Below are 57,671 nucleotides of genomic sequence, written 5' to 3' on the forward strand. Positions count from 1 at the left end.
CGAACGCGTTGGCGGTGAAGACGATGTAGGCCTCCTGCGTCACGCCGAACACCGCGGGGATCGAGTCGAGGGCGAACAGCAGGTCGATGCCGCCGATCGCGATCAGCACGATGAACATCGGGGTCGCGACCCGGCGGCCGTTCTCCCGGCTGAACAGGCGCCCGCCGTCGTACTCCTCGGTGACCGGGAAGAGCTTGCGCGCGCCCTTCACGACCATGTTGTCCTCGATGTCGGGTTCCTCGTCCTTGTGCCGGTAGAGCTGGACCGCCGTCCACAGCAGCAACGCGCCGAAGACCAGGAACATGAACGAGAACAGGTTCAGCAGCGTCGCACCGACCACGATGAAGATCGCGCGCATGATCAGCGCGAGCACGATCCCGAAGGTCAGCACCTTGTGCTGGTGCTGCTCGGGGACCGCGAACGTCGTCATGATGATCACGAAGACGAACAGGTTGTCGACCGAGAGACTCTTCTCGACGATGTACCCGGTGAAGTACTGGGTCCCGAAGTCCCAGCCGTGCACCATCGCGAACACCACACCGAAGGCGACCGCGACCAGGATGTAGAACACCGACCAGGCCGTCGCCTCGCCGAACCCGACCTTGTGCGGCTTGAGCCACGCCAGGATCAGATCCAGCGCGAGCAGCCCGACGACCAGGCCGATCATGATGATCCATTCGAGCGCGCTGATCTCCAGCACCGGCTTCCCTCCGTACGCCGATCAGGGCACCGGCCTGTCGCACCGGTATTGCGCAGAGCACCTTAACGGGCAATCGGGACGTCGCGCCCGATCTGGATGCGCGCCGCCGGATCGGGTTCAGCGCGCCGGGCGGCTCGCGAACACCCCCTCGGCCGGAAACGCGCCGTTGGCCAGCGCGGTCCGGGCGAACGCCGTGCCGAGCTCGCCCAGGCGGGCGGCGCGCTCGGGTCCGAGCACCGACCACGGCGCCGCCCCCAGCCGGTGGGTGTCGTCCTCGAGCCGCCGGCGCAGCGCCGACCCGGCCTCGGTGAGCACCGGGGTGACGGCCTCGTCCGAGGGCGTCGCGTGCTCGAGCAGGCCGCGTTCGGCGAGCCGGGCGACACCGTCGTTCCACTCGGTCCGCGACCAGCCACGGCTGGACCGGGCGAACCCGGTCGTGAAACCGGTGCCGGTCGCCGTCGCGGTGATCAGTGCCTCCAGCCCCGACAGCTCGGCCTCGACGAGCAGCGCGATGTGCCCGTCGCCGCGGTGCTCGCGCAGGATCGACAGCGCGTGCCAGAGCACCAGGTGCGGTGCCGCCGGCCACGCGAGGTCCCGGTGCCCGGCCGCCAGCGGTCGGCCCTCGACCGGCGTGGCCTCGGCGGCGGTGCGGGCGAGCCCGGCGGCCTCGGCCATCTCCGCCGACCCGACCGCGTCGTCCCCGAGCAGCCGGCGCAGGGCGGCGTCGACGACCTCGAACCGCGCCGCGACCAGGTCGGCCGGCGCGGCCAGCTCCCACGCCCGCGGGATCGAGTCGGCGACGAGGCGGGGCGCGAAGTTGTAGAACGTCGCGGTGACCACCGACGGGCCGACCGCCCCCATCGGTGCGGCCCGCGGCGCGAAATAGGTCATCCGGTGCCCCTGCTCCAGGCCGGCCTGCGCGAAGCGGGGCTCGGACTCGGGGGCGAAATAGACCTGGGCATGCAGCGGTTCCAGCGCGCGGGCGATACGTCCGGCGGCGACGGCGTCTCCGGTGGTACTCATGATCGCGACGCTAACGGTTCGGACCGGCTCGCGCGGCCCGGGCGGCACTCAGACGGTGAGGCCGGCGTCGGCGCCGGTGTTCACCGCCCGGACGAAGTCGGCCGGGGTCTCGGCGTCGCCGAGCACGCGGACCTCGATTCCGGTGTCGCGCAGGGTCCCGGCGAACTCCTCGCCGGACGGGCGCCAGCCGATCGCCAGCGCGACCCGGTCCGCGGGCAGCTCCACCGGCGCACCGTCCGGGCCGGTGCAGTGGATCGTGTCCGCGCCGACGGCGACCAGCGTGGTGCCGGTCCGCAGCTCGACGCCGTCGGCGCGCAGCGACCGCACCAGGTTCCGCCGGGTGATCGCCTCGATGCCGCGCCCGACCGAGGAGGCCATCTCCACGATCGTCACCGACGCGCCGCCCGCCACCAGGGTCTCCGCGGTCTCGCAGCCGGTCGCGCTCCCCCCGACCACGACGACCCGCGCCCCGGCGGGCACCGGCACCTCGCCGCGCAGCAGGGCCTGCGCGTCGTGCACGTGCGCAGCGTCGATGCCGGGGATCGGCGGGACCAGCGGGCTCGCCCCGGTCGCCACCACGACGACGTCCGGCGCCCGGGCCGCGACCAGCGTGGCGTCGACCTCCACACCGGTGTGCACGGCGACGCCGAGCGCGGCCAGCCGCGCGGACTGGTACTCCCGGTAGCGCAGGACCTCACGCTTGCTCGGCGCCAGCCCGGCCACCTCGAGCTTGCCACCGAGCTCGGGGTCGCGTTCGTAGAGCGCGACCTCGTGCCCACGCAGCGCCGCGAGCCGGGCCGCCTCCATCCCACCCGGGCCGCTGCCGACGACCAGCACCCGCCGCGGCCGGACGGCCGGGGTCACCCGCCAGGTCCGTTCCCGCCCGGCCTCCGGGTTCACCGCGCAGCGCGCCCGCTCGCCGCGCCCGACCAGGTCGACGCAGGCGTTGCAGGCGATGCACGGCCGTCGCTCGGCGAGCCGGCCGGTGCGGACCAGGTCCGGCCAGTCCGGCTCGGCGATCAGCCCGCGGCCCAGCAGGACCAGGTCCGCGTCGCCGGAGGTCACCACGTCGGCGGCCAGGTCCGGGTCGTCGAGCCGGCCGACGGCCATCACCGGCACCGCGCCGACCGCCCGCTTCACCGCCGCGGCCATCGCGCGCATGTGCCCGCGCGGGACCGACATCGGCGCGAGGGTCTCCTGCAACGACAGCCAGGTGCCGGAGCTGACGCTGATCGCCGCCACCCCGGCGTCGACCAGCATCGTCGCGGTCGCCACGGCCTCGTCGATCCCGAGCCCGCCGCGCTCGGCGTCCGAGCCGTTGAGCCGCCACACCAGCGGCACCCCGGGCCCGACGGCGTCGACGATCGCCCGGGCCACCTCGACGGAGAACCGGGCCCGGCCGGCGAGGTCGCCGCCCCAGGCGTCGGTGCGGTGGTTGGTGTGCGGGGACAGGAAGTTCGACGGGAGGTAGCCGTGCGCCCCGTGGACCTCGAGATAGCCGAAGCCCGCGTCGACGGCGCGGCGGGCAGCCGCGGCGTAGTCGTCCACGATCCGTTCGATCTCCGGGCCGGTCAGCTCGTGCGGGACCGGGGCACGCGGGTTCAGCGGCACCGGCGACGGCGCCACCGACGGCCCGTCGACCACCTGCCGGCCCGGATGCATGAGCTGCACGCCGACCGCGACGTCGTGCGGGGCCAGCGCCTCGACCAGCTTGCGCAGGCCGGGCAGGTACTCGTCGGAGTGGATCCGCGGTTCCGGGCCGACCGAGTCCGGCGACACCAGGACGCCCTCGACGGTGATCGCCCCGATGCCGCCGCGGGCGCGCCGCTCGTAGTAGGCGATCGTGTCGTCGGTGATGTGCCCGGACTCGTCGAGGCAGGTCCCCATCGGGGCCATCACCAGGCGGTTGCGCAGGGTCAGCGGGCCGAGCCGGAGGGGGGTGAACAGCACGTCGTGGTCTTCCGTCACTCCTGCCCGCCCCTCACCCGTCATCGCCGACCTCATTCGTCGCCGACCTCATTCGTCACGGACGGCCAGTGCCCGCACCGGGCAGGCGTCCACCCCGATCCGCGCCACGTCCTCCTCGCCCTCGGGGACCGGCTCGTCGGTGCCGAGCGCGGTGAACCCGTCGTCGTCGAGTGGGAACAGGTCCAGGTCGACCACCGAGCACTGCCCGTGGCCCTCGCAGCGGTCCCGGTCGGCGCCGATCCTCACGGCCGCCCCTCCGGGTAGACCCACAGCTGCTCCATCGCCCGCGACGCGAGCGCGTCCTTCCACTCCGGTTCGGCGGCGAGCTCGAGGCGCGGCAGCCGCTCGACGATCCGGGCGATCGCGATCCGGGTCTCGGTGCGGGCGAGCTGGGCGCCGATGCAGGCGTGGATGCCCTTGCCGAACGCGATGTGCGGGTTGGGGCTGCGAGCCAGGTCGAGCACGTCCGGGTCGGCGAAGCGCTCCGGGTCCCGGTTGGCTGCGCCGAGCACCAGGTGCACCCGCTCGCCCGGCGAGATCGTCCGCCCGCCGAGCGAGGTCTCGCCGACCACCCACCGGTTGAGCACCTTGATCGGGCCGTCGTAGCGCAGCAGCTCCTCGACCGCCGCGTCGCGCAGCTCCGGCTCGGCCCGCAGCCGGGCCAGCTGCTCCGGGTGATGCAGCAGCGCCAGCGTCCCGTTCGCGATCGAGTTGGTCGTGGTCTCGTGCCCGGCGAACAGCAGCAGCGCACACATGCCGACCAGCTCGTCGTCGTCGAGGGCGTCGGTGCCCTCCCGGCCGGCGATCAGCGCGGACAGCATGTCCTCGCCCGGCTCGGCGCGGCGCCGCGCGACCAGCTCGCGGAAGTAGGCGTCCATCTCGCGCAGCCCGGCCAGCGCCCGCTCGTGCCGGTCGGCCCGGGCGTCCCCACCGGCCCCGAACGCGACCAGCGCCAGCTCGTCGGACCACTCCCGGAAGCGGTCGCGGTCCTCCGGCGCGGCGCCGAGCATGGTGGCGATGACGGTGGCGGGCAGCGGGTACGCGACCTCGGCGATGAGGTCCAGCGGACCGGTCCGGCCCATGAGGCCGTCCAGCAGCTCGTCGACCAGCGCGGTGATCCGCGCGTCCATCGCCGAGATGCGCTGCCCCTTGAACGCGCCGGCGGCGAGGCGGCGCAGCCGGGTGTGCGCCGGCGGGTCGGTGACGACCATCCAGTCGGCCATCATCGCGAGGACGCGTTCGCCGGCGCCCGGTGCGGCGTCCGGCTCGCCCGCGGCCCGGCGCCGCTCCAGGACCGGGCGGACCCGGTCGTTGGACAGCGCCTTGTCCGCGAACGCCGCGGCCACGTCGGCGTAGCGGGTCACCAGCCACGCCCGGTGGCGCTCGCTCCAGTGCACCGGCGCGTGCTCGCGCAGCCCCGCGTAGATCGGGTACGGGTCGGCGGCCGCGGCGGACCCCAGCAGCTCGTCGGTGATCGCACCGGTCATGCCGATCTCCTCTCCTCGCTCCGGGCCAGCGCACGCGCACAGCCCAGCCGGTCGCGGACCACGTGCCCGGACACGACCCGGCCGCCCGCGGTGTGCACCAGCCCGACCGCGTGCAGGGTGGCCGGGCTGCCGGGGGTGGCGGCCGTGACGTCGTCCAGACCACCCGCATAGGTCCCGGTGCAGGTCAGCCGGAACGCCACGGCGGGGCCGGCCGAGAACAGGTCGTCCACGACGACCTCGGCGCCGGCCAGCACCGGGGCCGGGCTGCCGGGCCCGCCGTCGTCGTAGGTGACGGCGTCGCCGGGTGCCCCGGCCGCGAGCCAGTCGCGGACCACCCGTTCCGCGGCGGGGGTGGCGGCGACGGCCGCGGTGTCCCACGGCGCGACGGCCGGTGCGGGCACCGTGCCCGGGTCGCCGTCGGCGAGCCGGCGGCGGCGGGTGAGGTAGTCCTGCTCGACGCTGTTGTCGACCAGCCGGGTGCCGTCCCAGCGGTAGAGCCCCAGCCCGGTCCAGGTCGCGGCGGCCCCGCCGTGCTTGCGCGAGGCGCCGTGCTCGGAGAACCGCATGGCGAGCCGGGTCCCGTCGGTGACGATCTCGTGCACGGTCAGGCCCAGCCCGGGGAACTGCTCGAACTGGGCCCGGGCCGCGGGGACGTAGGCGTCGTCGCGGCCCGCGACGACGTGCGGGCCCATCCGCAGGACGTAGTCCGGGTCCATGATCTCGGCACACACACCGGTGTCGTGCCGGTTGGTGTAGTCGACGACGTAGCGGCGCATCAGCGCGACGAACGGGTCCATCCTCACCGCCCCTCGAACGTGGGCGGGCGCTTCCCCAGGAACGCCGCGATCCCCTCGGCGGCGTCGGCGGTGGAGTGCAGCACGGTCAGCGCCGCCGTGGAGTGGTCGAACTCGCCGCGGTCGACGTGCGCGTTGACCAGGTTCTTGCCGGTCGCCACGGCGAGCGGGGCCGCGCCGGCCATCCGGGAGGCCAGCGCCCGCGCCCGGTCGCGCAGCTCGTCGGCGGGGTGCACCTGCTGGGCCAGGCCGATCCGCAGCGCGGTCGCGGCGTCCACCCGTTCCCCGGCGAACATCATCAGCTTGGTCCAGTGCCGCCCGATCACCGACGGGGCGCGCAGCACCCCGAAGCCGGGCACCAGCCCGACCGCGGTCTCCGGCATCGCGAACGTCGCGGTCTCGGAGGCCAGCACGACGTCGCAGGCCAGCGCGAGCTCGCAGCCCCCGCCCATCGCGAACCCGTTCACCGCGGCGATCACCGGCAGCGGCGACTCCTCCACCGCGGCGAAGGTGCGCATGCAGTCCTGCTGGAACGCCCGCTTCGCGGTCGCGTCACCGAGCTCGGCGAACGAGGCGATGTCGCCACCCGCCGAGAACGCCTTCTCCCCCGCCCCGGTGATCACCACCGCGCGGGTGCGCGCGTCCGCCTCCAGCCGGGCCAGTGCGTCGCGCAGGTCCGGCCAGAACCGGCGGCCCATCGCGTTGAGCCGGGCCGGGTCGTCCATGGTCAGCCAGGCCACCCGCTCGTCGGCGGGGTCGGCCTCGACCCGCAGGGTGGACGCCGTCGTGCCGTTGCGCGTGCTCATTCCGGGTCCCCCAGCGCGATGTCGATGCTCGTCGCGATCACCTCACGGGTGCGGGACGGCTCGATGACGTCGTCCAGCGACAGGTGCGCGGCGGCCTCCCACGGCTCCGCCTCGCTGATCCACTCGGCGGTCAGCTCCTCGATCAGCGCCGCGTGCGCCTCCGGGCCCTGCTCGGCCAGCGCGGCCTCGAGCCGCCGCCGGTACACGGTGCGGACGCCCGTCTCCGGGGCCATGAAGCCCAGCTCGGCGGTCGGCCAGGCGTAGAGGAAGTCCGGCCGGGTGGGCCGCCCGCCCATCGCGAAGTGCCCGCCGCCGTAGGCCTTGCGCAGCACCACGCCGATCTTGGGCACCGTGGCCTCGGCGATCCGCGAGACCAGCCCCTCGTAGCCGTGCAGGATGCCGCCGCGCTCGGCCTGGGTGCCGATCATCAGGCCGGGCACGTCGTGCAGGAACACCAGTGGGAGCCCGAAGGTGTCGCACAGGTCCACGAACGCCCGCTGCTTGGTCAGCGCGTCCGGGTCCAGCGCCCCGGCCCGCACGATCGGCTGGTTGCCGACCAGCCCGACCGGGCGGCCCTCGATCCGGGCCAGCGCGGTCAGCACACTGGGGCCCCAGCCGTCCGCCCAGGGCAGGATGCTCGCCTCGTCGGCCAGGCAGGTGAACACGTCGCGCACGTCGTAGCCGGCCCGGGACCCGGTCGGCACCAGGGTCTCCAGCTCGGCCGGGTCCCGGCCGGGCGGGCGGGCCGGGGCGTGCGGCGCGGGGCGCGACGAGTTCGCCGGCAGGTAGGACAGGAACGCGGCGATCGCGTCCATCGCGTCCGCCTCGGTCTCGACGACCAGGTGCGCGTTCCCGGCGGCGGTGGCCGCCTCCGGGCCGCCGAGCTCGTCGTCGGTGACCTTCTCCCCGATCGCGGGCTCGACCACCGACGGGCCGGACAGCGCCAGCGACGACGAGCGCAGCATCACCACGAAGTGCGCGGTCGAGGCGTGCAGCGCGGAGTCGCCGTAGCTGGGACCGAGCACCGCGGCCGCCCGCGGGACGACCGGTCGTCCGGGTTCGGGCTTGAGGAACGTCGCGAAGTCCAGCGGCAGGCCGGAGAACCGCCAGCCGGACACGTCGGGCATCCGGCCGCCGTCGGCGTCGCACAGCAGGACCAGCGGGAACCCGTGCTTCTGTGCGTGCTCGATGAGCCGGCCCTGCTTGCGCATGCTGATCGGGGCGGTGGTGCCGGCGACGACGCTGGCGTCGATCCCGATCACGCCGATCCGGCGGCCGTCGAGGCGGCCGAACCCGGTGACGACGGCGTCGCCCGGGACGTGCTTGGCGGTGCGCCGCTCGGGCAGCGCCAGCGCCCCGATCTCGAACCAGCTCTGCGGGTCGACCAGCATGTCGACCCGTTCGCGCACCGGCAGCCGCCCGGACTCGCGGTGCTTGCGCAGGCCCTCCGGCCCGCCCATCTCGCGGGCCCGTTCCTGCCGTTCCCGCAGCACGGCCAGCCGGGAGGCCATGTCCGTGCCGCGCGGTCCGTCATCCTCGACGCCGGTCATCGGGCCATCATCGGACACCCCGGTCCGGGCGGACGCCTCGGTGGAGCTCATGCACGCCCTCCCCCGGTCGGCCGGCACGGACGGACGCCGCACCGGTGGCTCGCGTACTGGAAGATCACGGCCACGACGCTAGACTACCAGACGGCCGATTGGTAGACAGGCTTCATGACACTGGACGGCAGGACGCCGGGCACCGTGCTGGTCGCCAACCGCGGGGAGATCGCGGTCCGGATCGTGCGGGCCTGCCGCGAGGCGGGCCTGCGGCCGGTCGCGGTGTACAGCGACGCCGACGCCGGTGCACCGCACGTGGCGCTGGCCGACGAGGCGCACCGGATCGGCCCACCGCCGGCCCGCGACTCCTACCTCGACGTCGAGGCGTTGCTCGGCGCGGCGAAGGCGGCCGGGGCGGACGCGGTGCACCCCGGCTACGGCCTGCTCTCCGAGGACGCCGGGTTCGCGGCCGCGGTGACCGGCGCCGGGATGCGGTTCGTCGGCCCGTCGGCCGAGGTCATCGCCACGATGGGGGACAAGGTCGCGGCCCGGGCCATCGCCCGCGAGTGCGGCGTGCCCGTCCCCGAGGGCACCGGGACCGTCGACCCGGACGACCCCGCGCTGCCCGCCCGTGCCGCCCGGCTGGGCTACCCGCTGGTGGTGAAGGCCTCGTTCGGTGGCGGCGGGCGCGGGATGCGCGTGGTCACCGGTCCGGACGAGCTGGCCGAGGCCCTGGCCGCCGCCGCGCGGGAGGGCGCCGCCGCGTTCGGCCGCTCCGAGGTGCACCTGGAGCGCTACCTGCCGCGGCCGCGGCACGTCGAGGTCCAGGTGCTGGCCGACGACCACGGCACCGTCGTCGCCCTCGGCGACCGGGACTGCTCGGTACAACGCCGGCACCAGAAGCTGATCGAGGAGGCGCCCGCCCCGGGCCTGTCCCCGCAGCTGCGGGCGGCGCTCGCGGACGCGGCGGTCCGGATCACCCGCCGCGTCGGCTACTCCGGCGCCGGGACCGTCGAGTTCCTCGTCTCGGGCACCGAGTTCGCGTTCCTGGAGATGAACACGCGGCTGCAGGTCGAGCACGGGGTGACCGAGCTGGTCACCGGCGTGGACCTGGTGGCCGAGCAGCTGCGGGTCGCCGGCGGGGAGTCCCTGTCGCCGACCGTCCTGGAGGTCGCGAGCGCCGGGGCCGCAGCGCCCGGGGACCCGGCCGCACCTGGGGGCCCGGCCGCGCCCGGGAGCACGACGGTCCGGGGACACGCGATCCAGGCCCGGATCGCGGTCGAGGACCCGCGCGCGGGGTTCCGTCCCTCCCCCGGGCCGATCGGTGCGCTGGAGCTGCCCGCCGGGCCGGGCGTGCGGACCGACTTCGGCGTCGTCGCCGGGGGCACGGTGCCCGCCGAGTACGACTCGATGATCGGCAAGGTGCTCGCCCACGCCGCCGACCGCGACACCGCCCGGCGCCGGCTGGGGCTCGCGCTGGACGAGCTGGTCGTGGGCGGCCGCCCGACCACGGCCGGGTACCTGCGCGCGGTCCTGGACACCGCGGAGTTCGCCGCGGGCACGCACGACACCGGGTCGGTGGAGCGCGACTGGGCCCCGGAGGCGCTGCTCGGGCCCGCCGGGGACGCCGGCGCCGCCTCCCCCGGGCCCGCCGCGGAGCCCGGGGCGGCCGGCGGGTCCGGGACACCGGGTCACGCCGTCCCGGTCCGCCGGGTCCGCATCGCCACCGACCGCGGACCGCTGGACCTGCTCGTCGCGGGCCGCGCGGCCCCGGGCCCCGCGGGCACGGCCGCCCCGCTCCGGCCCACCCGCTCGACCGACGACCGGCCGGCCGCCGGGAACGCACCCGGCGCGGCCGGGGACCCGACGGCCCCGATGGACGCCACGGTGGTGACGGTCCGGGTGGCCCCCGGGGACGCCGTCGCGGCCGGCGACGTCGTCGTCGTGCTCGAGGCGATGAAGATGGAGATGGAGATCCGGGCCGGTACCGCCGGGACGGTCGCCGCGGTGCCGGTGACGGCAGGCTCCCCGATCGCCGCCGGCGCGGTCCTCGTCGAGCTGACCTGACACGGCGCGCACGGCCGGGTCGGCCCCTCGACCGTCCGGGCACGCACGAACCCCGCCGAGATGCACGTGAGCGTTCCGGTCACGGTGCCGCAGGCTCCGTGAGCTGCATCTCGGCGAGGTACGGCATCGCCGCGCGGCACGGACGAGCGGCGCCGGTAGGAGCTGCTGGGCGACCGGCGCCTCACACCCGTTCGCTGAGCCTCACACCTGCTCGCTGCGCTCCACACCTGTTGCAGCAGGTGTGAAGAACAGCATGGGGGTGTGGGGCCGGCGACGGGGCTGGGTGCCCGCCGGGGGTGGCGGGTCAGACCGTGCCGAGGCCCTGCTCGGTCGCGATCCCGCGGATCGTCAGCTCGGCGAGCTCGGCGCCGATCTGCTCCGGGGTGAAGGACCCGCCGGGACGGAACCAGCGGTAGACCCAGTTCGTCGAGCCGAGCACGGACAGCGCGGCGAGCCGCGGGTCCAGGTCGGAGCGGACGTCGCCGGCCTGCTGGGCGGACTCGATGAGGTCCCGGAACACGCCCTGGTAGGCGTGCTCGCTGCCGAGCACCTCCACGCGCCGCTCCAGCGGCAACGCGGACAGCTCGTGCAGGAACACCGCCGTCGGCACCAGGTTGCGGCAGGTGTGCTCGACGTGCCCCACGATCACCGACCGCAGTCGGAACAGCGGCGGGCCCTCGACCCCGGCCCGGGCCCGGATCACGGCCAGCCCGTCCTTGTGGACCGAGGAGATGACGTCGAAGAGCAGGTCCTCCTTGGACTGGATGTAGTAGTAGAGGCTGCCCTTGAGCATCCCCAACCGGTCCGCGATGTCCTGCAGCGAGGCGCCGTCGTACCCCTTCTCGTAGAACACCTGGGTGGCGACCTCGATCAGTTCCGCCCAGCGCTCCTCGCGGGGTTTGCGCTCCCCGCCGGAGCGGCGCGCGCTCCGTCCCGCCGGCTGTCGCACCTGGTCACGTCCTTTCGACCGGTTCGGGAGGAACCGCCGTCACGAATCGGGCGAGTCTACCGTCCGACCGGTAGACGACGTCCCCGGTGGGGTCACCGCACGTTGGCGCCGGCGTCGACCGGCAGGGCCACGCCGGTGACGTAGCGGGCCTCGTCGCTGGCCAGGAACAGCACCGCGTTGGCGATGTCCTCGACGTCCACCCAGGGCACCGGGATCGCGTTCAGCGACCGGAACCCGTCCATCGCCTTCTCCTTCGTGGGCTCGGGGTCGCCGGGGGCGAACATCCCCCAGGTCCCCGGGTTCTGGATCATGTGGGTGTCCACGTTGGTCGGATGCACGGTGTTCACCCGGATCCGCTGCGGGGCCAGCTCGTTGGCCATCGTCCGCATGAGACCGACCAGCCCGTGCTTGGCCGCGACGTAGTGGCCGACCTGCTGGATGCCCTTGAGGCCGCCGATCGAGCTGGTGAAGACCATGCACCCGCCGCCGCGCCGGCGCAGGTGCGGCACGGCCGCCTTCGCCGTGTGCCAGACCCCGGTCAGGTTCACGTCGAGCATGTCCTGCCACTGCCGCTCGGACAGCTCCCAGGACATGCCGTAGGTGGCGATCCCGGCGTTGGCGACGACGGCGTCGAGCCCGCCCAGCTCCGCCACACCGGCGTCGAGCGCCTTGGCCAGGCCGTCCCCGTCGCGGACGTCGGCGACCGAGGCGACGATCCGCCGGCCCAGTCCCTCGACCTCGGCGACGGTGGCGTCGAGGTCCTCCAGCGTCGCCGCCGGGTACTTGTCCACACTGCCCACCGCCGCGCAGAGGTCGACGGCGATCACGTCCGCGCCCTCCTGCGCGAGCCGCACCGCGTGCGCCCGGCCCTGGCCGCGGGCGGCCCCGGTCACGAACGCGACCTTGCCCTCCATCCGTCCGGACACTGTTCCTCCTCCAGGCACGGTGGCCCTCTACTGGATCGTGTAACCGGCGTCGACGGGCAGCATCACGCCCGTGACGTAGCGGGCCTCGTCGGACGCCAGCCAGAGCACCGCGTTGGAGATGTCCGCCGGTTCCACCCACGGCACCGGCAGCGCGTTGGTGGTCTCGAAGACCTTCGCCGCCTGGTCCCGGGTCGGGCCCTCGACCTCGGGCAGGAACAACCCCCAGGTCTTCTCATTCATGATCATGTCGGTGTCGACACCGGTCGGGTGCACGGTGTTGACCCGCACGCCCTGCCCGGCGAACTCGACCGCGAGGGTCCGCATGACGCCGACGACGCCGTGCTTGCTCGCCGTGTAGTGCACGGTGTTCGGCGTGCCCTTGATCCCGGCGGTGGAACTGGTGATCACGATCGAGCCGCCGCCGGAGGCGGTCAGGTGCGGCAGGGCGGCCCGGCAGGTGTTCCAGACGCCGGTGAGGTTGATGTCGATGATCTCGCGCCAGTCCTCGTCGGAGACCTCCAGCGAGGGTGCGATCTCGAAGACCCCGGCGTTCGCGCAGACGATGTCGAGGCGGCCGAGCTCGGCGACGCCGGCGTCCACCACGTCGGTCAGCGCCGCGCGGTCGCGGACGTCGGCGACCTGGGCGTGCACCCGCCGGCCCAGCGCCTCGACCTGGCGGACCGTCTCGTCGAGGTCCTCCCGGGTCGCGGGCGGGTACATCCCGATCGCCGCGACCGGGCCGCAGAGGTCGACGGCGATGATGTCCGCGCCCTCCCCGGCCAGCCGCAGCGCGTGGCTGCGGCCCTGCCCGCGGGCCGCGCCCGTGACGAACGCGACCTTTCCCTCGACCCGTCCACTCACGCCGGTACCCCCTGGATCATCTTGGTCTCGAGGTAGGGCGCGATCCCCTCCACGCCGCCCTCCCTGCCCAGCCCGGACTGCTTGAACCCGCCGAAGGGCTGGGTGACGCACATCGACGCGTCGTTGACGAACATCTGCCCGGTGCGGACCCGGCGGGCCACGTACTCGCCCAGCGCGGGGTCGTCGGTGTAGACCGCGCCGGAGAGCCCGTAGTCGGAGTCGTTGGCGATCGCGATGGCGTGCTCGACGTCGTCGTAGGGGATCACCGTCAGGACCGGGCCGAAGATCTCCTCGCGGGCGATCCGCATCGTGTTGTCCGCGTGGGCGAACAGCGTCGGTTCGACGTACCAGCCCGTCCCGATCCCGTCCGGGCGGCCGCCGCCGGTGACCAGCGTGGCGCCCTCGGCGAGACCGGCCGCGATGTAGCCCTCGACCCGGTCCCGTTGCCGCTCGGCCGCCAGCGGACCGATCACCGTGTCCGGCTCGGCCGGGTCGCCGACCTTCAGCGAGGCGAGGATCCCGGCCGCGGCCTCGACCAGCTCGTCGTGCCGCGCACGGGAGACCAGGATCCGGGTGATCGCGGCGCAGACCTGACCGGAGTGACCGAAGCCCGCGGGCAGCAGCGACCCGAGCACGCGGTCGAGCGGGATGTCGTCGCAGACGATCCCGGCGCTCTTCCCGCCGAGCTCGAGGGTCACCCGGGCGATCCGCTCGCCGCACAGACTCATCACCCGTCGTCCCGCCGCGGTGGACCCGGTGAAGGAGACCTTGTCGACCCCGGGGTGGCGGACGAGGTGCTCGCCGGTCTCCCGCCCGCCGGGCAGCACCGAGACCACCCCCTCGGGCAGCCCGGCCGCCTCGATCGCCTCGGCCAGCAGCAGGGTGCTGACCGGCCCCTCCGGCGCGGGTTTGAGGACCACCGGGCACCCCGCGGCGAGCGCAGGGGCTATCTTGAGCGACGCGGTCGCGACCGGCCCGTTCCACGGGATGACGGTCCCGACGACGCCGACCGGTTCCCGCACGATCAAGGCCTCACCGGCACTGCCGTCCGGGTTCGCCCAGGTGCGCCGCTCCTCGAAGGCGACCCGTTCGTGCAGGGTCGCCGCGTCGTCCCACATGGCGGTCGCGTTGGCGTGGAAGGCCTCAGACACCGCCCGCGGTGCACCGATCTCGGCGGTGAAGGACTCGACCATCTCCGGGACCCGCTTCGTCACCTCCTGCCCGATCCGGCGCAGGTACCCGGCCCGCTCGGCGGGGCTCATCCGCGGCCACGGACCGTCGTCGAACGCCGCGCGGGCCGCCGCGACCGCGGCGTCGACATCCGCCGGTGCGGCCTCCGGCACGGTCGCGAGCAGGTCCTCGGTCACCGGGGAGACGACCTCGATCAGGCCGTCGCCGGCGGGCGGGACCCAGCGTCCACCGACGAAGACGGTGTCGAACGAGCGGACCATCGCCGAGCCTCCTTGCTCTACCGTTCGTTTGGTAGAAAATACGCACGCCATCGCGCCGCCGACAAGACCCTGTGGAGCACCGATGCCCGGCTACGACCACAGCTCGATCACCGTGCGGGACCTGGACTCCTCGCTCGCCTACTACCGCGACGGGCTCGGCCTGGGCGTCACGCGGATCCGGGACGTCGCCGGCCGGACCGTCGCCGACCTGGCGCTGCCCGGCGGGCGGACCTGGCGGCTCGAGGAGCACCGGGACGTGCCGCGGTACCCGGCGTCCGCGCGGCCGTGCGACCCCGGCTTCGCGCACGTGTGCCTGTACGTCGACGACGCCGCCGCCGTCACCGCGCGGCTGCGGGCCGCCGGGTTCGGCACCCGCGGTGAGGTCGTCGGCATCACCAGCGGCCCGCACACCGGCGCCGAGGCGGCCTACACCGTCGACCCGGACGGGTTCGTCGTCGAGCTCTACCGGCCGGCCGGCGGCACCGGCGGCGGGCCGGGGACGGTGACCGGGTTCTTCCACCACGGGATCACGGTGACCGACCTCGACGCCGCGCTGGAGTTCTGGACGGCGCTCGGTGCCCGGCTGCGCGAGCGCGGTACCCGGTCCGGACGGTCGGTGGCCGCACTGGTCGGGCTGCTGCCGGAGTCCCTGGACACGGCGTTCCTGGACCTGCCGGGCGCGCCGTCGTCGATCGAGGTGTTCGCCTACCAGGGCATCGAGCGGCACCCGGCGATCGCGCGGGACGCGGACCCGGCGTCGTCGCGCCTGGTCCTGCGGACCACCGACCCGGCCGCGGTCGCCGCGGCGGTCCCGGGCGGGGGTCGTCCCGACCCCGGGCACGGCCCGGGCGCGCTGCGCGTGCACGACCCGGACGGCTACCCGGTCGTCCTGCGCCCGGACCGGTAGCGGCACTCGCGTTCAGTACCGCATCGTTCCCGCGAACGCGGGCAGCCGGTCCCCCAGCACCGCCTCGGCGGTGGTGATCCCGGCGCGGGCGGCCTTGTCGATGCCGATCCCGCGGGCCCGCACGGTGTCCCCGGTCAGCCACAGCCCCTCGACGCCGCGCACCCGGGTGTCCGGGCGGACCGGCCCGACCAGGCCCGGTTTGGTGATCACGCCGTAGTTGTTGACGACGTGCGGTTTCCACCAGAGCGCCCGGCGCGAGGCGGGCATCATCTCCTCGATGTCGGCGCGCAGCTCGGCGAACTTGCGGTCCAGCCAGGCCCGGTCGCCGTAGTGCTCGGTCGCGTCGAACGAGGCCCCCACGCAGGTCAGGTACTCACCCGGCGGTGAGACGTCCGCGTCGTAGCCGGTGAAGTTGAGAGTGAACCCGGGAAGCCCGCAGCGCGGGGTGGACAGGAACGAGGCCATCTCCCGCTCGCTCGCGGCGACCACCGGCTCCGGCGCCGCGATCCAGTAGCCGATCCAGCAGGCCCGGTTGCGGTTGCGGGCCAGCATCCGGACCCGCTCGGCGAACTCCCACGGCAGCGCGCCGTCGTCGAACAGCCGCAGCAGGTCCCACACCGGCGCCGACACCACGACCTGCGGCGCGTCGGCCTCCTCGCCGTCGCGCAGGCGCACCCCGCGGACCGCGCCGGCCTCCACCCGCACCCGGGAGACCGCGGCCGAGGTGCGCAGCTCGCCCCCCAGCGCGCGGAACCGGCCGGCCATCGCGTGCCAGAGCGCGTCCCAGCCGCCCATCGGCCAGAACGAGTACCCGGCGGTGCGCCGGCTCCCGTAGTGCAGCTTGCGGGTGTAGAGGTTCTCCGAGGCCGAGTGCTCGTGCGGCCGCAGGGTGATCTGCTCCAGGACCGAGATCGCCTCCCACACCGTGTAGACGCCCTCGTCGGAGGTGTGCTGCGCCATCCACTCGCGCAGCGAGGCGTGGTTCCAGTTCTCCAGCTCCTCGTAGGACGTCTCGGCCAGCGCGGTGATGCAGCGCTTGAGCGCCGCCTTCGACGTCCCGGCGTACTGCTCCTGGATCGGTGCCCAGCCCGAGCCGTTGGTCCAGAACGGCATCGAGTCGCTCTGCGGGGAGTGCACCAGCTCGTGCCCGATCTGCTCGCACACCCGGGTCAGCGAGTCCCCCGGGTCCTCGACCAGGTGACTGCCCAGGCCGATCCGATGTCCACGGTGGACGAACTCGCGGGCCCGCCCGCCCAGGTCCGCCCGGCGCTCCAGCAGCAGCACCCGCTTGCCCCGCTCGGCCAGCAGGCAGGCGGTCACCAGCCCGGAGACCCCCGCCCCGATCACGATCACGTCGTGCGTCACCGTCGCACTCCCCCGTCCCTGTCCCCGGTACTGTCACCGGACCGGTCCTCCGACTCCCCGGCCGCCGGCACGCCGGCCGGGCCGAGGGCGAGCAGGAGCAGCACCGCGGCCGTGGCGAAGGCGGCGAAGAACGCGAAGTTCCAGCCCACCCCCACGCCCGAGGCCAGCACCAGCCCGGCCACCACCGGCCCGGCGATCCCGCCGAGCCGGCTGAACCCGACCACCCAGCCGAGCCCGGTGGCGCGGATCCGGGCCGGGTAGGACGCCGCGACGAACCCGTTCACCAGGATCTGCGCGCCCATCGCGCCGAACCCGACGAGCGCCACCAGCAGGTAGAGCACGACGGCGGGCGGGGACAGCGCCATCAGCACCAGGCACACCGCACCGGTCGCGAACGCCGCGGGCACCACCCGCCGCGACCCCACCCGGTCGGCGAGCCGGGCGACCAGCAGGCTCCCGACGATGTTGCCGAGGTTGAGCACCAGCAGGAACGACAGCGCAGACCCGAGCGCGAACCCGGACGAGCGCATGATCTCCGGCAGCCAGGTGCCGACGCCGTAGGTCAGCAGCAGGCCGCAGAACCCGACCAGCGCGAACACGACCGACCGGCGCCGGTAGACGGGCCCGAACAGCTCGCGCACGGTCGACCGCAGCGACGGAGGCGCCGCGGGCCCGGCCGCCTCGGACCCTGCCGCACCCGACCCGGCCGCACTCGACCCGGCCGTCGGGGAGCCGGCCGTCGCGGAGCCTGCCGTCGCCGACTCCCGGCCGAGGACGTCGTCGGGGTCCAGCCCGTGCCGCAGCGCCAGCGCGCGGGCCTCGTCCCGGCGGCCGTGCGCGACCAGGAACGCCGGCGACTCCGGCAGGTAGGCCCAGGCCAGCGGGAGCAGCACGACCGCGGGCAGCGCCCCGATCAGGTACATGACCTCCCAGCCCAGCACCGGCAGCACCGGGATGGCGATCAGGGTCGCCACCACCCCGCCGGTGGAGTAACCGACGTGCACCACCGAGTTGTAGAGCTGGCGCCGCGCGGCCGGGGCGTACTCCGAGGTCAGCGCGATCGCGGTGGGCAGCATCCCGCCCAGCCCGATGCCGCAGAGCAGGCGCAGCAGCCCGAACACCTCCGGGTTCGGCGCCACCGCGCACAGCCCGGCCGAGACGCTGAACCACGCGGTCGTGGCCAACACGACCTTGCGGCGCCCGAACCGGTCGGTCAGCGCCCCCACCGCGAGCGCCCCGACCAGCATCCCGACCAGGGCGTAGCTGCCGATCGCCCCGGCCTGGGCGGTCGTCATCCCCCAGGACGGGTCGCGCAGCATGACCGGCAGCGTCGCGCCGAACACGACCAGGTCGTAGCCGTCGAGCACGATCGTCGCGAAGCACAGCGCGACGACGATCAGCCCTCCGGTGCCCCCGCGCGTCCCCGCGCCGCTCACGGCCCGGTCACCGTCGCCCCCTGGGCCTGCCGGAACACCAGCGGGTCGAAGTACTCGGTGAACGCCGCCAGCGCACCGCCCCGCACCGTGAACAGGCTGATGTAGTCGTTGCGGTAGGGCAGGCCCGTCGCGAGCATGGTCGAGTCGCTGCGGTAGGTCGCCAGGAACTCGCCGTCACCGGGCAGCGGCGTGATCTCGAGGTCGTGGAAGCCGAGCGGGGCGACCAGCGACGGGAACCCGCCGTAGAGCGCGACCACGGCCTCCTTGCCCGCGGTGTGCCGGGGCACCGGCTCCGGTGCGTACGGCAGCGCGACCTCGACGTCGTCGGTCACCAGTTCGGCGAAGGCGTCGAGATCGAGGCGGTTCATGATGTCGATGTAGGTCCGGACGACCTGCTCCCCGCTCACGCGTCGAACCCCTCCATCTGCGGTGTGGTCAGCGGCGAGATGGCCCGTCCGGAGATCTTCCAGTCGTCGCCGACCCGGCGGTAGGTGTCCCGGTTCAGCGCGATCGCCTTGATCGATGCGCCGGCCTTGGTGGTGCCCTCGGAGAACACGTAGTTCGTGCCGTGCGCGGTGTCCGGACCGTCGAACTCGACGATGTGGTTGGTCATGATGTGGAACTGCTCGGCCATCGCACCGGCGTCGGCGGTGAAGAATCCGAGGATCTCCTCGTGTCCCTCGAACCGCTTCAGCCCGACCGCGGTGGCGTCCCAGTAGGCGTCCTCGGTGTAGGCCGAGAGCGCCTCCTGCGGATCGGCCAGATCCAGGCCGCGGGCGTACAGCAGCGTGGCGTTGATGATCTTCTGGATGTCGGTGGCCCGGTCGGTCATGAATCGCTCCCGGTCTCCGGTCGGTTCAGTAGACGATCAGGCCGCGCAGGTTCGCGCCGGCCTGCATGTCGGCGAACGCCTGGTTGATGTCGTCGAGCGAGTACCGGCGGGTGATCAGCTCGTCGAGCTTGAGGTCACCGTTGCGGTACAGCTCGGCCATCAGCGGGATGTCGTTGCGCGAGTTGGTGGTCCCGTACAACGAGCCCTGCAGCCGCTTGCCGGACATGGCGAAGGTGAACAGGTCGAACTCCATGTCCCGCTGCATGACCGGGGCGGCCGAGGTGAGCACCATGACCCCGCCGCGCCGGGTCATCTCCTGGGCGGGCTGGAGCACGTCCCCGGTCGCGACACCCACGGTGATGATCACGCGGTCGGCGCCCTGGCCGTTCGTGAGCTGCTCGACGATCGGCGCGGCGTCCTCGTAGGACCCGACCGCGTGCGTGGCGCCGAACTCCTGGGCCTGCTCCTGCTTGAACCCGACCGGGTCGATCGCGATGATGTTGCGCGCACCCTTGTGGACCGCGCCCTGCACCGCGTTGATCCCCACGCCCCCGATGCCGACGACCACGACGGTGTCCCCGAGCTGCATGTCGGCCGCGTAGACCGAGGAGCCCCACCCGGTGGGCACGCCGCAGCCGATCAGCGCCGCCTTGTCCAGCGGGATGTCCTGGGGGATCTTCACCGCGGCGTCCACCGGCACCGTCGCGTACGGCGCGAAGGTACCCAGGTAGGACATACAGCCCACGCCCTTGCCGCGGGCGTGCACCCGGTGCGTCCCGTCCGGTGCGGTGCCGCCCAGCACCCCGTTGCCGAGGTCGCACATGTTGGAGCGGCCGGAGACGCACATCCGGCAGCGCCCGCAGGACGGCAGGAACGACAGCACGACGTGGTCGCCGACCTCGAGGTCGTGGATCTCGTCGCCGACCTCGGTCACCACCCCGGCGCCCTCGTGGCCGCCGAGCACCGGCGACCACGGCAGCGGGATCACCCCGTCGTCGAGGTGCTGGTCGGAGTGGCACACCCCGGACGCCGCCAGCTCGACGGTGATCTCCCGTCGTTTCGGCGGGTCGACCTCGATCTCCTCCACGGTCCAGCCGGAATTCGTGCCGGGCTCCCACAGCAGTGCGCCCCTGGTCTTCATGCGAGCTCCTCGAGTTCGGCGGTGATCCGCTCCCGTAGCGGACCTTTCTGGATCTTGGTGGCCGACATCGGCCAGTCGGTGACGAAGCGGACGTGGCGGGGGACCTTGAACCCGGCCAGCGCGGCCGCACAGTGTTCCCGCAGCTCGTCGGCGGTGGCACCGGCGCCGTCGCGCAGCTCGACGAACGCGGCGGGGACCTCGGTGTAGCGCGGGTCGGGTGCCGCGACGACCGCGGCCGTGTGCACCGCGGGATGCGTGGCGAGCACCGCCTCGACCTCGAGCGCGGCCACGTTCTCCCCGCCGACCTTGACCATGTCCTTGAGCCGGCCGCGGTAGTGCACCCGCCCGTCGGGCCCGACCAGGCCGAGGTCGCCGCTGTGGAACCAGTCGTGCGGCCCGTGCCGGGCACCGCCGTGGTACCCGGTGAACGTGCCGGTGCCGCGGACCAGCAGCTCACCGGTCGTCCCCGCGGGCAACGGGGTGCCGGTGTCCGGGTCGGCGGCGACCACCTCGATGCCGGGCAACGGCAGCCCGTTCGTGCCGAGCCGGAGGTCCTCGGGGTCGTCGGGCAGCGTGGTCACCGCGATCCCGGCCATCTCGGTGCTGCCGTAGGAGGTGAGCTGCACCGTGCCGGGCAGCCGGGCCTGCACCGCGCGCAGCGTCTCGGGCGGGCCGACGTTGAGCATCAGCCGTACCCCGGCGAAGTCCCGGTCGACGTCGGGGTGCGCGAGCAGCGCGTCCATCACCGTCGGGAAACAGGTGAACGCGACGGTGACGCCCTCGTCGCGGATCCGGGCCAGTGCCCGCCCGGCGTCGAACCGGCGCTCGGTGACGAACGTGCCACCGGCGTCCAGGATCGCCAGCAGCGGGTTGACGAAGCTGAGGTGGAACAGCGGGAGCACGTCCCACAGCACGTCCGCGGCCGTGCACCGGAACCGCTCGCGGCCGACCGCCTGCGCGGCGCGGACCAGTGTCCGGTGGGTCAGCCCGCAGCCGCGCGGGTGCGCGGTCGTGCCCGAGGTGTAGACGAGCAGCGCGAGGTCGTCGGGCCCGGCGGCGCGCTCCGGTGCACGCGGGCCGGGCTCGTCGCCGATCCGGTGCTCGGTCGCATGATCAGCGCCTCGGTGCGGATCGGTGCCGGATACGGCATCGATCCGCACCGAGTCCGCGATCACCGAGTCACCGATCGCCGAGTCACCGATCGCCGGCTGCTCGACCGGTTCCGGGCCGACCCGGACGATCCGGCGCAGCCCCGGCGGCGCACCGGTTCCACCCGAGTCCAGCGCCGCCCGCAGCAGCGTGGCGTGCTCCGGCTCCTCGGTGGTCACCACGACGGTGTCGGCACCGGAGTCGGCGAGCAGGTGGCGGACCTCGGGCGCACCGAACCGGGTGTTCACCGGCACGGCGACGGCGCCGAGCAGCCCGCACGCGAACAGCAGCTCGATCCCGGTCAGCGTGTTGCCCGCCAGCAGCGCGACCCGCCCGCCGGGCGGCACGCCGAGGTCGGCGAGCCGGGCCGCCAGTGCCTCGGCGCCGGCGAGCACGCCCACCCACGAGGACCGCTGCTCCCCCGCGACGACACCGGCGCCCGGGTGCGCGGCGGCCGTGGTCCGCAGCATCCCGGGCAGGGTCGCGGTCGCGTCCCGGTCCCCGGCCGTGGACGACCGGCCCGGGGCCGCGGGACCGGCCGACGGCTCGGGCCCCAGGTCCAGCGGTGTCGGGTCCAGCGGCGTCGGGTCCGGGGTCATGCCCGCACCCCGGCCGCATGACGGCCGGCCCGGTAGCCGAACACCATCGCCGGACCGAGCGTGCCGCCCGCGCCGCCGTAGACCATGCCGGTGGTCCCGGCCATCGCGTTGCCCGCCGCGTACAGCCCCGCCATCGGCGCCCCCGACACGTGCAGCACCTGACCGTCCACGGTGGTCCGCGGGCCGCCCTTCGTGCCGAGGCAGCCGGAATGCACCGGCACCGCGTGGAAGGGCGGTTCGGTCAGCGGCCCGAGCGTCGCGGCCGGGCCCGGGTACTGGTCCTGGTCGCCGTTCCAGCCGTCGTAGGCACTCGTGCCGCGCCCGAAGTCCGGGTCGGTCCCCTCGACGGCGCCGGCGTTGAACCGCTCGACGGTGCGGGCCAGCTCCCCGTCGGGCAGGCCGAGCTCCCGGCCGAGCCCGTCGAGGGTCTCCGCGGTGGTGAACCAGTCCGGGGCCAGCGCGCCGGGCGGCAGCGACAGGAAGCCGTAGCGGCGCAGGTGCGCCGAGTCGAGGACCAGCCAGCACGGCAGGTTGGCGTAGCGGAACGCCCCCGGATCGAACTGGTGGAACGCACCCCCCAGCGCGTTGTAGTTGGCCGCCTCGTTGGTGAACCGGCGTCCGGTCGCGTTGACCAGGATCGAACCGGGACGGGTGCGTTCGGCCAGCACCAGCTGCGCGCGTTGCCTGCCGAACGCGGTGTCGCCGGGGATCTCCACGGTCGGCACCCACCAGGCCTCGCGCATCGTGCCCAGCGCCGACCCGGCGGCCATCGCCATCCGCAGGCCGTCACCGGTGTTCGTCGGGACCGACGCCGGGCTGGTCATCGGCCCGCGCAGGTGCGCCGCGACCAGCTCCGGGTCCCACTCGAAGCCTCCGGTCGCCAGCACGACGGCGTCCGCACCGATCTCGGTCCCGTCGGCGGTCCGTACCCCGGCGACCGCGCCGTCGCGCAGCACCAGATCGGTGGCCGCGGTCCCGGTCCGCGGGGTGATCCCACGTTCGAGCAGCGCGGCGAGCAGGCCGCCGACCAGGGCGTGGCCGCAGCCGCGCCAGTCCTCGGCCTTGCGCCGGGCCCGGTCCGGGGTGCCCGGCGCGACCTCGCCGCGACCGCCGCCGAGCGGGGCCTCGGTCAGCGTCAGCCGCGGCACGCGCTCGGCGGGCACGATCCGCTCCGCCCACTCCCCCAGCGCGCCCACCCGGAACAGGTCCGGGTCCAGCGAGCGGCCGCCCTTCGGCTTCCCGCCCGGGTGCTCCGGGTGGTAGTCCGGCAGGCCGGGGACGACGTGGAACCGCACCGGCGTGGTCCGCTGCACCCACTCGAGGAACTCCGGTCCGGTGTCGACGAACGTCTCCGCCGTCGCCGGGTCGATCAGGCCGTGCGAGAGCGAGCCGAGGTAGGAGAGCGCGTCGTCCCGCCCTCCCTCGACCGCCGGCAGCCAGGTGGTGCCGCCGGACAGCGCCGTCGTCCCACCGACCTTCTCGCCCTTCTCCAGGACCGTGACCTCGGCCCCGGCGTCGGCCGCGGCGACGGCGGCAACCAGACCGGCGCCGCCGGTGCCGAGCACGCACACCCGGGGAGCGCCCGCCCGGGGAGCACTGCCGGCCCGGGTCATACCGACCGTTCCCGGTCGGCCCAGTAACCGTCCCGCAGCGCCCGCTTGAGGATCTTGCCGGTGGGTGCCTTGGGCAGCGAGTCGACGAACTCGACCGACCGCGGCTTCTGGTAAGAGGCCAGGTGCTGCTTCGCGGTCCCGACGATGTCGTCGGCGGTCGCCGTCGTGTCCGGCTTGAGCACGACGAACGCCTTCACCGCCTCGCCCCACTCGTCGTCCGGCACGCCGATCACGGCGCACTCCAGGACCGCGGGATGCTGGTTGACCGCCTCCTCGACCTGGATCGAGTAGATGTTCTCCCCTCCCGAAATGATCATGTCCTTGGCCCGGTCGACGATGAACACGTAGGAGTCGGCGTCCCAGGTGGCGACGTCACCGGTCCACATCCAGCCGTCCCGCAGGGTCGCCGCGGTCAGGTCCGGCCGGTTGAGATAGCCGAGCATGTTGGCCTCGGAGCGGACGACGATCTCCCCGGCCGTCCGGCCGTCGCGGGGCACCTCGTTGCCGTCCGGGTCGACGATCCGGATGTTGGTCACGAATCCCTCGCGCCCGCAGGACATCAACCGTTCGGGGTGGATGCCGCGCACCGCGTCGGCGTGGTCCTCCTGGGACAGGAAGCACATCGTGGTGCCCTCGGTCTGCCCGTACCCCTGGATCAGCGTGCACGGGAAGTGGTCCAGGGCCGCCTTCACCACCGACGACGGCATCGGCCCACCGCCGTACTGGATGTTGCGCAGCGAGGAGATGTCGAAGTTGCCGAAGCCGGGCTCGGCCATCATCCAGTTGAGCATCGTGGTGATGCCGAGGAACGCCGACACCCGCTCGGCCTCGATCAGCTCCAGCGCGGTGCGGGCGGAGAAGTTCATCAGCACCAGCGGGCAGCCGTGGCGCATGTAGTTCATCGAGAGCACGACCGGGATGTGGTACATCTGCCCGGTCAGCATGTAGACGTCGGTCGGCACGATCCGCTCGGCCACGGTCTGGTTGAGCATCCCGAACGACGTCGAGGTGTGGCTGTGCAGCGCGCCCTTCGACTCGCCGGTGGTGCCGCCGGTGTAGAGGATGAAGAACGGGTCGGCGTCGCCCACGTGTGCCGACCGCTCGGGCTCGTCGTCGCTGCTGCGCGCGATCAGGTCCTCGAGGCTGCCGTCGCTCGCGTCGCCGTAGGACAGCCGGTTCTTCACGTCCACCTCGGACTGCAGCGCGTCCGCCGTCTCCGACCACTCGTCGGAGACGATCAGCGCCGAGGGCGCGGCGTCGGCCACGATCCGGGACAGCTCCGCGGTCCCGAGGCGCCAGTTCAGCGGTTGCGCGACCAGCCCGGCGCGGCCCGCGGCGTAGTACAGCTCCTGGTACTCCGTCGAGTTGCGGGACAGGATCGCGACCCGGTCCCCCTGGGCCAGGCCGAGCCCGCCGTCACCGGTGCCGGCCAGGCCGTTGGCCAGCCGGCGGACCCGCTCGTCGAGGGTCCGCCAGTCGGTCCGGCGGCCGTTGGTGGCGTCGACGACGGCGTCGGCACGGGGGGTCAGCGCGGCCCACTTGGCGGGAATCCGTCCGATGTTGACCATCCGCGGCCCCCGCTCAGTACGGCAGGTCGAGGTAGATGTGGCGGCGCGCGATCTGCCAGCCGCCGGGCCCGCGGCGCAGCTCGTCGCGGTACCAGCCCGAGGAGAGCGTCCGGAGCTCGCCCTTCTCGACCGAGAGCAGGGTGAGGTTCGTGGTCGTCTCCGCGGCGTCCGCGCTCTCCGTGACGATCACCAGGTTGCTCAGGTTGTGCCGGCGCTGGTCGGTCTGCCCGGCCAGCGAGTCGGCGTGCATCGTGCGGATCGCGGCGCGGCCCTCGAACGGTCCGATCGTGTCGCCGTCCCGTCCGATCTGCAGCGTCATCACCGCGTCCTCGGTGAACTGGGCCGCGATGAGGTCGACGTCGTCCTCGTCGTACCCCCAGGCCGCACGGCCCAGTACGTTCTCGATCTCGGCACGGGCACTCATCGGGTTCCTCCGGTCGGGGTGAAGGTGAGCCGCAGCTCGGACGGGGCACGGGTGAAGACCCCGTGCTCGGGGGGTGGGACACCGTCGGCGAACGCGATGTCCTCCATCGCGTCCAGCAGGTCGGCGATCCCGGTCTCCAGCTCGGTGCGGGCGAGCAGGGCACCCACGCAGAAGTGCCTGCCCAGGCAGAAGGACGTGTGGTTGGCGCCCGCGGTGTAGGCACGTCCCTGGTCGAGGTCGTCGCGGTGCAGGTCGAACTCGTCGGGCCGGGCGAACCGCCCGGGATCCCGGTTCGCGGCACCGATCAGGCAGGTCACGGTCCGGCCCGCCTCGATGACGCCACCGGAGAGCTCGACGTCCTCCGACGGCTGGCGCATGATCATGTGCACCGGCGGGGTCAGCCGCAGGGCCTCGGCGAACGCCGCCGGGATCAACGACCGGTCCGCGCGGACCGCGGCCAGCTGGTCGGGATGCGCGACCAGGTTGGACATCAGGCTCGCGATGGCCTTGTCCGTGGTCTCGCCGCCTGCGGTGAGCAGCAGGCTGCAGAACGCCTTGATCTCGTGATCGGTCATCCGGTGGCCGTCGATCTCCGCGGTGCACAGCACCGACAACAGGTCGTCGCCGGGATCCGCGCGCCGCGCGGCGATGATCGGGATCAGGTACTCGGCGAACTCGTCGCGGGTGCGTATGCCGTCCGCGGCCACCTGCTCGTCACCGGAGAGGTTCGACAGGAACCCCATGATCGAGGTGTACCAGCGGTGGAAGTGCTCGTGATCGGACTTCGGCAGCCCCAGCATGTCGACGATGACGTTGATCGGGAAGCGGGTCGCGTACTGCCCGACCAGCTCGACCTCGCCGTCGCCGGCGAACGCCGCGACCAGCTCGGCCGAGTTGCGCCGGATCACCGGCACGAACCGCTCGGCCAGCTCCCGCCCGCGGAACGCCGGGGCGACCAGGTTGCGGTGGGTGGAGTGCTCCCGGCCGTCCATCTGCAGGATCGTGCGGCCGTGGACCGGTTCCAGCTGCCAGTCGTAGTTGCGGCTGGTGAACACCGGGTCCTTGAACGCGCGCTCGACGTCGGCGTAGCGGCTGATCACGTAGCTCTGCGTGGCCTCGTGCCAGATCAGCGGGTGCTCCTCGCGCATGATCCGGTAGGCGGAGTACGGGTCGTCGGCGAACTCCGCCGAGAGGATGTCGGGCGCGCTCGGGGCAGCGGGTGCGGACACGGGGCACCTCCGGGACTGTCGGTCCACGTCGACCGTGACCGGCCGGCACCCACGGCGCCTACCGGTCGTTTGGTAGCGGCGACGCTAACAGCACCCGCCGGTGACGCACAACACTGCCGTGCGCACCGTGGAGGCGTTCCTGCGTTCGGTCCCGGGCACTGCCGCCCGGGCGGCCGGGCCGCTACCGGCCCGCGGCCCGCCGGGCCCTCACTCCTCGGGGACGCGGCTCGCACCGCCGCCGTCCGGGCCCTCGGGGTTGCGGGCCGCCAGCACCTGCCCGATGAACAGGTCGTAGACCACGATCCCGATCACACCGCCGATCAGCGGCCCGACGATCGGGACCCACCAGTAGGTGCCGAAGTAGTCACCGCTGCCGGGGAAGGCCAGCCGCCCCCAGCCCTCGATCCAGGTCCACAGCCGCGGGCCGAGGTCGCGGGCCGGGTTGATCGCGTAGCCGGCGTTCGTCCCGAAGGTCAGCCCGATCGCGACCACGACGAGCCCGATGAGGAACGCGCCGGTGTTGGCCCCCGGAGCCTGGTTGCGCTTGTCGATCAGCGCGGCGATGAGCGCGAGCAGGATGGCGGTGCCGACGATCTGGTCGAGCAACGGACCCCACAGGCCCCCGTTGAAGTACGGCGCCGGGTACGTCGCGAAGATCGCGAACGTGGACAGCGAACCGCTCCGGTCGGCGATCTGCTCGCTCGCGTTGAAGGCGTCGATGGCGGGCGCGTACACCGCGTAGACGAGCGCGGCCGCGAGGAACGCCCCGACCAGCTGGGCCAGCCAGTACAGCGGCACCTTGGCCCAGGAGAAGCCACGGCGCACCGCGAAGGCCAGGGTGACGGCCGGGTTGATGTGGGCGCCGCTGACCCCGCCGGCGACGTAGACGCCGAACACGACGGCCAGGCCCCACCCCCAGGCGATGATCAGCCAGTTCGCCGCACCGAACGGGTCGGTCTGGCGCTCCGAGCCGGGTAGCCCGGCGACGGCCACCGCGACCGAGCCGCACCCGATCAGGATCAGGACGAACGTCCCGAGAAACTCCGCCAGCAGCTCGCCCCCGGTTCCCGCGCGCCACCGCTGCACGGCCGGACTCCCCGTCGTCATGAGACGAGCATCACACCGCAGCCACCCGCCGTCCAGAGCCCGGCGGTCGGCGGCCGGGCGCCGGTCACCCCGACCGCGCCCAGCCGATGCTGCGCTCCACCGCCCGCCGCCAGTTCACGTGCTCACGCTCGCGCAGGCCCGGTTCCATCACCGGTTCCCAGGCCGCGGCCCGGTGCCAGTTGCGGCGCAACACGTCCGGGTCCGGCCAGTACCCGACGGCGAGGCCGGCCGCGTAGGCGGCGCCCAGCGAGACCGCCTCGGACCCGAGTGGACGCTCGACGGTCAGGTCGAGCACGTCGGCGACGCACTGCATGAGCAGGTGGTTCGCGGTCATCCCACCGTCCACCTTCAACCGGGTGACACCGACCCCCGAGTCGCGGTTCATCGCGTCCAGCACCTCGCGGGTCTGCCAGGCCGTCGCCTCCAGCACCGCGCGGGCGAGATGTCCACGATGGATGTAGGACGTCAGCCCGACGATCACCCCGCGGGCGTCCGGGTTCCACCGCGGAGCGTAGAGCCCGGAGAACGCCGGCACGACGTAGCAGCCGCCGTTGTCCGGCACCGACATCGCGAGCGTCTCGATCCGGGCGGCCGTCGAGATCATCCCGAGCGCGTCGCGGAACCACTGCACCAGCGAGCCGGTCATCGCGATCGAGCCCTCGAGCGCGTACACCGGCCGGTCGCCGAGCAGGTAGCCGACGGTGGGGATCAGCCCGGCGGCCGACGAGGCGATCCGTGGCCCGGTGTTCTTGAGCAGGAACGCCCCGGTGCCGTAGGTGCACTTGGCCTCGCCCGGGGCGAAGCAGGTCTGCCCGACGAGCGCGGCCTGCTGGTCGCCGAGCGCACCCGCCACCGGGACGCCCGGCAACAGCCCGGTGCAGGTGCCGTAGACCTGCGCGTTGGGCACGATCCGCGGCAGCATCCGCGGCGGCACGCGCAGCGCCGCGCACAGCTGCGGCGACCACTCCAGCGTCCGCAGGTCCATCAGCATCGTCCGGCTGGCGTTGGTGACGTCGGTGACGTGCACGCCGCCGTCCGGGCCACCGGTCAGGTTCCAGATCAGCCAGCTCTCCATGGTCCCGAACAGCACGTCACCGCGCTCGGCGCCGTCCCGGGCGCCGGGGACGTGGTCGAGCAGCCACTGCAGCCGCGGCCCGGCGAAGTAGGTGGCCGGGCCGAGCCCGGACACCTCGGCGTAGAGCCCGGCGGTGTCGGCCAGGCCGGACACGATCCCGTCGGTGCGGGTGTCCTGCCAGGTGATCGCCCGGGCCAGCGGGACACCGGTGTGCCGGTTCCACACGACCGTCGTCTCGCGCTGGTTGGCGATCCCCAGCGCGGCGACGTTCTCCGGGCCGAGCCCGGCCCGGCGCAGCGCGGCGGGCACCACGCGGGTCACCGCCCGCCAGATCTCGGTCGCGTCGTGCTCGGCCCGTCCCGGCGCCGGGAAGTGCTGGCGGTGCTCGCGCTGGGCCACCGCGACCATCCGCCCGGAGCGGGTGAACAGCAGGCAGCGGGTCGAGGTGGTGCCCTGGTCGATCGCCGCGACCACCCGCTCGGAGGCCGGGACCGCGGTACTCATGACTCCTCCGCGGGACCGAGTGCGTCGTCTCGGCTCATGACTCCTCCGCGGGACAGAGTGCGTCGTCTCCGCTCATGACTCCTCCGCGGGACCGAGTGCGTCGTCGTGGCTCACACCAGTCCCTCCAGCCCGGCGGCGATCTCGCCCGCCGCCGTGTACAGCTCCTGCACCGGGTCCGGCCGGGCCCGGCCGTCCGGGGTGAACAGCTCCTCGGCGGGTGCGCCGACCCCGAGCGCGGCCACGGTGAGCCCACCGCCGCTGCGCACCGGCACCGCCAGCCCGCCCTCGCCCGGCTCCCAGCCACCGGGGTCGGCCGCCCAGCCCCGGCGGCGGGTCGACTCCAGCGTCCGGGCCAGCTCCACCGGGTCGGTCACGGTGCGGCGCGTGTAGCGCTCCAGCGGGTCCGCGGCGCGCACCGACGCCGGGGCGAACGCCAGCAGACAGGTCCCCCACGCGGTCGCGTGCAGCGGCTGGACGGTGTTGGTGCGCAGCTGCTGCGGGCTCCCGTCGGGCCGGAACACGTGGTGCACCACGTCCACCCCGCGCCCGTCGGCGGCGGGTACCCCCAGGTAGACCGCACACCCGGTGCCGGCGGCGAGCGCATCGGCCCAGTTCATCGCCCGTGCGCGCAGGTCGTGGCGGTCCCACGGCGTGCCGAGCCGGCCGAGGTCGTCGCCGAGCAGGTAGCGCCCGGACGCGGCGTCCTGCGCGACCAGCCCCTCCTCGCGCAGCGTGCGCAGCAGCCCGTGCGCGGTCGGGCGGGGCAGGTCCAGCGCAGCGGCCAGCTCGGCCAGGGCCAGCGGCCGTCCGGCACCGCCGAGCAGCCGCAGCAGGGCCGCCGCGCGGGCCACCGACTGTATGTGCCGCACCACGACCCGGATCCTAGGTGATCACTCCCCCGCCGAGCCGATCATGACCCGCACGACCCGCGGCGTTCGACATCGTCGAACGCAGTGCGTTGCCGGGGCCCGGGGGTGTCCCTAGCGTCCCGGCACACGGCGGGGCCGCCCGGTCCCGCGCGGGGGAACTCACCAGGAGGGGGTTCGATGACGAGCTCCGAGAAGACCGGCGCCGACGCGGTCCAGGCCGCCAAGACGCCGTCGCTGCTCGGCGAACTGAGCGCCGAGTTCGCCGGGACCATGATCCTGATCCTGTTCGGCTGCGGCGTCGTCGCACAGGTCAACACCACGGCGGACGGCTCGGCGGGCTCCTACGACTCGATCGCCTGGTCGTGGGGCATCGGCGTGATGCTCGGCGTCTACGTGGCCGGGCGGATCTCCGGCGCGCACATCAATCCGGCCGTCACGATCGCGTTCGCGGTCTACGACGGCTTCCCGTGGCGCAAGGTCGCACCGTTCGTGGTGGCCCAGACGCTCGGGGCGATCGTCGCCGCACTGATCGTCCGCGTGACCTACGCCGACCTGATCCGAGCGGTCGACCCGGACCTCACCGAGACTCAGGGGATCTTCTCGACGTTCCCCGGCGACGGGGTCTCGATCTCGACGGCCTTCCTCGACCAGGTCGTCGGCACCGCGATCCTGGTCTTCGTGATCATGGCGCTGGTGCATCCGCGGAACAAGGGGCCGATGGCCAACATGGCCCCGTTCATGATCGGCATCATCGTCGTCGGCATCGGCATGGCGTGGGGGTCGAACGCCGGCTACGCGATCAACCCGGCCCGGGACTTCGGGCCCCGGCTGGTCTCCTGGATCACCGGCTACGAGTCCGCCTGGGTGACCGGGACCGGCACCCCCTACTGGTGGTTGCCGATCGTCGCCCCGATCATCGGGGCCGTGGTCGGTGGCGGCCTGTTCAAGCTGCTGATCGACCGCTTCATTCCCGCCGAGGACGCTCCGCAGGAGGTCGGGCGGGTCTGAGCCCCCGCCCGAGCGTTCCCGACCCCGCATCCCGAAGGAGAACTCCATGGCCGAGTTCGTCGGCGCCATCGACCAGGGCACCACCAGCAGCCGGTTCATGATCTTCGATCACTCCGGCAACGAGGTGGGCCGTCACCAGCTGGAGCACGAGCAGATCCTGCCGCGGGCCGGCTGGGTCGAGCACAACCCGGTCGAGATCATCGAGCGCACCAACGCCTGCCTGCAGTCGGCGCTCAACGCGACCGGCCTGTCCGCGTCCGACCTCGTCGCGCTGGGGGTCACCAACCAGCGTGAGACGACGGTCGTCTGGAACCGGCGGACCGGGCGTCCCTACTACAACGCGATCGTCTGGCAGGACACCCGTACCGACCGGATCGCCACCGCGCTGGAGCGCGAGGGCAAGGGCGAGATCATCCACCGCAAGGCGGGCCTGCCGCCCGCCACCTACTTCTCCGGCGGGAAGATCCAGTGGATCCTGGAGAACGTCGACGGCGTGCGCGAGGCCGCGGAGAACGGTGACGCGATCTTCGGCAACACCGACACCTGGGTCATCTGGAACCTCACCGGCGGGGTCCAGGGCGGGCGGCACGTCACCGACGTGACCAACGCCAGCCGCACCATGCTGATGAACCTCGAGACCCTCGACTGGGACGACGAGCTGCTCGGGCTCTTCGGCATCCCGCGCCGGATGCTGCCCGAGATCCAGCCCTCGTCGTCGGTGGACGGGTTCGGTTCGACGCTGGCGCACGGCGCCCTCGGCGGCGAGGTCCGGATCACCGGCGACCTCGGTGACCAGCAGGCCGCCACCGTCGGCCAGGTCTGCTTCGCCCCCGGCGAGGCCAAGAACACCTACGGCACCGGCAACTTCATGCTGCTCAACACCGGCACCGAGCTGGTCCGCTCGGAGTCCGGGCTGCTGAGCACGGTCTGCTACAAGTTCGGCGACGAGCCGGTCGTCTACGCCCTGGAGGGCTCGATCGCCGTCACCGGGTCGGCCGTGCAGTGGCTGCGCGACCAGCTCGGGATCATCTCCGGCGCGGCGCAGTCCGAGCAGCTGGCCCGCCAGGTCGCCGACAACGGCGGCGTCTACTTCGTCCCGGCCTTCTCCGGGCTGTTCGCCCCGTACTGGCGTTCCGACGCCCGCGGCGCGATCGTCGGGCTGTCGCGCTACAACACCAACGCGCATCTGGCCCGGGCCACCCTGGAGGCCATCTGCTACCAGTCCCGCGACGTCACCGAGGCGATGTCGAAGGACTCCGGGGTCGCGCTGGACGTGCTCAAGGTCGACGGCGGTGTCACCCTCAACGAGCTGTGCATGCAGATCCAGGCCGACGTCCTGGGGGTGCCGGTGTCCCGCCCGGTCGTGGCGGAGACCACCGCGCTCGGTGCCGCCTACGCGGCGGGGCTGGCGGTCGGCTTCTGGACGTCGACCGACGAACTGCGGGAGAACTGGAACGAGGCCCGCCGCTGGGAGCCGACCTGGGACGAGGCGCAGCGCGACGAGGGCTACGCGAAGTGGAAGAAGGCCGTCGAGCGGACGCTCGACTGGGTCGACGTGGAGTGACCCCGGTGCCCGGTGTCACCCGCACACGACAGGGCGACACCGGGCACATCCGCTCACGTCCCGCTGTTGAACGGGTAGCCCCCTCCCAGGACAGGAACAACCGAAAGGTCTGATCATGAAATCGGTGGCGCTCTCCCCGGAGGCCCGTACCGCGGCGCTGCAGGCGATGGGCGACCGCGAACTGGACGTGCTCGTCGTCGGCGGTGGTGTCGTCGGCGCGGGTGCCGCGCTCGACGCCGCCACCCGCGGCCTGTCGGTCGGTCTGGTCGAGGCCCGCGACTTCGCGTCCGGGACCTCCAGCCGTTCCTCCAAGCTCGTCCACGGTGGCCTGCGCTACCTGGAGATGCTGGACTTCCGCCTGGTCGCCGAGGCGCTCGCCGAGCGCGGCCTGCTGATCCAGCACCTGGCACCGCACCTGGTGCGCCCGGTCCCGTTCCTGTACCCGCTGCAGCACCGCGGCTGGGAGCGCCTCTACGCCGGCGCGGGGGTCGCGCTCTACGACTCGCTCGGCTACCTGTCCGGGCGCTCGCGCGGGGTCCCGCACCACCGCCACCTCACCCGGCGCGGCGCGCGCCAGGTCGTCCCCTCGCTGCGCAAGGACGCGCTGGTCGGCGCGCTGCAGTACTACGACGCGCAGGTCGACGACGCCCGGCACACCATGTTCCTGGCCCGTACCGCCGCCGCCTACGGGGCGCACGTGGCGACCCGGGCCCGCGTCGTCGGGCTGCTCAAGGAGGCCGGCCGGGTCGTCGGCGCGACCGTGCAGGACCTCGAGTCCGGCGAGCGGGTCGACGTGCGCGCCAAGCAGGTCATCAACGCCACCGGTGTGTGGACCGACGAGACCCAGGGCCTGGCCGGCGAGCGCGGGCTGTTCAAGGTCCGGGCGTCGAAGGGGATCCACCTGGTCGTGCCGCGGGACCGGATCCGCGGCAGCTCCGGGCTGATCCTGCGCACCGAGAAGTCGGTCCTGTTCGTCATCCCGTGGGGCCGGCACTGGATCATCGGGACCACCGACACCGACTGGGACCTGGACAAGGCACACCCGGCGGCGAGCGCGGCCGACATCGACTACCTGCTCGAACACGTCAACGCGGTGCTGGAGCAGCCGCTCACGCACGACGACGTCGAGGGCGTCTACGCCGGGCTGCGTCCGCTGCTGTCCGGTGAGTCGGAGTCGACCTCGAAGCTGTCCCGCGAGCACGCGGTGGCCAAGCCGGTGCCCGGCCTGGTCGTCGTCGCGGGCGGGAAGTACACGACCTACCGGGTGATGGCCAAGGACGCGGTGGACGCCGCCGCGCACGGCCTCGACGGGCGGGTCCCGCCGTCGTGCACCGAGGACGTCCCGCTGCTCGGGGCGGAGGGCTACCACGCGCTCACCAACGCCACCGCCCGGCTCGCGGCCACCTCGGGCCTGCACAAGGCGCGGATCGAGCACCTGCTCGGCCGCTACGGCTCGCTGATCCAGGAGGTCCTCGACCTCGCCGCGGACGACCCGACCCTGACCGAGCCGCTCGCCGGGGCCCCCGACTACCTGCGCGCGGAGGTCGTCTACGCGGCCTCGCACGAGGGCGCCCGGCACCTCGAGGACGTCCTGGCCCGGCGGACCCGCATCTCGATCGAGACCTTCGACCGGGGGGTCGGCGCCGCCGAGGAGACCGCCCGCCTGGTCGCACCGGTGCTCGGCTGGAGCGACGAGCAGGTCGAGCGCGAGGTCGACCACTACCGCAAGCGCGTGGAGGCCGAGCGGGAGAGCCAGCGGATGCCCGACGACGCCACCGCCGACGCGGCCCGCCTCGGCGCCCCGGACGTCGTGCCGGTCAGCGGGTAACGGGCCCCGCCCCGGCACGTGTCCGGCGCTGCCGCGGCACGTGCCCAGCACCGCCCAACACGTGCCCCGAGGGGCACCCTCGTAGCGCCATGCGCCCCGGGGGTGCCCCTCGCGGCGTGCGTCCGGCACCGGGGTTGGGCACCGGGTCCGGCATCGAGCCGGGCCGGCGCCCCGACGCCCTCGCCCCCAGGGGCACCCCCGTAGCGCCATGCGCCCCGAGGGGCCCCCTCGCGACACTCCCGGCGCCGAGCACCCCGCACCCCGCGCCCGGCACGTGCCTCGAGGGGCACCCTCGTAGCGCCATGCGCCCCGAGGGGCCCCCTCGCGGCGCCCCGGGGCCCGGGGTGCCCTCGCCGCACCGAGTCGTCGCCGAGCGCCGGGCCCGGGCGCCCCTGCCCCGAGGGGCACCCTGGTAGCGCCCGGTGCCCCGAGGGTGCCCCTGGGGGCGGCGAGGCCCGTGGCGCGCGGCGAGACCGTGGCGCAGCGAGACCGTGGCGCAGCGAGGTCGAGCCGGAGCGAGGCCGCTCCGGAGGACGGCACGCGCCGAAATCTCTCCGGAATCGCTCCGCATCGAGGACCGGACCTGTCCGCGTCGGGTCATAACGTCGTGCTCATCGGACCGGGAGGACCCGGTCGCAGCACGAGAGGCGGACCCGAGTGAACGCGACGACCACCACCGACCACCAGGCTCCGACGGGCGAGCGTGCGGAGCTGATCGCCACCCTGGAACGGCACCGGGGTTTCCTGCTGCAGACCGCGCAGGGCCTGACCGAGGAGCAGGCCCGCACGCCCAGCACGGTCAGCGCGCTGACGATCGCGTCGCTGCTCAAGCACGTCGCGGACACCGAGGAGCAGTGGTTCCGGTTCGCCGTCGAGGGCGCGGGCGCCTTCGGCGAGGTCTACACCGGCGACGTCGACTGGGACGCGGTCGCGGCCGAGGGGGCGGAGAACGGCGGCGACTGGTCCGGCTCCGAGTGGGAGGACACCCGGTTCGTGCTCGCCGAGCACGAGACCCTCGAGTACCTGCGTGCCCGGATCGAGCAGGTCGCCGCCCGCACCGAGGAGGTCCTGCGCTCGGCGGACCTGGACACCACGCACGCGCTGCCGGTCGCGCCCTGGTTCGAGCCGGGCGTGAGCTGGTCGGTGCGCCGGGTCGCGCTGCACATGCTCGCCGAGACCAGCCAGCACGCGGGCCACGCGGACATCGTGCGCGAGGCCATCGACGGCCAGAAGACGATGGGATGAGGAGCGAGACGATGAGCAACCCCGCCGAGGCGATGACCGAGCTGCTGACCGACACCTCCACCGATCTCTCCGGTGAGCGCGCCACGATCCACGAGACGCTCGCCAAGCACCGGATGCTGCTGCGCTTCACCGTGGCGGAGCTGTCCGATGCGGACGCCCGGCGGCGCCCGACGGCGAGCGCGCTGACCCTCGCCGGGATCGTCAAGCACGTCGCGGACGTCGAACGCGGCTGGGTCGACTTCATCCTGACCGGGGTGGTCGAGGGCGCCGACGACTGGGAGCGCCTGGCCGAGGCCGGCGACGAGCGCGACGACTTCGCGCTCGACGACACCGACACCCTCGAGAGCCTCCTGGCCCGCTACTCGGAGATCGCCGCCCGCACCGACGAGCTCGTCGCGACCGTCGACCTCGACCTGTCGCACCCGCTGCCGCCGGCACCGTGGTTCCCGGAGGGCGGGACGTGGAGCGCACGGCAGGTGTTCGCGCACATCATCGGAGAGACCGCGCAGCACAGCGGGCACGCCGACATCATCCGCGAGTCGATCGACGGCCATAAGTCGATGGGCTGACCGCGCGGCGGCCGGGCCGACCCGTCGGCAGTCCTGAGTCGACGGACCGGCCGGGCGGCGGACCGGGGACGCGGACCGGCGCGGGGCAGCGGCTCCGGGTCGGCGAATCGGCCGGGCGGCAGCCTCCTGTCGGACCGGGCGCAGCGCGGATCAGGCCGGGCGCGGCTCGTCCGTCCGCCCGGCCGCCGCGTCCGCGGTCCGGGCGACCGTGTCCAGTGGACCGTCCAGGTCGCCGGGTTCCGCGCCGGGGGTGAGCAGCACCGGCAGCGCGATCCCGGCGGCCCGCAGGTCGGCGGCCCGGCCCGCGACGTGCGCGCCGTCGCCGACCGCGCAGAGCCGGTGCACCGCGGCATCCGGCACCAGGGCCAGCGCGCCGGCGCGGTCGCCGCCGCGCCAGCGCTCGGTGGCGCGGTCCAGGTCGTCCCACGCCCCGGCGAACGACCCCCGGTGCGTCGGCACCATCGCGTACTGCAGCACCAGCCGCCGCATCCGGGTCATCGCCTCGTCGTACCGGTCGCCGGCGTAGGCCCAGTACGACGCCATCGCCCACACGCTGCCCGGCGGGCGTCCGGCCTCGGCCTCCCCCGCCCGCACGTGCGCGAGCAGCCCGGGCACCTCGTCCGGTGGGCACCAGGTGAGGAAGACCCCGTCGGCTACCCGCCCGGCCAGGCGCAGCATCCGCGGGTTCATCGCGGCCAGCACCACCGGCGGCACCTGCGGCGGCAGCAACGACGACCGGAAGCCGTGGGTGCGTGGGTGCTCCACCCGGACCCGCTCGCCCGCCCAGGCCGACCGCAACGCCGTCACGTAGCCCTCGACGGTGGCCAGCGGCCGGTCGTGCTCGCGCCCGTGCCAGTCCCGCACGACCATCGGGCTGCTCGCGCCGAGCCCGGCCAGCACCCGCCCGGGCGCGGCCGAGGACAGCGTCGCGAAGCCCATCGCGGCCAGCGCCGCGGAGCGGGCGTAGACGTTGGCGATGCCGGTGCCCAGCCGGACCTGCGACGTGCTCGCGGCGAGCACCCCGAGCAGCGAGAACACCTCCGGCCCGGCGACCTCGCCGCACCAGACCGAGTCGTAGCCGGCGGCCTCCGCGGCCCGGGCCAGCCGCACGTACTCCGGCACGCCGAGCCCGTCGTCGACCGGCATGGTCACGCCGAGCGGCGGCATGCCCGACGGCCCTGCCTGCTGTGACCCCACCCCCTGTGTCACCGCCTCAGCCCTTGATCTGGCGGGCCACCGAGCGGGTGTCGAACCAGGTCCCGACCCGGGTGATCCATCCGTCGACGGTGTCGAAGACGTCCAGCGCGTCGAAGGCGGCCGGCCGCCCGTCGGTGAACGTCCCGGTGAAGGCGATCTCGCAGACGATCGTGTCCCCGGCCTCGATCCAGCGGGTGACCGCGTCGTCGTGGGTGGCGTACCCGGCCAGGACGGCCGGGAAGTGCGCGAGTGCCGCCTCCCGGCCGACCACCGGCGGCGCACCGGTGGTGACGATCTCGACGTCGTCGGCCAGGACGGCGGCGAGGTCGGCGAACCGGTCGGAGTTGATCGCCGCGAAGTAGCCCTCGACGGCGGCGCGCGCGGTGCGCGCGGGAGCCGTGCTCACAGACCCACCCGCTTCTTCAGCTCGGCCATCGCCCCGAACGACCACTTGGCCAGCGACGGGTCGCCGAACGGCGTGATGTTCCACATGACCAGGTGCTCCAGGCCGGCCTCCCGGTAGTCGTGCAGCTCCTCGGCGACCTGCTCCGGGGTGCCGCAGAAGGCGTAGTGGCGCACCACCTCGGGCGGGATCGCGTCGATGATCCGCAGCGACTCGGCCCGCTCGATCGTGGACGGGATGAAGTCGTGGAAGCCGGAGTCCCCGGAGAGCGGCGGCTCGACGCCGAGGTCGCGGAACACCTGCGAGGGCAGCAGCACGCACAGCGCCCGCACCAGCGGCGCCTCGGTGAGCCGCCGGACCGTCTCCTCGTCCGGTCCCATGAGGACGTAGCCGAGCATCCCGGGGGTGAACCGGTCCGGGTCGCGCCCCTTCTCCTCGGCCGAGCGGCGGATCGTCGCCAGCGACGACGCGTAGTCCGGCGCGGTCATCTTCGTGGGCAGCCAGCCGTCGGCCTTGGCCCCGGTCAGGCGCAGCATCCGCGGGCCGTGCGCCGCGGTCCAGATCTCCGGCGGCTCGTCACCGTACGGCGAGAGCCCGAGCACCGCGGAGTCCAGCCGGTGGAACCGGCCCTCGTAGTCGACCGGCCCGTCGGCCTCCCACAGCAGCCGCATCACGTCGATGCCCTCGGACAGCTTCGCGACCGGCTTGTCGAAGTCCATCCCGTACGGGGTGACGTTGAGCTTCTCCCCCGATCCCAGGCCGATGATCGCCCGGCCCTTCGTGACGTGGTCCAGGGTGAGCGCGGTGGCCGCGGCCATCGCCGGGTGCCGGCGGATGAGGTCGGTGACGACGACCCCCACCTTGATCCGCTCGGTCTGCGCCCCGACCACGCCCATCATCACCATCGGGTCGAAGTAGACGTGCGGGTTGGCCTGCACGTCGGCGAGCGGGGTGAGATCACGGGTCCACATCGTGTCGGCGTGCCAGCCCATGAGGTGGTCCGGCCACCAGACGGCGTCGTAGCCGTCGTCCTCGGCGCGGCGGGCGAAGCGCACCGCGGCGTCGGCCGGCGGCATGATCTGGCCCGGCACACCCAGCTGCAGCGGCTTCACCTCAGTACCTCCAGCCGTCGCCGAACGCCGGGATCCGGGCGCCCAGGTAGTCCTCGACACAGGTCAGCGCGGCGCGCGCGGCCCGGTCGGTGCCGATCCCGCGGCTGCGGAAGGTCTCGCTGGCGAACCACAGGCCCTCGACGTTGGGGGCCCGCCAGTGCGGCCGGTAGCGCCCGACCAGCCCGGGCATCTGGATCACCCCGAAGCTCGGCTCGAACACCTTGTGCCGGCGCCGCCAGACCGGCTTCGCGAACTGCGGCCACATCGTCTCCGCGTCGCGCTCGAACGCCTCCAGGGTGGCCCGGCACCACTCGTCGTCGCGGCCCTTCGCACCGGGGATGATCGCGCCCATCACGTGCAGGTGGGTACCGGGCGGCGAGCAGGACGGGTCCATCGCGGTCTGGTCGAACATGAAGCCCGAGCAGTTCGTCGACGGCGTCGAGGTCCAGGTCGACAGCTCGCGCGGGTCGTAGCGGGTCACCGGCTCCTCGGTGGCCAGGTAGAGCCCGAGCCAGGCGATCCGGAACCTGTCCTGGGCCAGGAAGTCGATCTGGGCGGTGTACCACTCGGGCAGCGCGGTGCGCGGCACGACGTTCAGCACGTTCCACACCGGCAGCGTGGAGATCACCGCGTCGGCCTCGAGGATCTCCTCCTCGAAGAACTCGTTGGGCAGCACCTTCGGCTCGCGCCCGACGGCGACGCCGCGCACCTCGCCGTCCTCGACGATCACCCGCTCGACCGACGTGCCGAGCCGCAGCTCGCCGCCGTGTTCGGTGATCGCGTCGGCCAGGTCGCGCCAGATCCCGTCCCAGCCCTGGCCGGGCCAGCACGAGTAGGCGGCGGTGCCCTTCTCCTCGAAGTGCATCTTGCGCACGTAGAGGTTGTCCGAGGCGGAGTGGTCGTACCAGTTGTCGGTCATGCACTCGAGCACCGAGATGAACTCGAACAGGTCGACGACGCCCTGGTCGTCGGTGTACTGGTGGATCCACTCGCGCAGCGGCCGGTCGTCCCACGCGTCGAGTGCGTCGTAGGGGGTCTCGACCAGCGCCTTGATGACCTTCTTCAGCTCGGTCCGGTCGGTGTAGCGGTCCCGGATGGAGGTCCAGCCCCGCTCGTTGTCCCAGATCGGCATGTCGTTCGAGACCTCGCCGTGGACCAGCTCCTTGCCCACGTGCTCGAACACCTTGGTGATCCCGGACCCACCGTCCTCGATGAGGTGACCGCCCAGGTTGACGGTGAACCCCTCGTCCGGGACGGCCATCGCCCGGCCGCCCAGGTACGGGCTGCGGTCGAGCACGACCACCCGCTTGCCCTCCCGGGCCAGCAACGCGCCCGCGGACAGCCCCGCGGCCCCGGCACCGATCACCACGACGTCGTAGCGCGGCATGACACCCCTCTCGCCCGTCGCCCCTCTGTCTACCAAACGACCGTTTTACACTCGCACGGAGCCGGGACCGACGCAAGGGTCGATCACCGCCGTGCCGGAGACCGCGCGCCGCCCGCCCTCGACGTCGAGCCACACCGCGCACCCGACGCCCCCGGCATCGGCGGGCCCGGTGACCACGCCGCCGGCGACGACCCGGTCGCCCGCGTGCACCGGCCCGTGGAACCGGAACGTGGTCGAGCGGATGCGGCCCGCGCCGCCCGCGTAGGCGGCCAGCATGGAGTGCACGTAGCCGAGGTTCAACGGGCCCTGGTTCACCACGCGGTCGCCCATCCCGAGCCGCGCGGTCTCGGCCGGATCGAGGTGGATCATGTTCGGGTCGCGCAGGATCGCCGCCATCACCTTCATCGGTTCCGGCCGCACCTGCAGCGACAGCTCCGGCAGCGGCTCCCCGGCCGGCTCCGTCACCCCTGGCGATCCGGCCTGCTCCGTCCCGCCCGACGAGTCATCCGGTCCGTCGGACGGTCCGTCGGACGGCCCGTCCGCCGGCTCGAGCCCGCGCCGCGGGAACACGTAGGTGGGACGCACCTCGATCTCCACCGCGCCGCCGTCGGGAGCCAGCTCGATCAGCGGCGTGACCAGGTCGAACACCCCGCTGCGGCCACGACGGCGCCGGGTGCGCTCCACCCGGGCGGACACGGCGTACTCCGCGCCCACCCGCAGCGGCCGGTGCAGGCGCAGCGACCACTCCCCGAGCAGCGGGCCGTCCTGTGAGGACGCTCCGAACAGGGCGAAGACGTCCTCCAGCTCCAGCCCCACACCACCCTGGGCCAGCCCGAACGCCACGGCCGGGTGCACGGCGTCGTCCCCCGGAGCCCGCTGCTGCGCGCCGGTCGCGTCGCGGACCAGCCAGTCCAGATAGGGCTCGGCGATCGCCCGTCCACCGGGCATCCGGTGTCCGACGAGCGCGGCCAGCTCGTCCTCGGTCGGCGGGCTCGGGCGCGGTCCGGACAGCACCTTGCCCACTCTCGACGGCACCCGCTAGCTTGTCAAACGACCGTTAGACAGGCGATGTCGCCACGGAGGTCCGATGGCCGAGCAGACCGTCCCCGACCTGCTGGAGGCCTGCGCCGTCGCCGCGCCGGACCAGCACGTCGTCTTCCCCGACGAGCGGTCGTCCTGGCCGGATCTGCGCGCGCAGGTCCGCCACGACGCCGCCGCGCTGCTCGGGCTCGGCGTCGCACCCGGCGACCGCGTCGCGGTGCTGCTGCACGGCGGCCTCGACGCGGTCCGCTACTGGCTCGCCGCCTCCGAGATCGGCGCGATCACGGTGCCGCTGACCGTGCGGATGCGCGAGCACGAGGCCGCCCAGATGATCGACGACGCCGGCCCGGTCCTGGCGCTGACCACCTCCGATTTCCTCCCGGTGCTCGACGCCCACCTCCCGGACCGGCCGGGCAGCCCGCTGCGCACCGTCGTCGTCCTGGACCGGACCGGCCCGGACGCCCCGGCCGGTGTCACCGGCCGGTCCGCGCTCGAGGCCGCCGCCCGGCGCAGCGGCCCCGCGCAGGTGGACCGGGCCCGGGCCGGCGTCGGCCCGGACACCCCGGCGATCATGCTCTACACCTCGGGGACGACCGCCCGCCCGCGCGGCTGCGTGCACACCCACCGTTCCCTGGCCGACGAGGGCGCCGCCGTGGCCGGACGGCTCGGGCTCACCCCGCAGGACCGGTTCTGGACGCCGTTGCCGATGTTCCACTGCGGCGGCTACGACGTCGCGCTGGCCGCGATGGCTGGGCGCTGCGGGTTCGTGCACGTGGGCTCGTTCGAACCCGGCCGCGCCCTGGACCAGATGGAGACCGAACGCTGCACGGTCGCGTTCCCGGCGTTCGAGACGATCTGGATGCCGGTGCTCGACCACCCGACGTTCCCCGACCGGGACCTCTCCGCGCTCCGGCTCGTGATCAACATCGGGGCGCCGGAGCGGATGCGGTCGATGCAGGCCCGGCTGCCGCACGCGATCCAGCTCTCCTGCCTCGGGATGACCGAGTCTCTCGGGTTCTGCTGCGTGGGTTCGCCGGACGACCCGGCGGAGGTCCGCGCGACCACCAGCGGCCGGCCGCTGCCGCACATGGAGGCGCGGGTCGTCGACCCGGAGACCGGCGAGCCCGTGCCGCCCGGCACGCCCGGCGAGTTCCGGTTCCGCGGCACCTCGCGGATGGCGTACTACCACCGGGACCCCGACACGACCGCGGCCCGGATCGACGACGTCGGCTGGTTCGCCTCCGGGGACCAGGTCGTTGCCGACGACGAGGGCCGGCTGCGGTTCCGCACCCGGCTCAAGGACGTGCTCAAGGTCGGCGGGGAGAACGTCGCCGCGACCGAGGTCGAGGGCTTCCTCTGCGAGCACCCGGCCGCCGGGATCGTGCAGGTGGTCGCGGCACCCGACGCGCGCTACGGCGAGGTCGTGTGCGCGTTCGTCGAGCTCCGCGACGGGCACGAGCCCTCCGACGGGCTGGCCGAGGAGATGATCGCCTTCTGCGTCGGCCGGATCGCCGGCTACAAGGTCCCGCGCTACGTGCGGTTCGTCGACGAGTGGCCGATGTCCGGGACGAAGGTGCAGAAGTTCCGGCTCCAGACCCGCATCGCCGAGGAGCTGTCCGCCGCGGGGATCACCGAGGCACCGCGGGGACCTGCGGGCGCGGCGCCTCGGTGATGCCGGCCGCCGCCAGCTCGGCGGCGATCCGCTCGCGCAGCTCGAACTTCTTGATCTTGGTGCCGGACATCGGGAACTCGTCGACGAACCGCACGTAGCGCGGCACCCGGAACGTCGCGATCCGGCCCAGGCAGTGCTCGATCAGCTCCTGCTCGGTCACGGCGTGCCCGGGGCGGAGCCGGACGTACGCGCACGGCACCTCGACGTAGCGCGCGTCCGGGGCGGCGACGACGGCGACCAGGTCCACGGCCGGGTGGGCCAGCAGGAAGCCCTCCACCTCGGCGGCGGCGACGTTCTCCCCGCCGACCTTGAGCATGTCCTTGAGCCGGGAGCGGAAGGTGAGCCGGCCGGCGTCGTCGGCGACGACGAGGTCACCGGTGCGGAACCAGCCGTCGGCGGTGAAGGCGGCCGCGGTCGCCGCGGGGTCGCGGAAGTAGCCGTCGAAGGCGTTCGGGCCGCGGAACCACAGCTCGCCCGGGGTGCCGGGGGCCACGTCGGTGCCGGTCTCGGGGTCCACCACCCGGCAGCGCATCCCGGGCATCGGGTGGCCGCCGGTGCTCGCCCGGGCCTCGGCCGGGTCGTCCGGGCGGTTCAGGGTCAGGAACGCCGACGACTCGGTCATCGCCACGCAGGACACGTGCACCGCCTGCGGCAGCCGGGCGGCCATGTCGCGCAACCGCTCCGGCACGCCGACGGCCATCACCTGGCGGATCCGGGACAGGTCGAACGAGGCGAAGTCCGGCCGGTTGAGCACCGGCATCCAGATCGTCTCGAAGGCGGCCAGCGCGACCGTGACCCGCTCGGCGGTGAGCAGCTCGAGGGTCGTGGTGGGGTCGAAGTGACCGGGGTGGACGAACGTCGCGCCGGCGGCCAGGCAGCTCAGCGCGAACGTGATCCCGCCCCCGTGGAACAGCGGGATCGCGGTCCACACGCGTTCGCCGGGCCGCCAGCCGAGCCGGTCGCCGATCCCGAATGCCAGCCGGACCAGGGCCTCGTGGGAGAGCATCGCCCCCTTCGGCGCCGCCGTCGTGCCCGAGGTGAACACCAGCACGGCGGTGTCCCGGACGCGGACCGCCGCGGCGAGCTCCTCGACGAGCCCGAGGGCGACCGCGCCCGCGGCCAGCCGGTCGGCCCCGACCGCGCCCGGCGGGTCGGCGGCGACACCCGGCACGACGACGTGTTCGAGCTCCGGGGCGTCCGGGCGGGCGGCGCCGTCCGGCGGCAGGCACTCGTCGACGACCCCGAGCAGGTCCGGCGCGGTGACGAGCACCCGCGCGCCGGCGGTCGTCAGCACGCCGGTGATCTCGCTGCCGCGGAACCGGGCGTTCACCGGGACGGCGACCGCACCGAGCATCGTGGTGCCGACGAGCGTCGCGACGAGGTCCGCGTCGGCCGGCAGCAGCAGCGCCACCCGGTCACCGGGTCCGACGCCGAGCCCGGCGAGCTCCCGGGCCCGCCGGGTCGCCCGGGCGGCGAGCCCGGCGTAGGTGACCCGCTCGCTGGGAAAGACCAGCGCCTCGGCGTCGGGCTGCTCGGCAGCCCGACGTTCGACCAGGTCACCGAGGGTAGTGGCCTCGATCCAGCGTCGTGTCATCAGCGTGACCTCCTCGTCAGCGTATCCGGATCGTGCCGGAACGCCCGAAGACTGTCTACCGACCGTCCGGCAGAATCGTCGCGATCGGCCCACCACCCGTCGCGGATGGGCGTGGGCCGCGGGCGGCGTTAGGGTCCGGATGTGGGTGATCTGATCGACCTCGCAGCGATCGAGACGGCGGCCGGACACATCGCGGGCGAGGTGGTGCGCACGCCGACGGTGCCCTCCCCCGGCCTCACCGCGCTGCTCGGCGCGCCGGTGCTGCTGAAGCTCGAACAGCTGCAGCGGGCGGGGTCGTTCAAGCCGCGCGGAGTGCTGGCCAAGCTGGCCACGCTGTCCGGGGCGGAGCGCTCCGCCGGGCTGGTCGCCGTGTCGGGCGGGAACCACGGTCTCGCGGTCGCCGAGGTGGCGGGCGCGGCCGGGGTGCCCGCCGTCGTCGTGATGCCGGAGAACGCGCCGGCCCGCTCGATCGCCGGGGCGCGGGCCGCGGGTGCCGACGTCCGGCTCACCCCGGACATCCCCGCCGCGTTCGCGCTGGCCGGCGAGCTGCAGGCGGCGGGATCCACCCTGGTCCACCCGTTCGACGACCCGGTCGTCGTCGCGGCCCAGGGCACGGTCGGGCTGGAACTGGCCCGGGACGGGATGGCGCTCGGCGAGCCCCCGACCGACGTGCTCGTCTCGATCGGTGGGGGTGGCCTGCTGTCCGGGGTCGCGACGGCGGTCCGGGCGCTGCTGCCCGACCCCCGGGTCTGGGGCGTCGAGACCGTGGGGGCCGAGGCGATGTCCGCGGCGCTCGCGGCGGGCGGGCCCACCCCGGTGACGATCACCTCGTCGATCACGACGCTGTCCGCGCCGTCGGCGTCGCAGCTGACCTACGACCACGTCCGCGCACGGGTGCACGAGGTGCTGGTGGTGTCCGACGCCGACGCCGTGGCCGGCTCGGTCGAGCTGGCCGAGCACGCCGGGGTCTGGGCCGAGCCCGCCGCCGGCTGCCTGGTCGCGGGGGCCCGCCGGGTACTCGACCGTCACCCCGACGCCCGGCTCGCCCTGGTGATCTGCGGCGCGAACGCCGACGTCGCCGACGTGCTGCGCCCCGCCGGCTGAGCGTGTCCGCCTGCTCGGCCCGTTCGGTCACAGCCCGGATGGGACGGCGCGGCCCGGGCGTTGCACACGGTGTGGGAGGAACCGGCGTGGTGCGAACCGGCGTGGTGGTCATCGGAGCGGGACAGGCGGGCCTGTCCGCGGCCGCCGGCCTGCGCCGGGCCGGGCTGGAGCCTGGCCGGGACTTCGTGGTGCTCGACGCCGAGGACGGGCCCGGCGGCGCCTGGCGGCACCGCTGGCCGAGCCTGCTGATGCGCACCGTGAACGGGATCCACGACCTGGCCGGCGTCCGGTCCGGGTTCGACGCGCCGGACGCCGATCCCGACCGCCCCGCCCGCGAGGCGGTCCCGGAATACTTCGCCGGGATCGAGCGGTACTGGGACCTGCGGGTCGTCCGCCCGGTCCGGGTCCACACCGTCCGTGACAGCGACCGTCCGGCCCGGGACGGTGACGATCCGGCCCACGACAGCGGTGTTCCAGCCCGCGGCGGCGATCCAGCCCGCAGCGGCGACGGGCCGGCCCGCGACGGCGACGGCCCGGTCCGTCAGGCTCACGACGGCGGATACCGGGCGGGCCCGCTCGACGTCGTCACCGACCACGGCACCTGGCGGGCTGACGAGATCATCAACGCCACCGGCACCTGGACCCGGCCGTTCGTGCCGGCCTACCCGGGTGCGGCGTCGTTCCGGGGCCGCTCGCTGCACGCCCGCGACTACCCCGGCGCGGCGGCGCTGGCGGGCCGCCGGGTGGTCGTCGTCGGCGGTGGGATCACGGCGGTGCAGCTGCTGCTCGAGATCGCCCCGCACGCGGCCGCGACCACCTGGGTGACCCGCCGCGAGCCGGTCTGGCACGAGGGCACCTTCGACGCCGAACGCGGCCGCGCGGCCGTCGCGCAGGTGGAGGAGCGGGTGCGGGCCGGCTTGCCACCGCGCAGTGTCGTCGGGGTGACCGGGCTCGGGCTGACCCCGGCCGTGCGCGCCGGGCTGGCGAGCGGGGTGCTCGACCGGCGGGAGATGTTCACCCGGATCACCCCGGACGGTGTCGCGTGGGACGACGGCACGGTCGAGCCGGCCGACGTGATCCTCTGGGCGACCGGCTGGCGGGCCGCGCTCGGGCACCTCCGGCCGCTGCGGCTGCGGGCCCCCGGCGGCGGCATCCTGCTCGGACCGCCGCAGGACACGACGGTCGTCGGCGATCCGCGGGTGCACCTGGTCGGCTACGGCCCCTCGGCCAGCACGATCGGTGCCGACCGGGCCGGTCGGGCCGCCGCGCGGGCTGCGCTGGACCGGCTCCGGGGCGTGCCGGCGGAACGCGCCGCCTGACGCTCCGGACCGCCGTACCGGGTCCCGGAACGCCGGGCCATGCGCTCCGAGGGGCACCCTCGCTGCGCCCTGTGCCCCGAGGGTGCCCCTCGGGGCGCGATGAGGGTGCCCGGGCCGGTGCCCGGCGCGCGGTCAGACCGGTGCCGCCCGCTGCCCGCGCAGCATCCGGTACTCCCGCAGCACCAGCACGATGATCGCGACGTCGAGCAGCGCCAGGAACGGCAGCAGCACCGACCCGGTGTGCCAGGCGTGGACGAGCTCGTACACCACGAACAGCGCCAGCACCCCGACGGCGACCGGGTAGGCCGGCAGCCACCGGCGCAGCAGCGCCCACACCAGGGCCAGCTTGAGGATTCCGTGCAGGCCCAGGTAGGCGACGACGAACGTGCGGTCCCCGCCCGCCACGTCGTCGATCGCGGCCACGAGGTGGCGCGCCGGTGGCGCGTCCGGCGGCCCCAGCAGGTCACGGGCCAGGATCACGGCCACCACACGGTGCATCCAGTCCCCGGACACGACCAGCAGCGCGACGGCGCCGAGCAGCTCGGCCGCGCCGTCGACACCCTTCACCACCAGCGCGACCCGGAACAGCCGCTCGGTCCACCGGGCGTCCGCCGCCGGTCGTGTCATGCGGGGAGGGTAGTGCGGTGTGCGGTGCTCACCCCGTGGACACCTCGGTGCCGTCCTGGGACCAGCGGGTGTGGAAGGCACCGTCGGCGTCGGTGCGGCGGTAGGTGTGCGCACCGAAGTAGTCGCGCAGCCCCTGGATCAGGTTGGCCGGGCCGCGTTCGCGGCGGTAACCGTCGTAGTAGCTCAGGCTCGAGCTGAACGCCGGGATCGCGACGCCGTGCTCGGTCGCGGTCGCCACGACGCGGCGCCACGCGTCCTGCGCGTCGGACACGGCCTGGGTGAAGTACGGGACCATCAGCAGGTTGTCCAGGTCCGGGTGCTCGGCGTAGGCCTCGGTGATCCGGTTGAGGAACTGGGCGCGGATGATGCAGCCGCCCCGCCAGATCCGGGCCATCGCGCCCAGGTCGAGGTCCCAGTCGTTCGCGTTCGACGCGGCGCGCATCTGCGCGAAACCCTGCGCGTAGGCGACCACCTTGGACGCGTACAGCGCCTGCCGCACGTCCTCGACCAGCCGGTCCACATCGGGCGCACGCTGCGGCGCCGGACCGGCCAGCGTGGCCGACGCCGCCCGGCGCTCGTCGCGCAGCGCCGAGAGGGTCCGCGCGAAGACGGCCTCGGTGATCCCGGTCAGCGGGACGCCGAGGTCGAGCGCGTCGATCGCGGTCCAGCGCCCGGTGCCCTTCTGCTCGGCCTGGTCGACGATGACGTCGACCAGCGGCGCGCCGGTCCTCTCGTCGGTCTTGCCCAGCACGATGCCGGTGATCTCGATGAGGAACGACTCGAGGTCGCCGGTGTTCCACTGCTCGAAGATCGTCCCGATCTCCGGGGCGGACAGCCCGCCGACGTGGGTGAGCAGGTCGTAGGCCTCGGCGATGAGCTGGATGTCGGCGTACTCGATGCCGTTGTGCACCATCTTGACGTAGTGCCCGGCCCCGCCCGGCCCGACGTGCGTGCAGCAGGGCGTGCCGTCGACGTCCGCGGCGATCGCGGTGAGGATCTCCTCCACCTCGCCGTAGGCCTCCAGCGGCCCGCCGGGCATGATGCTCGGCCCGTTGAGCGCGCCCTCCTCGCCGCCGGAGACACCGATGCCCATGAACCGCAGGCCTCGCTCGGCGCAGTAGGCCGCCCGGCGGTCGGTGTCGGGGAAGTGCGAGTTGCCGGCGTCGATGATGATGTCGCCGGAGTCGAGCAGCGGGGCGAGCTCGTCGATGACGGCGTCGACCGGCTTGCCGGCCTTCACCATCACGACGATCTTGCGCGGTGTCTCGAGCGCCTCGACGAACTCCTGCAGCGACTCGGCCGCGGTGAAGTCGCCCTCGTGGCCGTGCTCCGCCATGAATTCGCCGGTCTTCGCCGTGGTGCGGTTGTGCACCGCCACCGCGAAGCCGCGGCGGGCCATGTTGCGGGCCAGGTTCGCCCCCATCACGGCCAGCCCGGTCACACCGATCCGGCTCTTCTCCGCCATCGCGCTCCTCCGTCTCGCTCTCGCCTACGCCCGGGCGCACGGCCCGGGCTCACCGGCCCCATCCTCGCCCGTCGGGCCGCGGACGCGCGCGGGCCCCGGACTGTCCCGTTGGTCACTGCCCGCCCGTTGATCGCTCCCGCCCGTCGGTCACTGCCCGGCCGTTGGTCGCTCCCCGCCCGTCGGTCCGGTCCCGGAACTGCTCAGCCGAGGAACTCCAGCAGCAGCTCGCTCGCGCGCTCCGGCGCCTCCTGCGGGATCCAGTGCCCGCAGCCCTCGACCGTGGCGAACCGGAAGTCCTCGACGATCTCCGAGGAGCGCCGCATCTGGGCCTCGGTCAGCGCCATGTCGCCGTCGCTCCACACCCCGAGCACCGGGATCCGGATCGGCGGCACCTGCGGGACCTCGGTCGGCACGAACGTCGCCGGGTCGATGTTGGCGCGGTACCAGTTCAGCGACGCGGTCAGCGCGCCCGGCCGGTCCAGGTCGGCGATCTGGCGCTGCGGCAGCGGGTGCCCCTCGGGGAAGGACGCGTGCGCCCAGGCCCGCAGGAACTGCCAGTCGTGGGCGGGCAGCACCTGCTCGGCCACCCCGGGGAACTGGAACCAGAGCATGTACCAGGACATCGACTTCTGCCGGAACCCGGCCGAGGCGAACGCGGCCGGGTGCCCGACGGAGAACGCGGCGTAGCGGGTGACCCGGTCCGAGCTCAGCGCCAGTGCCCAGCCGAGAACCGCACCCCAGTCGTGCCCGGCGAGGGCGAACCGGTCCACACCGAGCGCGTCGGCCACCCCGAGGACGTCCCCGCGCAGCGCCCGCATCGCGTAGTGCTCGACCTCCTCGGGCCGGTCCGAGTCGCCGAACCCGCGCAGGTCGGGCGCGATCACCCGGTACCCGGCCGCGGCGAGCGCGTCGACCTGCCGGGTCCACAGGGAGGCGCGGTCCGGCCAGCCGTGCAGCAGGAACACGGCGGGCCCGGACCCTCCGGTGTCGTGCACGGAGAGCGTGACCTCGGGACGCGTGGTGCCGGCGACGGTGATCCGTTGCGGTTCCGGGAGAGCCATGACCGCGACCGTAGTCCCGGCCCGTGGGACGCCGTGCGCAGCGACCCGGGGCGCGACCGAGAATGCCCGGATGGCCCCCAGTGACCCACCGCCGCCGGGACGCGGCCGCACCGCCGCGGACCGCACGGGGACCGCCCACCGGCGCTCCCCCGACGAGCAGGAGGGCCGCGCCGGTGGGGTCGGCACGATCGGCCTGGTCGGCGGGGTGGTCGGCGGCCTGATCGGGGGCGGCAGCGGGGTGCTGTTCGTGCCCGCGCTGGACCGGTTCACGACGATGTCGCGGGCCCGGGTGCATGGGACCTCCACGATCGCCAACATCGGTGTCTGCGTCGCGGGCGCGGCGGGCTACGCCGTGGGTGGTGGTGCGCTGGACCTGCGCGTCGGTGCCGGGCTGATCGTCGGCGGGACGCTCGGCGGCGTGATCGGGCCCCGGTTGCTGGCCCGCGCCTCGGAGACCGTGCTGCGGCTGCTGCTGATCGCGATCCTGGTGCTCACCGCGGCGAAGCTCGCCGTCGACGCGTTCGCGGGGCCGGTGCTCGCCGACGCCGTCCTGCCCGGGTGGTTGATCGCCGACCCGTGGTTCCTGCACCCGGCGACGACGGTCGTCGGGCTGGTGATCGGGGCCTGGGCCGGGGCGATGGGTCTCGGCGGCGGGCTGCTGGCGGTACCGGCGATGGTGCTGCTGTTCGGCACCGAGATGCACGTGGCGGCGGGGACGTCGCTGTTGATGTTCATCCCGAACTCGATCGTCGGCACGGTCGTGCACCTGCGCCAGGGGACGGCGTCGGGGCGGTGGGGCCGGCTGCTGGCGCTCACCTCGGCGCCCGGGACGCTCGCCGGTGTCGCGCTCGGGCTGGCCCTCGACGCCGCCGTGCTCGGGCTGGTGTTCGCGGGCTTCGCGACGGTGATGGCGGTCCGGGAGACGATCCAGCTGCTGCTCCGGCACCGCCGGCGACGGGCGTGACGGGACAGGACCGGTGCGCACAGGAAAACGAACGTGTACGCGGGGACACGAATCCGCTATTCTGAGGCGTGCACTCAAACGCAGAGTCAACAGACCTGCAGTGGCAGTTTAACACCGATGGGGGGAACGTGTCCAGACCCCTGCTGGAGCAGGAGACGGATGCGGAGACCGGGCGGATCCGCCGGTTGCACGCACTGCTCGCCGCCGAACTCGACGACGCCCTGGCCCGGGCCCAGGGCACGCTGAACACCGCGACCGGCGAGGAGCTCAGCGCCCGCTGGGAGCGCGACGTCGCGGTGCACCGCTGGTGGGAGCGCGCGAACGCGCTGCGGGCGGCCCGCTCGGGGTTGTGCTTCGGGCGGCTCGACCACGCCCGCGGCGCCGACCGGCCGAGCGACACCGACGGCGCCGGGGACGCGCCCGCGGCGACCAGCTACATCGGACGGATCGGCCTCACCGACCCGTCCGACGGGGAGAGCGCGCTGCTCGACTGGCGGGCCCCCGGGGCGCGCCCGTTCTACTGCGCGACCCCGGTCACCCCGCTCGGCGTGACCCGCCGGCGGCACTTCGAGATCGCCGGGACCGCACCCGACGAGCGGGTCGTCGCCTTCCACGACGACGTGCTGGACCGCTCGGCACTGTCCGGGACCGACTCCGGCTCGGCGTCCGACCCGGCGCTGCTGGCCGCGCTGAAGGCGCCGCGGGGCTCGACCATGCGCGACATCGTCACCACGATCCAGGCCGAGCAGGACGCGATCATCCGGCTGCCGCTGCAGGGCACCGTGGTGATCGAGGGCGGGCCGGGGACCGGCAAGACCGCGGTCGCGCTGCACCGCGTGGCCTACCTGCTCTACACCCATCGCGAGCAGCTGGCCCGCCGCGGCGTCCTGGTCGTCGGTCCCAGCGCCGGGTTCGTGCACTACGTCGGCGGAGTGCTCCCGGCGCTCGGCGAGTCGGCGGTGGTGTTCACGACGCCCGGCCGGCTGGCCCACGGCGTCGTCGCGACCGCCGTCGACCCGCCGGAGCCGGCCCGGGTCAAGGGCGACCTGGCGATGGTGGACGTGCTTCGCCGCGCCGTCGCCGACCGGCAGGAGCTGCCCGACGAGCCGGTCGCGATCGCGCTCGACGACGTCACGGTCGAGATCGACCGGGCGACCGCCGAGGAGGCGCGCAGCCGGGCCCGCGCGACCGGCCGGCCGCACAACGCCGCCCGCGCCACGTTCCGCGACACCCTCGGCGCGCTGCTCGTCGACCAGGGCCTCGAACAGCTCGGACACAGCCTGGAGGACCCGCCGGAGATCGCCGAGCTGCTCGCCGGTCTCGGGGACCTCCCGGAGATCGAACCGGCGGGGGCGTCGGAGGTGACCGACGAGATGCGCGGCAGCCTGCGCGACAACCTGCGTGCGGAGCCGGCCTTCCACGCCGCGGTGGCCCGGCTCTGGCCGGTCCTGACCCCGGAGCAGGCCCTCGCCGACCTGTTCGCCTCGCCCGAGCGGCTGGCCACGGCCGGGGCCGGGACCGACGTGGCCGGGCTGTACCGCGCGGACTCGCGGGAGTGGACGGTCGCGGACGCGCCGCTGCTCGACGAGCTGGCCGAGCTGCTCGGCCCGCCGCCGTCGTCGTCGCGCAGCGCCGATGAACCCGACGACCGCTACGCCACCGACGTGCTGGCGATCCTGGACTCGGCCGACCGCGACCTCGCCGGGGAGGACCCCGACGAGGCGCGCCCGACCGACTTCGTCACCGCCGACGTGCTCGCCGGACGGCACGTGGCCGGGCTGTCCGGCACGGTCGCCGAGCGGGCGGCCGCCGACCGGGACTGGCGCTACGGGCACCTGGTCGTCGACGAGGCACAGGAGCTGTCCGCGATGGACTGGCACGTCCTGCTGCGCCGCTGCCCGTCGCGGTCGATCACCGCGGTGGGCGACCTCGCGCAGCGCAGCGCCCCCGCGGGGGCGGACAGCTGGGCGCAGGTGCTCGGGCCGCACCTCGACACCCGCTGGACGCACCGGACGCTCACCGTCAACTACCGGACGCCGGCGGAGATCATGGCCCCGGCCGCCGAGGTGCTGGCCTCGTTCGCCCCGGACCACCGCCCGCCCGAGTCGGTCCGCGAGACCGGCGAGCACCCGTGGGAGCGCACGGTGCCGACGGCGGATCTCACGGCCGCGCTCCGCACGGCTGTCGAGGACGAGCTCGCGCGGCTCGGGGACGGGACCCTCGCGGTGATCGCCCCCGGCGGCCGGCTCGGGGACGGCGCACTCGACGGGCTCGACGGCCCGCCGGTCCAGGTGCACTCACCGATGTCGGCCAAGGGCCTCGAGTTCGACACCGTCGTGATCGTCGACCCGGACCGCATCCGGGCCGGCCACCCGGCCGACCTCTACGTCTCGATGACCCGGGCCACGCAGCGGCTGGGGACGCTGCGGCTCCGCCGCCCGTGAGTGGTTGTCGCGGCCCTGACCGCGAAAACCACTCACGGGGTCAGAAGGCGGGCCAGGGGATCGCGGGGCCGTAGCCCTCCGGCCCGGGGAAGCGCGGCTCGGCGAGGAGGTGGTCGATGCGGGAACGCAGCGCGGCGACCTCCCGCCGGGTCACGTGCTCCCCCAGGGTGTCCGCGAACTCGCCGGCCAGGCGGGCCCGTAGCTCCTTGAGCAGCGCGGTGCACTCCTCGCCGACGGTCTCGCCGATCCAGCCCCACAGCACGGTGCGCAGCTTCGGCTCGGTGTGCAGGGTGAGGCCGTGGTCGACGCCGTAGACGTCACCGTCGCCGGCGAGGATCACGTGCCCGCCCTTGCGGTCGGCGTTGTTGACGACGACGTCGAACAGCGCCATCGCCCGCAGCCCGGGGTGGTCGGCGTGCACGAGCACGACCGGGTCACCCGCGCCGTCGCGGGCCCGCAGGACCGGCAGCCAGCCGTCCGGCACCGAGCCGGGCTCGCACAGCTCCACCAGTGACTCCGCTGCGAGCTGGATGGTCTCCTCGCTGATGGCGCCGTCGAGCTCCTCACCCGACGACGACGGCTCGGTCAGCGCGCTCTCGTCGCCGGAGGACACCCAGGCCTGCACCATGCCCGGCCCGAACGGTGCCTCCTCGCGCAGCACGGTCGGCGGGACGACCTGCAGCCCGGACGCCTCGGAGACGAGGTAGGCGCCGACCTCACGGCCGGCCAGCGTGCCGTCCGGGAAGTCCCACAGCGGACGCTCCCCGCGGACCGGCTTGTAGACGCAGCGCAGCTCGACACCGTCGGAGGTGACGGTGCCGAACAGGGTGGCGTTGGAGGCGTCGACGAGCCGCCCGGTGATCTCCATGCGGCCGCGGTCGAGGATCTCGAGCACGGCCGGGTCGCGCAGGGCCGGTGTGGAGCTCACTCGGTGTCGGCCACGGGATTGCGGTCGTGGTAACCGTTGAGCCGGACGCAGACGTGCCCCTCCGGGTCCAGCGGCTCCGCACACAGCGGGCAGGGCGCGCGGCCGGCGGAGACGACCTTCTCGGCGCGGTCGGCGAACGCCTTCGCCGCGTCCGGGGACAGGAACACGCGCAGCGCGTCCGGGCCCTCCTCGGTGTCGTCGAGGACGACCGACTCGTCGATCTCCTCCTCGGTGACCGCCAGCAGCTCCACGACGATCGAGCTGGAGTCGGCGTCCCAGCCCAGGCCCATCGTGCCGACCCGGAACTCCTCCTCGAGCGGCACGGCCAGCGGATCGGTGTCGGAGGAGCCCGGCTCCCCCGGCGTCCCCTCGGCGAGGTTCTCCTCGCCGAACCGCTTCGCCACCTCACCGAGCAGGGCGGTGATCCGCTCCGCCAGCACCGAGACCTGCTGTTTCTCCAGCAGCACGCTGATCGTGCGGGAACTCTCGATCGCCTGCAGATAGAAGGCCCGTTCGCCGGGCTCGCCGACGGTCCCGGCCACGAAGCGGTCCGGGCGGCGGAAGACGTGGATGACGCGTGCCATGACCCCTCCCAGGGTAGGCGAGACGGGCTCGGAGGGCATCCCCACCGTCGTCCACCGGCGCGCTCACCTGGGACGATGCGAGATGGATCACCCCGTTCAGGCGTTGGTGGCTCCCCCGACGACGGCGTCGGAGGACGCCTTCTCCTCCTCGGCCGGTTTCGGGACCAGGCTCGCGACGTCCCCGGACTGCTCGTTCATCCGCGCCACGAACGGGCGCAGCTCGGTGTAGGCGACGACGCTGACCGAGCAGGTGTCGACGACGATCCGCTGGAAGTTGTCCAGGTGGCTGGCCAGCGCGTCGGCCAGCACCGCCTTGATGACGTCACCGTGGCTGCAGGCCAGCACGATCGCCCGGTCACCGTGCTCGGCCTGCACCCGCGCGATCTGCCGCCGGACCGCCGCGACCGAGCGGGCCTGCATCCCGGCCAGGGACTCGCCGTCCGGGAAGGCCGCGGCCGACGGATGCGCCTGCACGACCTTCCAGAGGTCCTCGTTCACCAATTCGGTGATCTTGCGGCCGGTCCAGGCGCCGTAGTCGACCTCGGCCAGGTCGTCCTCCACGACGGGCTCGAGTCCGCGGGCAGCCGCCAGCGGTGCGACGGTCTGGCGGCACCGGGTCATCGGGGACGTGACGATCGAGGCGATCGGCAGGTCGGCCAGCCGGTCGACGACCGTCGCCGCCTGCTCGTGGCCGCGGTCGTCGAGTTCCACGCCGGGGGCGCGTCCGGCCAGCACACCCGCGGTGTTGGCCGTCGAGCGCCCGTGCCGCAACAGGATCAAGGTCGCCACACGGCCAGAGGCTACGGGACGGGACCGGCGGCCCGTCAGGTAGCGGAGACCGCCCCGATCGAGAGCGCCGCCAGCAGCGCGACACCCAGCGCGATCCGGTAGGCCACGAACACGTAGACGGTGTTGTTCTGGACGAACCGCAGCAGCCAGGCGATCGCCGCGTACCCGACCGCGAACGCGATCACCACGGTCACCAGCATCTGCAGGCCGGACGGGCCGTCACCGGCGAAGACGTCGGGCAGCGTGAACAGCCCCGCCCCGAACACCGACGGGATCGCCAGCAGGAACGAGTACCGCACGATCGCCGGGCGGGTCAGGCCCAGCGCCAGCCCGGCCGTGATCGTCCCGCCGGAGCGGGAGACCCCCGGGATCAGCGCCATGGCCTGCGCGAAGCCCAGCACGATGCCGTCCCGCACGGTGATCTTCTCGATCGGCTTGCGCTGGGTGCCGAAGCGTTCGGCCAGCCCGAGCAGCACACCGAACAGGATCAGTGTCGTCGCGACCAGCCACAGGTTGCGCGCCACCGTCTCGATCTGGGTCTTGAACAGCACGCCCAGGAGGGCGATGGGGATCGAGCCGATGATCACCAGCCAGGCCAGCCGGTAGTCGTCGGTCCGCCGGACCTCCGCGTCCCGGAACCCGCGCACCCAGGTCGTGAACAGGTGCCAGATGTCCTTGGCGAAGTAGACGATCACCGCGATCTCCGTCCCGATCTGGGCGACGGCGGTGAACGCGGCCCCCGGGTCCCGGTCGAAGAACAGCTCCGAGGCGATGCGGAGGTGCCCGGACGAGGAGACGGGCAGGAACTCGGTCAGTCCCTGGAGGATCCCGAGGACGATCACCTCGAGCCAGCTCACGGGCGGCTCCCGGCGAGGGGTGTGACGGGGCGGGGCGACTGTTCGGTCACGGGCCGTGACCGTACCCCCGGAGAGCCGGGTCACACCGCGCGCCCTCGGCGTCGGCGGGGCCCCGCGCGCCTAGGCTCTGCAGGCGTGCAGCGCAGACCGGTCGGCACCAGCGGCCTGGAGGTGTCCCGGATCGGTCTGGGCACGATGACCTGGGGAGAGGACACCTCGCCCGCCCAGGCTGCCGAGCAGCTGCGGGCGTTCGTCGACGCCGGTGGGACGCTCGTCGAGACCGCCGACGACTACGGCGACGGCACGGCCCAGCAGGTGCTCGGCGGGCTGCTGCGCGGGACCGTCGCCCGGGACGACGTCGTGATCGCCGGACGCGGTGCCGCCACCGCTGCCGCCGACTCCCCCGCCCCCGCGGGACGGGCATCCCGTGCGGCGCTGCTGCGCTCGCTCGACACCACGTTGCGCCGCCTCGGCGTCGATCATCTGGACCTGTGGCAGTTCCCCGGCTGGGACCCGCG

At 73.9% G+C, this 57,671-nt stretch carries 51 protein-coding genes (2 of these 51 cut by a window edge); 13 read left to right on the plus strand and 38 right to left on the minus strand.

What is annotated here, in order from left to right:
- The 8 genes from BM093_RS19995 to BM093_RS20030 form a co-directional block, all read right to left on the minus strand.
- Positions 1-700 carry the 5' portion of a TerC family protein gene (locus tag BM093_RS19995; RefSeq protein WP_093346703.1) on the minus strand. 305 nt of this gene lie to the left of the window's left edge, so the window shows 700 of its 1,005 coding nt (coding positions 1-700); it begins with the start codon at positions 698-700; its stop codon lies off the left edge, out of view.
- Positions 701-817: 117 nt separating this feature from the next.
- On the minus strand, positions 818-1,723 hold the full coding sequence (locus BM093_RS20000; RefSeq protein WP_093346707.1) for an SCO6745 family protein: 906 nt from the start codon (positions 1,721-1,723) through the stop codon (positions 818-820).
- 48 nt (positions 1,724-1,771) lie between these two features.
- The gene (locus tag BM093_RS20005; RefSeq protein WP_177238589.1) at positions 1,772-3,673 is read right to left on the minus strand and encodes an oxidoreductase; all 1,902 of its coding nucleotides are present in this window, start codon (positions 3,671-3,673) and stop codon (positions 1,772-1,774) included.
- Positions 3,674-3,739: 66 nt separating this feature from the next.
- Positions 3,740-3,937 (minus strand): ferredoxin, encoded by a 198-nt coding sequence (locus BM093_RS20010; RefSeq protein WP_093346717.1) that lies wholly within the window; start codon positions 3,935-3,937, stop codon positions 3,740-3,742.
- Positions 3,934-5,178, minus strand: coding sequence for a cytochrome P450 (locus BM093_RS20015; RefSeq protein WP_093346721.1), 1,245 nt, complete (start codon positions 5,176-5,178; stop codon positions 3,934-3,936). The genes BM093_RS20010 and BM093_RS20015 overlap by 4 nt, the downstream gene beginning before the upstream one ends.
- Positions 5,175-5,975 carry an ester cyclase gene (locus tag BM093_RS20020; protein WP_093346724.1) on the minus strand — a complete coding sequence of 267 codons (801 nt, stop codon included), beginning with the start codon at positions 5,973-5,975 and terminating at the stop codon, positions 5,175-5,177. Before BM093_RS20020 ends, BM093_RS20015 begins: the two co-directional genes overlap by 4 nt.
- Before the next feature lie 2 nt (positions 5,976-5,977).
- A complete protein-coding gene (locus BM093_RS20025) occupies positions 5,978-6,778 on the minus strand; it encodes an enoyl-CoA hydratase/isomerase family protein (RefSeq protein WP_093346729.1) in 801 nt (266 codons plus the stop codon).
- A complete protein-coding gene (locus tag BM093_RS20030; protein ID WP_093346733.1) occupies positions 6,775-8,379 on the minus strand; it encodes an acyl-CoA carboxylase subunit beta in 1,605 nt (534 codons plus the stop codon). The genes BM093_RS20025 and BM093_RS20030 overlap by 4 nt, the downstream gene beginning before the upstream one ends.
- A 114-nt stretch (positions 8,380-8,493) precedes the next feature.
- Between BM093_RS20030 and BM093_RS20035 the strand changes: the two genes are divergently transcribed.
- Complete coding sequence (locus tag BM093_RS20035) at positions 8,494-10,386, plus strand: acetyl/propionyl/methylcrotonyl-CoA carboxylase subunit alpha (protein ID WP_093346738.1); 1,893 nt, start codon at positions 8,494-8,496, stop codon at positions 10,384-10,386.
- A 304-nt stretch (positions 10,387-10,690) separates the two neighbouring features.
- On the opposite strand, the gene BM093_RS20040 is transcribed toward BM093_RS20035, so the two are convergent.
- The 4 genes from BM093_RS20040 to BM093_RS20055 form a co-directional block, all read right to left on the minus strand.
- Positions 10,691-11,335, minus strand: coding sequence for a TetR/AcrR family transcriptional regulator (locus BM093_RS20040; protein WP_093346743.1), 645 nt, complete (start codon positions 11,333-11,335; stop codon positions 10,691-10,693).
- Positions 11,336-11,427: 92 nt separating this feature from the next.
- Positions 11,428-12,261 carry a mycofactocin-coupled SDR family oxidoreductase gene (locus tag BM093_RS20045; protein ID WP_093346747.1) on the minus strand — a complete coding sequence of 278 codons (834 nt, stop codon included), beginning with the start codon at positions 12,259-12,261 and terminating at the stop codon, positions 11,428-11,430.
- Between the two features lie 27 nt (positions 12,262-12,288).
- A complete protein-coding gene (locus BM093_RS20050; protein WP_093346750.1) occupies positions 12,289-13,122 on the minus strand; it encodes a mycofactocin-coupled SDR family oxidoreductase in 834 nt (277 codons plus the stop codon).
- Positions 13,119-14,573 (minus strand): aldehyde dehydrogenase, encoded by a 1,455-nt coding sequence (locus tag BM093_RS20055; protein ID WP_093346755.1) that lies wholly within the window; start codon positions 14,571-14,573, stop codon positions 13,119-13,121. Before BM093_RS20055 ends, BM093_RS20050 begins: the two co-directional genes overlap by 4 nt.
- A gap of 82 nt (positions 14,574-14,655) precedes the next feature.
- Between BM093_RS20055 and BM093_RS20060 the strand changes: the two genes are divergently transcribed.
- Positions 14,656-15,480 (plus strand): VOC family protein, encoded by an 825-nt coding sequence (locus tag BM093_RS20060; RefSeq protein WP_093346759.1) that lies wholly within the window; start codon positions 14,656-14,658, stop codon positions 15,478-15,480.
- Between the two features lie 12 nt (positions 15,481-15,492).
- On the opposite strand, the gene BM093_RS20065 is transcribed toward BM093_RS20060, so the two are convergent.
- From BM093_RS20065 to BM093_RS20125, 13 genes are all read right to left on the minus strand, one after another.
- Positions 15,493-16,845, minus strand: coding sequence for a phytoene desaturase family protein (locus tag BM093_RS20065; RefSeq protein WP_093346764.1), 1,353 nt, complete (start codon positions 16,843-16,845; stop codon positions 15,493-15,495).
- Positions 16,842-18,281 (minus strand): MFS transporter, encoded by a 1,440-nt coding sequence (locus tag BM093_RS20070; RefSeq protein ID WP_093346767.1) that lies wholly within the window; start codon positions 18,279-18,281, stop codon positions 16,842-16,844. The genes BM093_RS20065 and BM093_RS20070 overlap by 4 nt, the downstream gene beginning before the upstream one ends.
- Positions 18,278-18,688, minus strand: a complete 411-nt coding sequence (locus BM093_RS20075) for a nuclear transport factor 2 family protein (protein ID WP_093346771.1) — start codon at positions 18,686-18,688, stop codon at positions 18,278-18,280. Before BM093_RS20075 ends, BM093_RS20070 begins: the two co-directional genes overlap by 4 nt.
- Complete coding sequence (locus BM093_RS20080) at positions 18,685-19,113, minus strand: nuclear transport factor 2 family protein (RefSeq protein ID WP_093346776.1); 429 nt, start codon at positions 19,111-19,113, stop codon at positions 18,685-18,687. Before BM093_RS20080 ends, BM093_RS20075 begins: the two co-directional genes overlap by 4 nt.
- Positions 19,114-19,138: 25 nt before the next feature.
- Positions 19,139-20,254 carry an NDMA-dependent alcohol dehydrogenase gene (locus tag BM093_RS20085; RefSeq protein WP_093346781.1) on the minus strand — a complete coding sequence of 372 codons (1,116 nt, stop codon included), beginning with the start codon at positions 20,252-20,254 and terminating at the stop codon, positions 19,139-19,141.
- On the minus strand, positions 20,251-22,002 hold the full coding sequence (locus BM093_RS20090) for a class I adenylate-forming enzyme family protein (protein WP_093346786.1): 1,752 nt from the start codon (positions 22,000-22,002) through the stop codon (positions 20,251-20,253). Before BM093_RS20090 ends, BM093_RS20085 begins: the two co-directional genes overlap by 4 nt.
- A complete protein-coding gene (locus BM093_RS20095; protein WP_093346790.1) occupies positions 21,999-23,615 on the minus strand; it encodes an FAD-dependent oxidoreductase in 1,617 nt (538 codons plus the stop codon). The genes BM093_RS20090 and BM093_RS20095 overlap by 4 nt, the downstream gene beginning before the upstream one ends.
- Positions 23,612-25,183 carry an AMP-binding protein gene (locus tag BM093_RS20100; RefSeq protein ID WP_093346794.1) on the minus strand — a complete coding sequence of 524 codons (1,572 nt, stop codon included), beginning with the start codon at positions 25,181-25,183 and terminating at the stop codon, positions 23,612-23,614. Before BM093_RS20100 ends, BM093_RS20095 begins: the two co-directional genes overlap by 4 nt.
- A gap of 13 nt (positions 25,184-25,196) precedes the next feature.
- A complete protein-coding gene (locus BM093_RS20105) occupies positions 25,197-25,607 on the minus strand; it encodes a nuclear transport factor 2 family protein (protein ID WP_093346797.1) in 411 nt (136 codons plus the stop codon).
- Positions 25,604-26,836 carry a cytochrome P450 gene (locus BM093_RS20110; protein ID WP_245773654.1) on the minus strand — a complete coding sequence of 411 codons (1,233 nt, stop codon included), beginning with the start codon at positions 26,834-26,836 and terminating at the stop codon, positions 25,604-25,606. Before BM093_RS20110 ends, BM093_RS20105 begins: the two co-directional genes overlap by 4 nt.
- A 207-nt stretch (positions 26,837-27,043) precedes the next feature.
- Positions 27,044-27,943: an MIP/aquaporin family protein gene (locus BM093_RS20115; RefSeq protein WP_093346800.1), complete on the minus strand. Its 900-nt coding sequence runs from the start codon at positions 27,941-27,943 to the stop codon at positions 27,044-27,046.
- A 64-nt stretch (positions 27,944-28,007) separates the two neighbouring features.
- Positions 28,008-29,522: a glycerol kinase GlpK gene (gene glpK, locus BM093_RS20120; protein ID WP_093346804.1), complete on the minus strand. Its 1,515-nt coding sequence runs from the start codon at positions 29,520-29,522 to the stop codon at positions 28,008-28,010.
- A gap of 110 nt (positions 29,523-29,632) precedes the next feature.
- Complete coding sequence (locus tag BM093_RS20125) at positions 29,633-30,394, minus strand: IclR family transcriptional regulator (protein ID WP_218162847.1); 762 nt, start codon at positions 30,392-30,394, stop codon at positions 29,633-29,635.
- Positions 30,395-30,568: 174 nt separating this feature from the next.
- Here BM093_RS20125 and BM093_RS20130 point away from each other — a divergent pair, with 174 nt between their 5' ends.
- From BM093_RS20130 to BM093_RS20150, 5 genes are all read left to right on the plus strand, one after another.
- Positions 30,569-31,399, plus strand: coding sequence for an MIP/aquaporin family protein (locus BM093_RS20130; RefSeq protein WP_093346811.1), 831 nt, complete (start codon positions 30,569-30,571; stop codon positions 31,397-31,399).
- A gap of 46 nt (positions 31,400-31,445) precedes the next feature.
- The gene (gene glpK, locus BM093_RS20135) at positions 31,446-32,963 is read left to right on the plus strand and encodes a glycerol kinase GlpK (RefSeq protein ID WP_093346815.1); all 1,518 of its coding nucleotides are present in this window, start codon (positions 31,446-31,448) and stop codon (positions 32,961-32,963) included.
- 115 nt (positions 32,964-33,078) lie between these two features.
- Complete coding sequence (locus BM093_RS20140; RefSeq protein ID WP_093346818.1) at positions 33,079-34,791, plus strand: glycerol-3-phosphate dehydrogenase/oxidase; 1,713 nt, start codon at positions 33,079-33,081, stop codon at positions 34,789-34,791.
- A gap of 657 nt (positions 34,792-35,448) precedes the next feature.
- A complete protein-coding gene (locus tag BM093_RS20145; RefSeq protein ID WP_093346823.1) occupies positions 35,449-36,036 on the plus strand; it encodes a DinB family protein in 588 nt (195 codons plus the stop codon).
- Positions 36,037-36,047: 11 nt separating this feature from the next.
- Positions 36,048-36,605: a DinB family protein gene (locus BM093_RS20150; protein ID WP_093346828.1), complete on the plus strand. Its 558-nt coding sequence runs from the start codon at positions 36,048-36,050 to the stop codon at positions 36,603-36,605.
- Positions 36,606-36,755: 150 nt separating this feature from the next.
- On the opposite strand, the gene BM093_RS20155 is transcribed toward BM093_RS20150, so the two are convergent.
- From BM093_RS20155 to BM093_RS36695, 5 genes are read right to left on the minus strand one after another with little or no spacing between them, the layout of a single operon-like run.
- A complete protein-coding gene (locus BM093_RS20155) occupies positions 36,756-37,814 on the minus strand; it encodes an LLM class flavin-dependent oxidoreductase (RefSeq protein WP_143105446.1) in 1,059 nt (352 codons plus the stop codon).
- A gap of 4 nt (positions 37,815-37,818) precedes the next feature.
- Positions 37,819-38,208, minus strand: coding sequence for a nuclear transport factor 2 family protein (locus tag BM093_RS36055; protein ID WP_177238590.1), 390 nt, complete (start codon positions 38,206-38,208; stop codon positions 37,819-37,821).
- Complete coding sequence (locus BM093_RS20165) at positions 38,205-39,317, minus strand: LLM class flavin-dependent oxidoreductase (RefSeq protein ID WP_093346835.1); 1,113 nt, start codon at positions 39,315-39,317, stop codon at positions 38,205-38,207. Before BM093_RS20165 ends, BM093_RS36055 begins: the two co-directional genes overlap by 4 nt.
- A gap of 1 nt (position 39,318) precedes the next feature.
- Entirely contained in the window at positions 39,319-40,704 is a 1,386-nt protein-coding gene (locus tag BM093_RS20170) for a phytoene desaturase family protein (protein ID WP_093346840.1), read from the minus strand.
- Positions 40,705-40,749: 45 nt separating this feature from the next.
- The gene (locus BM093_RS36695; protein ID WP_245773655.1) at positions 40,750-41,718 is read right to left on the minus strand and encodes a MaoC family dehydratase; all 969 of its coding nucleotides are present in this window, start codon (positions 41,716-41,718) and stop codon (positions 40,750-40,752) included.
- Between the two features lie 73 nt (positions 41,719-41,791).
- Between BM093_RS36695 and BM093_RS20180 the strand changes: the two genes are divergently transcribed.
- Positions 41,792-43,417 carry a class I adenylate-forming enzyme family protein gene (locus BM093_RS20180; protein ID WP_093346842.1) on the plus strand — a complete coding sequence of 542 codons (1,626 nt, stop codon included), beginning with the start codon at positions 41,792-41,794 and terminating at the stop codon, positions 43,415-43,417.
- Here BM093_RS20180 and BM093_RS20185 read toward each other — a convergent pair.
- Positions 43,374-45,011 (minus strand): class I adenylate-forming enzyme family protein, encoded by a 1,638-nt coding sequence (locus BM093_RS20185; RefSeq protein WP_093346845.1) that lies wholly within the window; start codon positions 45,009-45,011, stop codon positions 43,374-43,376. The two genes, BM093_RS20180 and BM093_RS20185, sit on opposite strands and share 44 nt — an antisense overlap.
- Before the next feature lie 141 nt (positions 45,012-45,152).
- Between BM093_RS20185 and BM093_RS20190 the strand changes: the two genes are divergently transcribed.
- Complete coding sequence (locus BM093_RS20190) at positions 45,153-46,115, plus strand: pyridoxal-phosphate dependent enzyme (RefSeq protein WP_245773656.1); 963 nt, start codon at positions 45,153-45,155, stop codon at positions 46,113-46,115.
- Positions 46,116-46,201: 86 nt separating this feature from the next.
- The gene (locus tag BM093_RS20195) at positions 46,202-47,434 is read left to right on the plus strand and encodes a flavin-containing monooxygenase (RefSeq protein ID WP_245773657.1); all 1,233 of its coding nucleotides are present in this window, start codon (positions 46,202-46,204) and stop codon (positions 47,432-47,434) included.
- 132 nt (positions 47,435-47,566) lie between these two features.
- Here BM093_RS20195 and BM093_RS20200 read toward each other — a convergent pair whose 3' ends face one another.
- The 3 genes from BM093_RS20200 to BM093_RS20210 all read right to left on the minus strand — a co-directional run bounded on the left by BM093_RS20200 (position 47,567) and on the right by BM093_RS20210 (position 50,587).
- Entirely contained in the window at positions 47,567-48,061 is a 495-nt protein-coding gene (locus BM093_RS20200; RefSeq protein ID WP_093346849.1) for a DUF2127 domain-containing protein, read from the minus strand.
- A gap of 28 nt (positions 48,062-48,089) precedes the next feature.
- Positions 48,090-49,526 carry an NADP-dependent phosphogluconate dehydrogenase gene (gene gndA, locus BM093_RS20205; RefSeq protein WP_093346853.1) on the minus strand — a complete coding sequence of 479 codons (1,437 nt, stop codon included), beginning with the start codon at positions 49,524-49,526 and terminating at the stop codon, positions 48,090-48,092.
- A 200-nt stretch (positions 49,527-49,726) separates the two neighbouring features.
- Positions 49,727-50,587, minus strand: coding sequence for an alpha/beta fold hydrolase (locus BM093_RS20210; RefSeq protein ID WP_093346856.1), 861 nt, complete (start codon positions 50,585-50,587; stop codon positions 49,727-49,729).
- Between the two features lie 70 nt (positions 50,588-50,657).
- Here BM093_RS20210 and BM093_RS20215 point away from each other — a divergent pair, with 70 nt between their 5' ends.
- Positions 50,658-51,551 (plus strand): sulfite exporter TauE/SafE family protein, encoded by an 894-nt coding sequence (locus BM093_RS20215; protein ID WP_093346860.1) that lies wholly within the window; start codon positions 50,658-50,660, stop codon positions 51,549-51,551.
- A gap of 128 nt (positions 51,552-51,679) precedes the next feature.
- Positions 51,680-53,995 (plus strand): UvrD-helicase domain-containing protein, encoded by a 2,316-nt coding sequence (locus BM093_RS20220; RefSeq protein ID WP_093346865.1) that lies wholly within the window; start codon positions 51,680-51,682, stop codon positions 53,993-53,995.
- Between the two features lie 40 nt (positions 53,996-54,035).
- On the opposite strand, the gene BM093_RS20225 is transcribed toward BM093_RS20220, so the two are convergent.
- The 4 genes from BM093_RS20225 to BM093_RS20240 form a co-directional block, all read right to left on the minus strand.
- Positions 54,036-54,923 carry an SCO1664 family protein gene (locus BM093_RS20225; protein ID WP_245773658.1) on the minus strand — a complete coding sequence of 296 codons (888 nt, stop codon included), beginning with the start codon at positions 54,921-54,923 and terminating at the stop codon, positions 54,036-54,038.
- Complete coding sequence (locus BM093_RS20230) at positions 54,920-55,507, minus strand: DUF3090 domain-containing protein (RefSeq protein ID WP_093346870.1); 588 nt, start codon at positions 55,505-55,507, stop codon at positions 54,920-54,922. The genes BM093_RS20225 and BM093_RS20230 overlap by 4 nt, the downstream gene beginning before the upstream one ends.
- 96 nt (positions 55,508-55,603) lie before the next feature.
- The gene (locus BM093_RS20235; RefSeq protein WP_093346874.1) at positions 55,604-56,296 is read right to left on the minus strand and encodes a histidine phosphatase family protein; all 693 of its coding nucleotides are present in this window, start codon (positions 56,294-56,296) and stop codon (positions 55,604-55,606) included.
- Between the two features lie 35 nt (positions 56,297-56,331).
- Positions 56,332-57,153: an undecaprenyl-diphosphate phosphatase gene (locus BM093_RS20240; protein ID WP_093346878.1), complete on the minus strand. Its 822-nt coding sequence runs from the start codon at positions 57,151-57,153 to the stop codon at positions 56,332-56,334.
- Between the two features lie 135 nt (positions 57,154-57,288).
- On the opposite strand from BM093_RS20240, the gene BM093_RS20245 reads away from it, so the two are divergent.
- Positions 57,289-57,671 carry the 5' portion of an aldo/keto reductase gene (locus BM093_RS20245; RefSeq protein WP_093346882.1) on the plus strand. The gene runs 580 nt beyond the window's last position, so only the first 383 of its 963 coding nucleotides appear in the window; it begins with the start codon at positions 57,289-57,291; its stop codon lies off the right edge, out of view.

The organism is Pseudonocardia ammonioxydans (assembly GCF_900115005.1).
Taxonomy (GTDB): Bacteria; Actinomycetota; Actinomycetes; order Mycobacteriales; family Pseudonocardiaceae; genus Pseudonocardia; species Pseudonocardia ammonioxydans.

Bases quoted from the DNA above. Each gene is read 5' to 3' on its own strand.
- gndA (WP_093346853.1), bottom strand. From the start codon at position 49,526: ATGGCGGAGAAGAGCCGGATCGGTGTGACCGGGCTGGCCGTGATGGGG.
- BM093_RS20185 (WP_093346845.1), bottom strand. From the start codon at position 45,011: ATGACACGACGCTGGATCGAGGCCACTACCCTCGGTGACCTGGTCGAA.
- BM093_RS20130 (WP_093346811.1), top strand. From the start codon at position 30,569: ATGACGAGCTCCGAGAAGACCGGCGCCGACGCGGTCCAGGCCGCCAAG.
- BM093_RS20095 (WP_093346790.1), bottom strand. From the start codon at position 23,615: ATGACCCGGGCCGGCAGTGCTCCCCGGGCGGGCGCTCCCCGGGTGTGC.
- BM093_RS20035 (WP_093346738.1), top strand. From the start codon at position 8,494: ATGACACTGGACGGCAGGACGCCGGGCACCGTGCTGGTCGCCAACCGC.
- BM093_RS20030 (WP_093346733.1), bottom strand. From the start codon at position 8,379: ATGAGCTCCACCGAGGCGTCCGCCCGGACCGGGGTGTCCGATGATGGC.
- BM093_RS20210 (WP_093346856.1), bottom strand. From the start codon at position 50,587: ATGGCTCTCCCGGAACCGCAACGGATCACCGTCGCCGGCACCACGCGT.
- BM093_RS20200 (WP_093346849.1), bottom strand. From the start codon at position 48,061: ATGACACGACCGGCGGCGGACGCCCGGTGGACCGAGCGGCTGTTCCGG.
- BM093_RS20115 (WP_093346800.1), bottom strand. From the start codon at position 27,943: ATGACGACGGGGAGTCCGGCCGTGCAGCGGTGGCGCGCGGGAACCGGG.
- BM093_RS20150 (WP_093346828.1), top strand. From the start codon at position 36,048: ATGAGCAACCCCGCCGAGGCGATGACCGAGCTGCTGACCGACACCTCC.
- BM093_RS20020 (WP_093346724.1), bottom strand. From the start codon at position 5,975: ATGGACCCGTTCGTCGCGCTGATGCGCCGCTACGTCGTCGACTACACC.
- BM093_RS20000 (WP_093346707.1), bottom strand. From the start codon at position 1,723: ATGAGTACCACCGGAGACGCCGTCGCCGCCGGACGTATCGCCCGCGCG.
- BM093_RS20230 (WP_093346870.1), bottom strand. From the start codon at position 55,507: ATGGCACGCGTCATCCACGTCTTCCGCCGCCCGGACCGCTTCGTGGCC.
- BM093_RS20060 (WP_093346759.1), top strand. From the start codon at position 14,656: ATGCCCGGCTACGACCACAGCTCGATCACCGTGCGGGACCTGGACTCC.
- BM093_RS20215 (WP_093346860.1), top strand. From the start codon at position 50,658: ATGGCCCCCAGTGACCCACCGCCGCCGGGACGCGGCCGCACCGCCGCG.
- glpK (WP_093346804.1), bottom strand. From the start codon at position 29,522: ATGAGTACCGCGGTCCCGGCCTCCGAGCGGGTGGTCGCGGCGATCGAC.
- BM093_RS20085 (WP_093346781.1), bottom strand. From the start codon at position 20,254: ATGAAGACCAGGGGCGCACTGCTGTGGGAGCCCGGCACGAATTCCGGC.
- BM093_RS20025 (WP_093346729.1), bottom strand. From the start codon at position 6,778: ATGAGCACGCGCAACGGCACGACGGCGTCCACCCTGCGGGTCGAGGCC.
- BM093_RS20180 (WP_093346842.1), top strand. From the start codon at position 41,792: ATGGCCGAGCAGACCGTCCCCGACCTGCTGGAGGCCTGCGCCGTCGCC.
- glpK (WP_093346815.1), top strand. From the start codon at position 31,446: ATGGCCGAGTTCGTCGGCGCCATCGACCAGGGCACCACCAGCAGCCGG.
- BM093_RS20090 (WP_093346786.1), bottom strand. From the start codon at position 22,002: ATGACCCCGGACCCGACGCCGCTGGACCCGACACCGCTGGACCTGGGG.
- BM093_RS20170 (WP_093346840.1), bottom strand. From the start codon at position 40,704: ATGCCGCGCTACGACGTCGTGGTGATCGGTGCCGGGGCCGCGGGGCTG.
- BM093_RS20105 (WP_093346797.1), bottom strand. From the start codon at position 25,607: ATGAGTGCCCGTGCCGAGATCGAGAACGTACTGGGCCGTGCGGCCTGG.
- BM093_RS20015 (WP_093346721.1), bottom strand. From the start codon at position 5,178: ATGACCGGTGCGATCACCGACGAGCTGCTGGGGTCCGCCGCGGCCGCC.
- BM093_RS20140 (WP_093346818.1), top strand. From the start codon at position 33,079: ATGAAATCGGTGGCGCTCTCCCCGGAGGCCCGTACCGCGGCGCTGCAG.
- BM093_RS20080 (WP_093346776.1), bottom strand. From the start codon at position 19,113: ATGACCGACCGGGCCACCGACATCCAGAAGATCATCAACGCCACGCTG.
- BM093_RS20055 (WP_093346755.1), bottom strand. From the start codon at position 14,573: ATGGTCCGCTCGTTCGACACCGTCTTCGTCGGTGGACGCTGGGTCCCG.
- BM093_RS20100 (WP_093346794.1), bottom strand. From the start codon at position 25,183: ATGGTCAACATCGGACGGATTCCCGCCAAGTGGGCCGCGCTGACCCCC.